Annotated in this window: 49 protein-coding genes and 4 pseudogenes (2 of these 53 cut by a window edge); 23 read left to right on the plus strand and 30 right to left on the minus strand. The window is 59.7% G+C overall.

The genetic code is table 11. The annotated features are described in order from the left end of the window. Nucleotides 1–947, minus strand: partial view of a DNA-binding protein gene (locus AACY36_RS08805; RefSeq protein WP_339416249.1) — the 5' portion only. The gene continues 61 nt to the left of window position 1, outside the view; only the first 947 of its 1,008 coding nucleotides appear in the window; it begins with the start codon at nt 945–947; the stop codon falls past the left edge of the window. Nucleotides 948–1,117: 170 nt separating this feature from the next. On the opposite strand from AACY36_RS08805, the gene AACY36_RS08810 reads away from it, so the two are divergent. From AACY36_RS08810 to ahpF, 4 genes are all read left to right on the plus strand, one after another. Then, nucleotides 1,118–1,828 (plus strand): hypothetical protein, encoded by a 711-nt coding sequence (locus tag AACY36_RS08810; protein ID WP_339496980.1) that lies wholly within the window; start codon nt 1,118–1,120, stop codon nt 1,826–1,828. Further along, nucleotides 1,810–2,049: a tyrosine-type recombinase/integrase gene (locus tag AACY36_RS08815; RefSeq protein WP_339496981.1), complete on the plus strand. Its 240-nt coding sequence runs from the start codon at nt 1,810–1,812 to the stop codon at nt 2,047–2,049. Before AACY36_RS08810 ends, AACY36_RS08815 begins: the two co-directional genes overlap by 19 nt. Before the next feature lie 144 nt (nt 2,050–2,193). Further along, nucleotides 2,194–2,757, plus strand: coding sequence for an alkyl hydroperoxide reductase subunit C (gene ahpC / locus AACY36_RS08820; protein ID WP_339416252.1), 564 nt, complete (start codon nt 2,194–2,196; stop codon nt 2,755–2,757). A gap of 123 nt (nt 2,758–2,880) precedes the next feature. Further along, the gene (gene ahpF, locus AACY36_RS08825) at nt 2,881–4,446 is read left to right on the plus strand and encodes an alkyl hydroperoxide reductase subunit F (protein ID WP_339416253.1); all 1,566 of its coding nucleotides are present in this window, start codon (nt 2,881–2,883) and stop codon (nt 4,444–4,446) included. Nucleotides 4,447–4,497: 51 nt separating this feature from the next. On the opposite strand, the gene gloA is transcribed toward ahpF, so the two are convergent. Continuing rightward, on the minus strand, nt 4,498–5,019 hold the full coding sequence (gene gloA / locus AACY36_RS08830; protein ID WP_339416254.1) for a lactoylglutathione lyase: 522 nt from the start codon (nt 5,017–5,019) through the stop codon (nt 4,498–4,500). Nucleotides 5,020–5,214: 195 nt separating this feature from the next. On the opposite strand from gloA, the gene AACY36_RS08835 reads away from it, so the two are divergent. After that, nucleotides 5,215–5,751 carry a DUF4946 domain-containing protein gene (locus tag AACY36_RS08835; RefSeq protein ID WP_339416255.1) on the plus strand — a complete coding sequence of 179 codons (537 nt, stop codon included), beginning with the start codon at nt 5,215–5,217 and terminating at the stop codon, nt 5,749–5,751. 113 nt (nt 5,752–5,864) lie between these two features. Here AACY36_RS08835 and AACY36_RS08840 read toward each other — a convergent pair whose 3' ends face one another. The 3 genes from AACY36_RS08840 to AACY36_RS08850 all read right to left on the minus strand — a co-directional run bounded on the left by AACY36_RS08840 (nt 5,865) and on the right by AACY36_RS08850 (nt 8,938). Next, nucleotides 5,865–6,230 (minus strand): histone-like nucleoid-structuring protein, MvaT/MvaU family, encoded by a 366-nt coding sequence (locus AACY36_RS08840; protein ID WP_339416256.1) that lies wholly within the window; start codon nt 6,228–6,230, stop codon nt 5,865–5,867. 198 nt (nt 6,231–6,428) lie between these two features. After that, nucleotides 6,429–7,970, minus strand: a complete 1,542-nt coding sequence (locus AACY36_RS08845; protein WP_339416257.1) for an EAL domain-containing protein — start codon at nt 7,968–7,970, stop codon at nt 6,429–6,431. A 98-nt stretch (nt 7,971–8,068) separates the two neighbouring features. Next, nucleotides 8,069–8,938, minus strand: coding sequence for a LysR family transcriptional regulator (locus AACY36_RS08850; protein WP_339416258.1), 870 nt, complete (start codon nt 8,936–8,938; stop codon nt 8,069–8,071). A 107-nt stretch (nt 8,939–9,045) separates the two neighbouring features. Between AACY36_RS08850 and AACY36_RS08855 the strand changes: the two genes are divergently transcribed. Together AACY36_RS08855 and hppD are read left to right on the plus strand one after the other, a co-directional pair. Next, nucleotides 9,046–9,939: a DMT family transporter gene (locus AACY36_RS08855; protein ID WP_339416259.1), complete on the plus strand. Its 894-nt coding sequence runs from the start codon at nt 9,046–9,048 to the stop codon at nt 9,937–9,939. A gap of 245 nt (nt 9,940–10,184) precedes the next feature. Continuing rightward, the gene (gene hppD / locus AACY36_RS08860) at nt 10,185–11,261 is read left to right on the plus strand and encodes a 4-hydroxyphenylpyruvate dioxygenase (RefSeq protein ID WP_339416260.1); all 1,077 of its coding nucleotides are present in this window, start codon (nt 10,185–10,187) and stop codon (nt 11,259–11,261) included. A 60-nt stretch (nt 11,262–11,321) separates the two neighbouring features. Here hppD and rarD read toward each other — a convergent pair whose 3' ends face one another. From rarD to AACY36_RS08875, 3 genes are all read right to left on the minus strand, one after another. Next, nucleotides 11,322–12,203, minus strand: coding sequence for an EamA family transporter RarD (rarD, locus tag AACY36_RS08865; protein WP_339416261.1), 882 nt, complete (start codon nt 12,201–12,203; stop codon nt 11,322–11,324). A 214-nt stretch (nt 12,204–12,417) separates the two neighbouring features. Then, nucleotides 12,418–13,428, minus strand: coding sequence for an aldo/keto reductase (locus AACY36_RS08870; RefSeq protein ID WP_339416262.1), 1,011 nt, complete (start codon nt 13,426–13,428; stop codon nt 12,418–12,420). An 80-nt stretch (nt 13,429–13,508) separates the two neighbouring features. Continuing rightward, on the minus strand, nt 13,509–14,411 hold the full coding sequence (locus tag AACY36_RS08875) for a LysR family transcriptional regulator (protein ID WP_339416263.1): 903 nt from the start codon (nt 14,409–14,411) through the stop codon (nt 13,509–13,511). Between the two features lie 100 nt (nt 14,412–14,511). Here AACY36_RS08875 and AACY36_RS08880 point away from each other — a divergent pair, with 100 nt between their 5' ends. After that, nucleotides 14,512–15,216, plus strand: coding sequence for an SDR family oxidoreductase (locus AACY36_RS08880; protein WP_339416264.1), 705 nt, complete (start codon nt 14,512–14,514; stop codon nt 15,214–15,216). A gap of 51 nt (nt 15,217–15,267) precedes the next feature. On the opposite strand, the pseudogene AACY36_RS08885 reads toward AACY36_RS08880, so the two are convergent. After that, a pseudogene (locus AACY36_RS08885) lies at nt 15,268–15,453 on the minus strand (MFS transporter); the annotation flags it as partial. Then, a pseudogene (locus AACY36_RS28260) lies at nt 15,443–15,604 on the minus strand (MFS transporter); the annotation flags it as partial. The pseudogenes AACY36_RS28260 and AACY36_RS08885, both read right to left, overlap by 11 nt. Before the next feature lie 53 nt (nt 15,605–15,657). On the opposite strand from AACY36_RS28260, the gene AACY36_RS08895 reads away from it, so the two are divergent. The 4 genes from AACY36_RS08895 to AACY36_RS08910 all read left to right on the plus strand — a co-directional run bounded on the left by AACY36_RS08895 (nt 15,658) and on the right by AACY36_RS08910 (nt 19,687). Beyond that, nucleotides 15,658–16,764: a sugar diacid recognition domain-containing protein gene (locus AACY36_RS08895; protein ID WP_339416267.1), complete on the plus strand. Its 1,107-nt coding sequence runs from the start codon at nt 15,658–15,660 to the stop codon at nt 16,762–16,764. A gap of 91 nt (nt 16,765–16,855) precedes the next feature. Continuing rightward, a complete protein-coding gene (locus tag AACY36_RS08900; protein WP_339416269.1) occupies nt 16,856–17,995 on the plus strand; it encodes a glycerate kinase in 1,140 nt (379 codons plus the stop codon). Between the two features lie 53 nt (nt 17,996–18,048). After that, nucleotides 18,049–19,113 (plus strand): DUF1176 domain-containing protein, encoded by a 1,065-nt coding sequence (locus AACY36_RS08905; RefSeq protein WP_339496982.1) that lies wholly within the window; start codon nt 18,049–18,051, stop codon nt 19,111–19,113. 61 nt (nt 19,114–19,174) lie between these two features. Continuing rightward, the gene (locus AACY36_RS08910; RefSeq protein WP_339416273.1) at nt 19,175–19,687 is read left to right on the plus strand and encodes a GNAT family N-acetyltransferase; all 513 of its coding nucleotides are present in this window, start codon (nt 19,175–19,177) and stop codon (nt 19,685–19,687) included. On the opposite strand, the gene AACY36_RS08915 is transcribed toward AACY36_RS08910, so the two are convergent. The 3 genes and pseudogenes from AACY36_RS08915 to AACY36_RS08925 form a co-directional block, all read right to left on the minus strand. After that, nucleotides 19,684–20,376, minus strand: coding sequence for an aspartate/glutamate racemase family protein (locus AACY36_RS08915; RefSeq protein WP_339496983.1), 693 nt, complete (start codon nt 20,374–20,376; stop codon nt 19,684–19,686). The genes AACY36_RS08910 and AACY36_RS08915 overlap by 4 nt on opposite strands. Nucleotides 20,377–20,483: 107 nt before the next feature. Then, nucleotides 20,484–20,630, minus strand: a pseudogene (locus tag AACY36_RS08920) (cbb3-type cytochrome c oxidase subunit 3); the annotation flags it as partial. A gap of 1 nt (nt 20,631) precedes the next feature. Then, nucleotides 20,632–21,732, minus strand: a pseudogene (locus tag AACY36_RS08925) (cbb3-type cytochrome c oxidase subunit I); the annotation flags it as partial. Between the two features lie 199 nt (nt 21,733–21,931). Here AACY36_RS08925 and AACY36_RS08930 point away from each other — a divergent pair. Both AACY36_RS08930 and AACY36_RS08935 read left to right on the plus strand, forming a co-directional pair. Beyond that, nucleotides 21,932–22,426, plus strand: a complete 495-nt coding sequence (locus AACY36_RS08930) for a hypothetical protein (protein ID WP_339416277.1) — start codon at nt 21,932–21,934, stop codon at nt 22,424–22,426. Nucleotides 22,427–22,502: 76 nt separating this feature from the next. Further along, complete coding sequence (locus AACY36_RS08935) at nt 22,503–23,174, plus strand: DUF3313 domain-containing protein (RefSeq protein ID WP_339416278.1); 672 nt, start codon at nt 22,503–22,505, stop codon at nt 23,172–23,174. A 55-nt stretch (nt 23,175–23,229) separates the two neighbouring features. Here AACY36_RS08935 and AACY36_RS08940 read toward each other — a convergent pair whose 3' ends face one another. Together AACY36_RS08940 and AACY36_RS08945 are read right to left on the minus strand one after the other, a co-directional pair. After that, complete coding sequence (locus tag AACY36_RS08940; protein WP_339416280.1) at nt 23,230–24,630, minus strand: DUF1254 domain-containing protein; 1,401 nt, start codon at nt 24,628–24,630, stop codon at nt 23,230–23,232. Between the two features lie 156 nt (nt 24,631–24,786). Further along, a complete protein-coding gene (locus AACY36_RS08945) occupies nt 24,787–25,152 on the minus strand; it encodes a response regulator (RefSeq protein ID WP_339416282.1) in 366 nt (121 codons plus the stop codon). A 238-nt stretch (nt 25,153–25,390) separates the two neighbouring features. Between AACY36_RS08945 and AACY36_RS08950 the strand changes: the two genes are divergently transcribed. From AACY36_RS08950 to AACY36_RS08970, 5 genes are all read left to right on the plus strand, one after another. Beyond that, nucleotides 25,391–28,888, plus strand: a complete 3,498-nt coding sequence (locus AACY36_RS08950; RefSeq protein ID WP_339416283.1) for a response regulator — start codon at nt 25,391–25,393, stop codon at nt 28,886–28,888. Continuing rightward, nucleotides 28,889–29,719: a CheR family methyltransferase gene (locus tag AACY36_RS08955; protein WP_370467866.1), complete on the plus strand. Its 831-nt coding sequence runs from the start codon at nt 28,889–28,891 to the stop codon at nt 29,717–29,719. Then, entirely contained in the window at nt 29,716–30,321 is a 606-nt protein-coding gene (locus tag AACY36_RS08960) for a chemotaxis protein CheB (RefSeq protein ID WP_339496984.1), read from the plus strand. The genes AACY36_RS08955 and AACY36_RS08960 overlap by 4 nt, the downstream gene beginning before the upstream one ends. Beyond that, entirely contained in the window at nt 30,315–31,508 is a 1,194-nt protein-coding gene (locus tag AACY36_RS08965; RefSeq protein ID WP_339496985.1) for a hybrid sensor histidine kinase/response regulator, read from the plus strand. The genes AACY36_RS08960 and AACY36_RS08965 overlap by 7 nt, the downstream gene beginning before the upstream one ends. Before the next feature lie 78 nt (nt 31,509–31,586). Continuing rightward, complete coding sequence (locus tag AACY36_RS08970) at nt 31,587–31,964, plus strand: response regulator (protein WP_339416288.1); 378 nt, start codon at nt 31,587–31,589, stop codon at nt 31,962–31,964. Between the two features lie 30 nt (nt 31,965–31,994). On the opposite strand, the gene AACY36_RS08975 is transcribed toward AACY36_RS08970, so the two are convergent. From AACY36_RS08975 to AACY36_RS08990, 4 genes are all read right to left on the minus strand, one after another. Next, on the minus strand, nt 31,995–36,737 hold the full coding sequence (locus tag AACY36_RS08975) for a hypothetical protein (RefSeq protein ID WP_339496986.1): 4,743 nt from the start codon (nt 36,735–36,737) through the stop codon (nt 31,995–31,997). A gap of 150 nt (nt 36,738–36,887) precedes the next feature. Continuing rightward, nucleotides 36,888–38,531 carry a response regulator gene (locus AACY36_RS08980; RefSeq protein WP_339497000.1) on the minus strand — a complete coding sequence of 548 codons (1,644 nt, stop codon included), beginning with the start codon at nt 38,529–38,531 and terminating at the stop codon, nt 36,888–36,890. Between the two features lie 44 nt (nt 38,532–38,575). Beyond that, a complete protein-coding gene (locus tag AACY36_RS08985; protein WP_339416293.1) occupies nt 38,576–40,078 on the minus strand; it encodes an ATPase domain-containing protein in 1,503 nt (500 codons plus the stop codon). A gap of 143 nt (nt 40,079–40,221) precedes the next feature. Further along, nucleotides 40,222–41,277 (minus strand): tetratricopeptide repeat protein, encoded by a 1,056-nt coding sequence (locus AACY36_RS08990; RefSeq protein WP_339416295.1) that lies wholly within the window; start codon nt 41,275–41,277, stop codon nt 40,222–40,224. Between the two features lie 216 nt (nt 41,278–41,493). Between AACY36_RS08990 and AACY36_RS08995 the strand changes: the two genes are divergently transcribed. From AACY36_RS08995 to AACY36_RS09010, 4 genes are read left to right on the plus strand one after another with little or no spacing between them, the layout of a single operon-like run. Further along, nucleotides 41,494–42,261: an SDR family NAD(P)-dependent oxidoreductase gene (locus tag AACY36_RS08995; protein ID WP_339436355.1), complete on the plus strand. Its 768-nt coding sequence runs from the start codon at nt 41,494–41,496 to the stop codon at nt 42,259–42,261. A gap of 12 nt (nt 42,262–42,273) precedes the next feature. Further along, entirely contained in the window at nt 42,274–43,458 is a 1,185-nt protein-coding gene (locus AACY36_RS09000; protein WP_339496987.1) for an acetyl-CoA C-acyltransferase, read from the plus strand. 12 nt (nt 43,459–43,470) lie between these two features. Next, complete coding sequence (locus AACY36_RS09005; RefSeq protein WP_339416299.1) at nt 43,471–44,598, plus strand: acyl-CoA dehydrogenase; 1,128 nt, start codon at nt 43,471–43,473, stop codon at nt 44,596–44,598. Between the two features lie 11 nt (nt 44,599–44,609). Further along, nucleotides 44,610–45,383 (plus strand): enoyl-CoA hydratase, encoded by a 774-nt coding sequence (locus AACY36_RS09010; protein WP_065873077.1) that lies wholly within the window; start codon nt 44,610–44,612, stop codon nt 45,381–45,383. An 82-nt stretch (nt 45,384–45,465) separates the two neighbouring features. Here the strand turns inward: AACY36_RS09010 and AACY36_RS09015 are convergent, their stop codons facing one another. From AACY36_RS09015 to arnA, 11 genes are all read right to left on the minus strand, one after another. Next, nucleotides 45,466–46,617: an acyl-CoA dehydrogenase family protein gene (locus tag AACY36_RS09015; RefSeq protein ID WP_339496988.1), complete on the minus strand. Its 1,152-nt coding sequence runs from the start codon at nt 46,615–46,617 to the stop codon at nt 45,466–45,468. Between the two features lie 3 nt (nt 46,618–46,620). Next, a complete protein-coding gene (locus tag AACY36_RS09020) occupies nt 46,621–47,724 on the minus strand; it encodes an enoyl-CoA hydratase/isomerase family protein (protein ID WP_339416304.1) in 1,104 nt (367 codons plus the stop codon). A gap of 141 nt (nt 47,725–47,865) precedes the next feature. Continuing rightward, nucleotides 47,866–48,576, minus strand: coding sequence for an HPP family protein (locus AACY36_RS09025; protein ID WP_339416305.1), 711 nt, complete (start codon nt 48,574–48,576; stop codon nt 47,866–47,868). A gap of 174 nt (nt 48,577–48,750) precedes the next feature. Continuing rightward, a complete protein-coding gene (locus AACY36_RS09030) occupies nt 48,751–48,984 on the minus strand; it encodes a hypothetical protein (RefSeq protein WP_339416345.1) in 234 nt (77 codons plus the stop codon). A 166-nt stretch (nt 48,985–49,150) separates the two neighbouring features. Next, the gene (locus AACY36_RS09035; RefSeq protein WP_339427508.1) at nt 49,151–50,773 is read right to left on the minus strand and encodes an ArnT family glycosyltransferase; all 1,623 of its coding nucleotides are present in this window, start codon (nt 50,771–50,773) and stop codon (nt 49,151–49,153) included. Between the two features lie 3 nt (nt 50,774–50,776). Next, the gene (locus AACY36_RS09040; RefSeq protein ID WP_339496990.1) at nt 50,777–52,156 is read right to left on the minus strand and encodes a UDP-glucose dehydrogenase family protein; all 1,380 of its coding nucleotides are present in this window, start codon (nt 52,154–52,156) and stop codon (nt 50,777–50,779) included. Then, complete coding sequence (gene arnF / locus AACY36_RS09045) at nt 52,153–52,554, minus strand: 4-amino-4-deoxy-L-arabinose-phosphoundecaprenol flippase subunit ArnF (RefSeq protein ID WP_339416308.1); 402 nt, start codon at nt 52,552–52,554, stop codon at nt 52,153–52,155. The genes AACY36_RS09040 and arnF overlap by 4 nt, the downstream gene beginning before the upstream one ends. Continuing rightward, nucleotides 52,551–52,898: a 4-amino-4-deoxy-L-arabinose-phosphoundecaprenol flippase subunit ArnE gene (gene arnE / locus AACY36_RS09050; RefSeq protein ID WP_339416309.1), complete on the minus strand. Its 348-nt coding sequence runs from the start codon at nt 52,896–52,898 to the stop codon at nt 52,551–52,553. Before arnE ends, arnF begins: the two co-directional genes overlap by 4 nt. Further along, entirely contained in the window at nt 52,895–54,550 is a 1,656-nt protein-coding gene (gene arnT / locus AACY36_RS09055; RefSeq protein ID WP_339493967.1) for a lipid IV(A) 4-amino-4-deoxy-L-arabinosyltransferase, read from the minus strand. The genes arnE and arnT overlap by 4 nt, the downstream gene beginning before the upstream one ends. Next, complete coding sequence (gene arnD / locus AACY36_RS09060; RefSeq protein WP_339436348.1) at nt 54,547–55,431, minus strand: 4-deoxy-4-formamido-L-arabinose-phosphoundecaprenol deformylase; 885 nt, start codon at nt 55,429–55,431, stop codon at nt 54,547–54,549. Before arnD ends, arnT begins: the two co-directional genes overlap by 4 nt. Further along, on the minus strand, nt 55,431–57,109 hold the 3' portion of the coding sequence (gene arnA / locus AACY36_RS09065) for a bifunctional UDP-4-amino-4-deoxy-L-arabinose formyltransferase/UDP-glucuronic acid oxidase ArnA (RefSeq protein WP_339427506.1). Its footprint extends 313 nt past the window's final position; only the last 1,679 of its 1,992 coding nucleotides appear in the window; the start codon falls outside the window, past its right edge; the stop codon is at nt 55,431–55,433. Before arnA ends, arnD begins: the two co-directional genes overlap by 1 nt.

The following is a 57,109-nucleotide window of genomic DNA, read 5'->3' on the forward strand; positions in this document are numbered from 1 at the left end:
ATGCTTGCCTGAGCCTTGATCAGGTCCAGTTCCAAGGTGTTGTTGGCGTGCTTGTGTTCGGTCAGCGCTTCCTGGCGTGACTGGCTCTCCAGCACGGCAACCCGCAGGCGCTCCTGAAGCAGGGTGCGCTCGCTTTCAATCAGGCTTACCTGTTCGCTCAGCTTGAGCTGCTGGGCCTGATCTTTTCGCAATTGCTCCTGCAGCGCAGCCAGGTCCTTCGCGGTTACGCGATGTTCGATCAACAACCGCTCATTGTCGCGATGCAACTGGGTGATCTCATCCTGACGCACCATCGCGCTCTGCTGGGCCTGGCGCAATTCGGCTTGCACCTGTTGTAGCTGCCCTTCGTGACGGCGCTGTTCCTGTTCGCGCTGTTCCTTGATCGCATTGCGGTAGTGCTCCAGCGCATCGCGGGCGTGCAGGTGCTTTTCTTCCAGTGAGCGAATCTGTTCGTCCTTGTCGTTAATCCGTAGCGCGTAATCGCTGCACGCCTGGCTCAGCCCGGCGTTACGGGTTTGCTCCGCCTGCAGGCTGGTGCTGGCCGTTTGCAGCGCTGCGCTTTCTTCTGCCAGGGCCGCGGATTGGATATCGAATTGTTGCTTGCGTTGGGTGTGAGCCTCCTCGAGGGCTTCGATCTGGGCGAGTAGGGCGGCTTTCTGCTGCTCGAATTGCACAAGGGCCAGGTCGATAGGCTCCTGGGCTTTCTCCTTCAGGCGTTGAGCGAGCCGCGCCACCAGTTCGCCAAGCTCGTCGTCTATCGGCGCTTCGGTGATGGTGAGGCGGGTTTCGCTTTCGTCCAACTCCTTTAAATACCGATGAATCGTGGTTTTAGAGCCCGTGTTGCCCATTTCGATGCGTACGGCGTCGATGCTGGGGTTTTCGCCGCGGGCGAGGAGCGCCAGGCGTGCTGTTTGAACTACTGCTTTATTGATGCCGCCGCGAGCCATGGGGTCTCCGTCGATTTAGTACTGTGGTACGTAGTATGTATTTACGTACTATATCATGCATTAAAACGTGTTTAAAATCATGAGTTAACAGATGGGATATCGGCGTATTATCCCGTGTCATTAGCTTTTTAACCGCGAATCCACCTGTCAGCAGTACGAATAGGCCTTCTATGAGCGATCTCGATCGTTATCTCAACGCCGCCACCCGCGACAACACGCGACGCAGTTATCGCGCCGCTATCGAGCACTTTGAGGTGAGTTGGGGCGGGTTCCTGCCTGCGACCAGCGACAGCGTGGCGCGTTACCTGGTCGCTCACGCAGGCGTGTTGGCCGTCAACACCTTGAAGCTGCGCCTGTCGGCATTGGCGCAATGGCATACGAGCCAGGGGTTTGCCGACCCAACTAAAGCGCCAGTAGTGCGCAAGGTGCTCAAGGGCATTCGTGCCGTGCACCCGGCGCAGGAGAAACAAGCCGAGCCGTTGCAGCTCAAGCATTTGGAACAGGTGGTTGCATCTCTTGAGGTCGACGCGAAAGAGGCAGCCCAGGCACAGGATCAGCCCCGGTTGCTGCGTGCCAAGCGCGACACTGCGCTGATTCTGTTGGGTTTCTGGCGTGGCTTTCGCAGCGATGAGCTGTGTCGCCTCGATATCGAGCATGTGCAGGCCACACCCGGTGCTGGCATTAGCCTTTATCTACCGCGCAGCAAAAGCGACCGCGACAACCTTGGCAAGACCTATCACACCCCGGCGCTGCTGCGTTTGTGCCCAGTGCAAGCCTACAGTGAATGGCTCAGCGCCTCGGCCCTGGTCCGTGGCCCGGTGTTTCGCGGCATTGATCGCTGGGGCAACCTGGGGGCGGAGGGTTGCACCCCAATAGCGTGATTCCATTGTTGCGCCAGGCGCTGGAGCGCGCCGGCATTCCCGCCGAGCAATACACCAGCCACTCATTACGCCGAGGCTTTGCCACGTGGGCGCATCGCAGTGGTTGGGATTTGAAGTCGTTGATGAGTTACGTCGGCTGGAGCGACATGAAATCTGCCATGCGCTATGTTGAAGCGACGCCCTTTCTTGGCATGGCCTTGGCGACGCAACCGCTGCTTTGAGATTTCTTCTATTAATACAGCCACCTGATAGGGAAAACCAATCGTCAGCATGAGGTTTGCCAATGAGCCATCGTCAGAGAGAGTCGGTAGGATTCACTTCATCAACTTACTAAGCCCTTTTACAAACCTGACGGAGAGTCAACGATGCCTATCATCAACAGCCAAGTAAAACCGTTCAAAGCGACCGCCTACAAAAACGGCAACTTCGTCGAAGTGACCGACGCTGACCTGAAAGATAAATGGTCCGTTGTGTTCTTCTACCCAGCCGACTTCACCTTCGTTTGCCCAACCGAACTGGAAGACCTGGCTGACAACTACGCCGAATTCCAAAAGCTGGGCGTTGAGATCTACAGCGTTTCCACCGACACCCACTTTGCCCATGCTGCCTGGCACAACACTTCGCCAGCCATCGGCAAAATCCAGTACACCATGATCGGCGACCCAACCCTGACCATCTCCCGCAACTTCGACGTACTGATCGAAGAAGCTGGCCTGGCAGACCGCGGTACGTTCGTGATCAACCCAGAAGGTCAGATCAAGATCGTTGAACTGAACGACGGTGGTGTTGGCCGTGATGCTTCCGAGCTGCTGCGCAAAATCAAAGCCGCTCAGTACGTGGCTGCCCACCCAGGCGAAGTGTGCCCAGCCAAGTGGCAAGAAGGCGAGGCCACTCTGGCTCCGTCCCTAGACCTGGTCGGCAAGATCTAAGTCTGTGAAGCATCAAGGGCGGTATTCCGCACCTACCCAGTAAGCTGCAACCGCCCTCAAAAACGCCCGGGCGAGATTCGCTCGGGCGTTTTTTTATACCCAGAATTCAAGGAAATCGCCCGTATGTTGGACGCCAATCTTAAAGCTCAGTTGAAGTCATACCTGGAGCGGGTTACCCAGCCGATCGAGATCGTTGCCTCCCTCGACGACGGCGCGAAATCCCAGGAAATGCTTGCTCTTCTGCAGGACGTCGTCAGCCTCACTACGCTGATTACCCTGAAAACCGATGGCGATGATGCGCGTAAGCCTTCGTTCTCCATCAACCGCCCGGGTGCCGAGATCAGCCTGCGTTTCGCCGGTATCCCCATGGGCCATGAATTCACTTCGTTGGTGTTGGCCCTGCTGCAAGTCGGTGGCCACCCGTCGAAGGCCAGTGTCGAAGTGATTGAACAGATTCGCGCCCTTAAAGGCGAGTTCAGCTTCGAGACTTACTTCTCGCTGTCGTGCCAGAACTGCCCGGACGTGGTCCAGGCGCTGAACCTGATGGCTGTGCTTAACCCGAACATCCGCCACGTCGCCATCGACGGCGCGTTGTTCCAGGCTGAGGTCGACGAACGCCAGGTCATGGCAGTGCCGAGCGTGTACCTCAATGGTGTGAACTTCGGCCAGGGCCGCATGGGCCTGGAAGAGATTCTCGCCAAGCTCGACACCAGCGGTATGGAAAAAGCCGCCGAGAAAATCAGCGCCAAAGACGCCTTTGACGTCCTTGTTGTCGGCGGTGGCCCGGCCGGCTCTGCGGCTGCGATCTACGCCGCACGTAAAGGCATTCGTACCGGCGTGGCGGCTGAGCGTTTTGGTGGGCAGGTGCTGGACACCATGTCCATCGAGAACTTTATCTCGGTACAGGAAACCGAAGGCCCGAAACTGGCCAGTGCCCTGGAAGCCCATGTCCGTCAGTACGACGTGGACATCATGAACCTGCAGCGTGCCAGCAGCCTGATCCCTGCGAAAAACGCCGGTGAGTTGCATGAGATTCGCTTCGAAAGCGGTGCGACCCTCAAGTCCAAAACCGTGATCCTGGCCACCGGTGCTCGCTGGCGCGAAATGGGTGTGCCGGGTGAGCAGGAATACAAGGCTAAAGGCGTGTGTTTCTGCCCGCACTGCGATGGTCCGTTGTTCAAGGGCAAACGTGTGGCAGTGATCGGCGGCGGTAACTCCGGCGTTGAAGCGGCCATCGACCTGGCCGGGATCGTCAGCCACGTGACCTTGCTTGAGTTCGACAGCAAGTTGCGCGCCGACGCTGTATTGCAGCGCAAGCTTTACAGCCTGCCGAACGTTGACGTGATCACCAGTGCACTGACCAGTGAAGTGAAAGGCGATGGTCAGAAAGTCACCGGTTTGGCGTACAAGGATCGCGACAGCGGCGAGTTCAAGACTATCGACCTTGAAGGCATCTTCGTACAGATCGGTTTGCTGCCCAACACCGACTGGCTCAAAGGCACCGTGGAGCTGACGCCCCGCGGTGAGATCATCGTCGATGCGCGTGGCGAGACTTCATTGCCAGGTGTGTTTGCTGCCGGCGACGTAACGACTGTGCCCTACAAGCAGATCGTGATCGCAGTGGGCGAGGGCGCCAAAGCTTCGCTGAGTGCTTTCGATCACCTGATTCGTACCTCTGCGCCAGCGTAAATTCCAGCCCGAAAATGAAAAACCCCATGAGCGATCATGGGGTTTTTTCGTTTACATCGGTGCTGGCTGAATGATCTCAACCCAGTACGCATCAGGGTCCTTGATGAACGCTAGGCTTTTCATGCGGCCATCGCTCAGGCGCTTCTGGAAGTCACAGCCCAGAGCTTCGAAACGCTCACAGGCCGCGACGATATCCGGTACCGAGATGCAGATGTGGCCAAAGCCACGCGGGTCGGTGTTGCCGTTGTGGTAGGCGAAGTCGGCGTCGTTTTCGGTGCCGTGGTTGTGAGTCAGCTCCAGGATACCTGGGATCGACTTCATCCACTGGGTACGTTCGGCAGCGTCGGCCGGGATCTGGGATTTGTCCACCAGGGCCAGGAAATACAGGCTGAACTCGGCTTCCGGGAAGTCGCGTTTCTCAACCAGCGAAAAGCCCAGGACGCGCGTGTAGAAGTCCAGCGACTTGGTGATGTCCTTGACCCGCAGCATGGTGTGGTTGAACACAAAGTTCGTGGTGGCGGTGTCAGGTTGGGCAGTGACGCCCGGGAAAGTGTTCAGTTCGTGCAGGCTCATGGGCCCTCCAGAAAAAATGGGGCAAACGCGGCTCTAAGATGTGAGCAGGTCCTTGGCTTGCGGCTGGCATCCGTGCAGCCAGGCCATGATACGCAAGGCCTGCGCCGCGCGCCAAATGAAAAAGGCCACGCAGGCCTTGCGACCAGTGGGGCTGGGGCTCAAACTTTGGCGCTTGAACCTTGGGTGTTTTTCGCAATGATCGAACTTCGTAAACCGTTGTTGAGCGCTGTGTGTTTGCTGTTGGGCAGTCCTTTCGTACTGGCGGCCGGCCCTGAGGTCCATTGGCCCAGCGGCTGGCAAATCGAAGAGGTGACGCACGATGGCGACACGCCCGGTAAACCTCGGCCTGTCTCTCGGCAACGGGCGATCAAGAACGATGAAAATGGCGCGACCTTGATGGTCATGGAGTTGACCGGCACGCCGATTGAAGCGGGGCACAATGTTAATCTTCAAGGTGTGCTGCTGGAGATGCGCAAGTCGATTCAGAAAGATTTTGCCAAGGGCGGTTATCAAAGTGTATGCAGCAAGATGCGCCCTACAACATTGAGCCGTCTGGAAGCGCTGGAAACTACTTGTGTGATAACCGAAAACGGGCGTCACGTGCTTTCGCAAACATTGGTCGGCGCGGTTGATGCCGATAAGGCGTATGTTTTTTCATACGCGGGGCAGGCCGAAGCATACGAAGCAAGCAAGGACGAAGTCAGTTCGGTGCGCGATAGCCTGAAACTTTAAGTATGTAGTGCCCATCGATCATGAACATGATGAAACGTTATTTAAGTTCGGTTTCGAACCGCTGAAATAAAAAAGGCCCCGCCTAAGCGGGGCTCTTTGTTAGTGCGGTGTGATCAGCCGCGCAGCCAGGCATCTACAGTGGTGGCGCCGTACTGTTCTTTCCAGGCCTTGAGGCCACGGTGGTTACCGCCTTTGGTTTCGATCAGCTCACCGGTGTGTGGGTTCTGGTAAACCTTGACCACGCGTGCACGGCGCTGTTTTGGTGCGGTAGCGGCAGCAGCGCTGGACTTGCCAGGGTTTGGATCAAGGATGGAAATGATGTCGCGCAGGCCTTTGCCATAGCTCTTCATCAGGGCTTGAAGCTTTTCTTCGAATTCGATTTCTTTCTTCAGGCCGGCGTCGTTCTTCAGGGATTCCAGCTGGGCAAGCTGCTCTTGAAGGGCTTTTTCTGCTGCGCGAAATTCGGCGAGTCTGGACAAAATCTGTACTCCAATAATGTTGTTGGCTGATATCAACTGCAGACAAAGCTATAAGCCAAGCGCTTTAAGGCGACCCAAGAAAGAAGTCGTCCTGCGAGTTCTGCACAGGCAGGAAAAATTGTAGTAGTTAATCCGCTGCGAGTAAATCATGTCTTTTGTCTAAATAACATTATTTCAGTGCGTCGCGTGTGTGGTTATTCAATGGCTGGCCAGGGATTTAATAAATTCATCGCAGGGCAAAGGCCTTCCGAACAGATAGCCCTGCAGGAAATCCACACCTTGAGTGGCTAGATAATCACGCTGTTCAGCGGTTTCCACACCCTCTGCAACGATGCCCAAGTCGAGCTTGCCAGACAGTTCTATGATGCTGTCCAGAATATGCCGTGATAGTGCATCGGCGCCGATCATGGCGACAAAACTCTGGTCGATCTTCAAGTAGTCCACATTGAAGTTGCGCAAGTAACCCAGGCTGGAATGACCGGTGCCAAAGTCGTCGATGGCAATCATCACGCCCAGTTCATGCAGCGCGTCGAACAAGCGCCGAGTGATATCGCTGGGCTCGATCAACTCACGTTCGGTCAGTTCGAGCACCAGCGTTACCTGGCCCACGGGGAACGCGGCGAGAAACTCCCGACAGTCATCCACCAGCGCCAGGTCCTGGCAATGGCGTGAGGTGATATTTACGCCGATATGAAAGCCAGGGCTGAAGCGCGCGGCGTGCGGCGCCAATTGCGCGGCGGTCTGGCGCAACAGGGCGCGGGTCATCGGCACGATCAGGCCCGAATGCTCGGCCAGGGGGATGAACAGGTCAGGACGCACCAGGCCTTCCTTAGGGTGTTGCCAGCGCATCAACACTTCGCAGCCGGCCCACGCGCGCGTATCACCGCGCACCACTGGCTGGAAATACGGAATGAATTCATTGGCGCCCAGCGCCCGTTGCAGTTCCTGGGTCGGCGCTGAAGAGCGCTTTTGCAGCCAATGCGCCAGTGCGCCCGCCAGCACGCCAAAGAACACCACCAAGCTGAACAAGGCCGCATACCGGGCCTGCATGTACCGCCACACTTCACCTTTCGGCATGCCAGCGGTGACGCGGTAGTGATAGCGATCGGATACCAACTCATGATGCGCCACCGCAAAAAAGGGTATGGCGGTGTTATGCACCTTGCCATCAGCCCCTAGCCAATTCGGGCCAACTTGCAGGACCAGGTAGGCGTAACGGCTGATCAAGCGCAGAGCGTTGGTCAGGTGATAGCCATCAATCGACGCAAAAGCGGCCTTGTCGCCGTCGACCAACCGGTAAACCAGTAGAGCGGTATTCGGCGTCACCGGGTTGCCATTCATCAGCCATAAGCGGCCGTCGACGTAGTCATCCGGATTGACCGGTGACGCGTATTTATCGCCAAACAGCGAGCTGCAATAGATATTTTTCTGCCAGGACAAGGTGGTCGCGCGCACAAACGGCCGACGCGTGACCTGTTCGCGCAGGGCCAACTGCGCACTGCTGTCACAAGGTTGCCCCGCCAAAGGCAGCAAGGCCTGGGCGGCGAGTGCGGTGTTATCGAGCATCAAGTCGAATTGGCGCAGGGCTTCCTGGGCTGTCTGGGCGGTGCTTTGCTGCAGGGTGCGTTCGGCTTGCCAGTGCAGGATGACCACCCCGAGTGCAATCGGCAGCAAGGCACTCAAGGACGTGATCAAGTAACGCGTGGCGCGTTTTCGCGGGCCGTTAACGGTCAGGGGCATGAAGTGAACGGCCTGTTGCCTGGGTCAGATTCAGTCGATGATAGTTGGCTTGGCCCAAATAAGCTCGTGGTGCCTAGCCATTTGGCCAGTAGCCAGCGCTACAGTTCCAGGCCTTGGGCAATGCGGATAAAGGCGAGGGTTGCGGGGGAAGACTGGCGCCGGTCCAGTACCGCCAGGCCCACGTGGCGTGGCACACGCGGTGACAGCGCGCACTGCACATAACGCTGGTCGCTCCCCGCCGGCAAGGAGGCTTGTGCCACCACGCTCACGGCCTCACCCCGGCTGACGGTTTCCAGCGTGCTCAGCAACTGTGAGCAGCGATAGCGCACGTTTGGCGTCAGCCGCGCCTCGTTGAACAGCCGCGCCACCATTTCAGTGGAGCCGGCCTCAGTCAGGGCGAACGGTTCGTTGCACAAGTCCTTGAGGCTAACCTGTTCGCACGCGGCCAGATGATGGTCGGCGGGCAGCAGCGCAACCATCTGGTCCTCGAACAGGGCGAAGGTATCAAAGCGTTCCTGTTCCAGCACCACAAAGCCAATATCGATACGGCGCTCGTCGAGCCATTGGATAACCTGCCTGTCCGGCCCTTCGTCCACATGCACTTCAATGCCTGGGTACGCCAGGCGGAACTGGCTGAGGATCTTCGGCAACAGGTGATTTGAGGCCGTCGGTCCAAAGGAACCGATGCGCAGCGTCCCGCGTTTCATGCCCCGCGCATCCGCCGCTTCCTGTTGCAAGGTGTTCGCCAGGCCAAGCATTGCCCGGGCGCGTCCGAGCAATTGCGCGCCAATATCACTGAGTTCCACCTGAGCCTGGTGACGTCTGAACAACGCCACACCCAGTTCCTGTTCCAGGCCCTTGATTGCATGGGACACCGCCGACTGGCTGATACCCAGTCGGTGGGCCGCGCTGGTAAAGCCTTGCAGCTCGGCCACCTGGGAGAATATTTCGAGTTGGGTCAGGGTCATGAGTAATTACTCATTTTACGATGATGATGTATTACCAGAAGAATGGGCCAACCCTCAAGCCATTAGAGCCTCAGCCTGTGCATTTACACCCGGATCGCATCACTTATATGAAGCTCGCTGCCGTCACCATGATTTGGGGCGGTACCTTCGTGGCCGGTCGCTACCTGGGCGCGGCGGTCGACCCTCTACTGGCGGCCAGCCTGCGGTTTCTGCTGGCCAGCCTGGCATTGCTGGCGTTCATGGGATTTGCGCGCATCCCATTGGCCCGTCCAAGCCCAAGGCAGATGGGACAACTGGTGATGCTGGGTTTTTTCGGTATCTTTTTCTACAACGTGTGTTTCTTCTACGGGTTGCACTACATCAATGCGTCGCGAGCTTCATTGATCGTCGCGTTGAACCCGGCGGTGATCGGCCTGGCGTCCTGGTGGTTATTCAAGGATCGCCTGAACACCCGCAAAATCCTGGGTATCGCGTTATGCCTGACGGGCGCCGCCCTGGTCATCGTCAGTCGCAATCCTCACGTGCTGGGCGAAGCGAACAACACTTGGCGCGGGGATTTGCTGATCTTCGGGTGCGTAGTGGGGTGGGGCGTCTACTCGCTGTTTTCCCGTGGATTGAACCAGAGCCTCGGGCCGCTACAGACGGTGACTTGGTCGATACTGTGGGGCACCCTGATGCTCACCGCGAGCACGCTGATCATGGGCCGCTTCTCGGTCGAGGCGATTGGCAGCCTGCATGCCCCGCAAGTACTGAGCCTGGCGTACCTGGGCGTGCTGGGTTCAGCGCTGGCCTATATCGGCTATTACGAAGGCATCCGCCAAATCGGCGCGACACGTTCCGGCGTATTTATCGCGCTTAACCCGCTAACAGCCGTGATCTCTGGCGCTTTGCTGCTGGGCGAGCCATTGACTGCGCCGATGCTGGCCGGTGGCACGGTGATCCTGCTCGGCATCTATCTGTGCAATAAACCCCTTGCACGTGCCAGGGCGTTGGGGATTTGATAAGAGTACGGACAAATACGGTTACGCTGTGTAGAATCGATTTACGCATACAAGAATATGACTTGCGCTCACGCAAGCCTCGGCCGTCAGAGACTGATGACACCATGAAGCTACTCGGCTCCCCCCTCATCTTCGGTGATTTCCTCGCCCGCAGTGTGCGAGGCCTCTCCTGTGCGCCGCCCGTGCCTCTCATCCTTGCTGGCAATTGAAACCGTCACTAAACAAGAATGATGAGGCGCCAAATCATGGCAGATCTATACGAAAACCCAATGGGCCTGATGGGCTTTGAATTCATCGAATTCGCGTCGCCGACGCCAGGCACCTTGGAGCCGATCTTCGAGATCATGGGCTTCAGCAAAGTCGCGACCCACCGTTCCAAGAACGTGCACCTGTACCGCCAGGGCGAGATCAACCTGATCCTCAACAACGAACCCAACAGCATTGCCTCGTACTTTGCGGCCGAGCACGGCCCGTCGGTGTGCGGCATGGCGTTCCGCGTCAAGGACTCGCAACAGGCCTATAACCGTGCGCTTGAGCTGGGGGCGCAGCCGATTCATATCGAAACCGGCCCGATGGAATTGAACCTGCCGGCGATCAAAGGCATTGGCGGTGCGCCGCTGTACCTCATCGACCGTTTCGGCGAAGGCAGCTCGATCTATGACATCGACTTTGTGTTTCTCGAAGGTGTTGAGCGTAACCCGCAAGGCGCCGGTCTCAAGGTCATCGACCACCTGACCCACAACGTTTATCGCGGGCGCATGGCCTACTGGGCCAACTTCTACGAGAAACTGTTCAATTTCCGTGAAGCGCGCTACTTCGACATCAAGGGCGAATACACCGGCCTGACCTCCAAGGCCATGAGCGCGCCGGACGGCATGATCCGCATCCCGCTGAACGAAGAGTCGTCCAAGGGGGCCGGGCAGATAGAAGAGTTCCTGATGCAGTTCAATGGCGAAGGCATCCAGCACGTGGCGTTCCTCTCTGAAGACCTGGTCAAGACCTGGGACGCATTGAAGAAGATCGGCATGCGCTTCATGACCGCGCCGCCGGACACTTACTACGAAATGCTTGAAGGCCGCTTGCCGAACCACGGCGAGCCAGTGGATCAACTGCAAGCACGCGGCATCCTGCTCGATGGTTCTTCGGTTGAGGGCGATAAGCGCCTGCTGCTGCAGATTTTCTCGGAAACCCTGATGGGCCCGGTGTTCTTCGAATTCATCCAGCGCAAGGGCGACGATGGATTTGGCGAGGGCAACTTCAAGGCGTTGTTCGAGTCGATTGAGCGCGACCAAGTACGCCGTGGTGTGTTGACCGCCGACTAAGTGTAAAAAAGCCCGGCCGAGGACAGGACAGCCTCGGCCGGGCTTTTTATTGCCTGCCAATCAGGCTCCGCGATGACGTACCAAGTGCTTGAACCCTTCAAACACCAGCACCATCACCGCCAGCCAGATCGGAATGTAGGTCAGCCATTCGCCGCCCTTGATCCCTTCGCCCAAGATCAGCGCCACACCGAGCAACAGTACCGGCTCTACGTAGCTGAGCAGCCCGAACAGGCTGAACGCCAGCAAACGACTGGCGATGATGTAGCTCACCAGCGCCGACGCACTGATCAGCCCCAGCAGTGGAATCAACGCGTACAGCTTCGGGTAGGCATCCAACACCGCAAAACCTTGCTCGCCACTCTGCACAAACCACCAGGCAACCGGCAGCATCAGCGCCATATCCAGCCAGAGCCCACCCAGATGATCGGTCTTAAGGTATTTGCGCACGACGAAGTACACCGGGTAGCCGATGACCACCACCAACGTTGCCCAAGAGAAACCACCGGCCTGGTACAACTCGTTGAGCACCCCAAGGCCTGCAAAAAATACCGCGACCCGCTGCAAGTACGAAAGCTGTTCGCCCCACACCAGGCGGCCGGTCAGCACCATGGTGAGTGGCAACAGGAAGTAACCCACCGACACATCCAGGCTGCGCCCGTTCAATGGCGCCCACATGAACAGCCACAACTGCACGCCCAGCAAGGCCGAAGACACCAACACACCGGCAATCAAGCGCGGCCGGTCCGCCAACATCCGCACCAACTCCCACACCCGTCGCCATTCGCCGCTGACGATCATGAATACCGTCATGCAGGGCACGGTGAGCAACATGCGCCAGCCGAAAATTTCCAGGCCGCTCAAGGGGGTCAGCAATGATGTGAAGTAATACATCACGGCAAACAACACCGAGGCCAAGACCGATAACACAACACCTTTAGACACACTGTCCTCGCGAAAACCATTGAGACACAAGAGGGGGGGATTTCAGGAGGGAGATTATGGTGCTTTTGGCGGGAGAGGGTTGCTCTGTTTTGGGGCGGTTTTCAGGAAAATTTCTCGCGGCGGTCCATAAATTGAGCCCGATCTTGCGCGCGAAGCAGGTGAAATGTGGGAGCTGTCGAGCCCCCACATTTGATCTTGTGTTCACCACAAAAGCCTAGGCGCGTGCCACGCGGCCCGAAACAAAATGCCCCACATCGTTGAACCCCGGTGTCGACGCATGCCCCGGCGTCACCAGCGAATCAATGAACGCTTCATCTTCCGCCGTGATCTTCACATCCAGGGCGCCTATGTAGGCATCCCACTGCGCCTCGGTGCGTGGCCCGACAATCGCCGAACTCACCGCCGAGTTGTTCAACACCCAGGCAATTGCGAACTCGATAATCCCGACGCCGCGCCCTTGGGTGTATTGCTGGATCTGCTGGGCGATGCGCAGTGACTCCGAGCGCCATTCTGTTTCCAGGATGCGTTTGTCCTGGCGCGCCGCGCGGCTGCCGACCTCGGGGGCCACGTCCGGGGCATATTTGCCGCTGAGCACGCCCCGCGCCAGTGGGCTATAAGGCACCACGCCCAAACCGTAGGCCGCCGCGGCGGTGATCTGCTCGACTTCGGCCTGGCGGTTGACGATGTTGTACAGCGGCTGGCTGATCACGGGTTTGTTTACGCCCAGGCGTTCGGCCATGCGAATCACTTCGGCAATGCGCCAGCCCCGATAGTTGGACAAGCCCCAGTAACGGACCTTGCCCTGGCGGATCAGGTCGCCAATCGCCGACACCGTCACGTCCAGCGGCGTGTTGTGGTCCTCGCGGTGCAGGTAATAGATGTCGAGGTAATCAGTGTCCAGGCGCGTGAGGCTGGCTTCCAGTGCGTTGAAAATGTGCTTGCGACTCAGGCCGCTGCGGTTGGGAAGGCCGTCCGGCGGGCCGAACCCGACTTTGGACGCCACGATCCAGTCTTGACGTTGCCGGGTGATAGCGTCGCCGACGATTTCCTCGGAGCGTCCGCCCGTGTAGACGTCGGCCGTGTCAATAAAATTGATGCCCTGGTCCCAGGCCTTGTCGATGATGCGCAGCGAGTCTTCGGTGTTGGTCTGTTCGCCAAACATCATGGTGCCCAGGGTCAAGGCGCTGACCTTTAAACCGGATTGGCCCAATGTGCGGTAAATCATGGGTGACTCCTCAAGGCGGGAAACGTGCCCCTTGCAATACCAGACTCAAAGGCTCTGCGACAAGCCCTCTCCGCGTTTCTTCATGTGCTCAGCAAGGCCTGACAACGCACATGTAAAAAACGATGCAGTACCTTCACCCGTTCCGATACTTGCAGGCGGTGGGGGCACATCAGGTTGAACGGCGTCGGTTCGCCTTGCCAATCAGGCAGCAAGGGCACCAGCCGACCGGCTTTGATGTCGCGGGCAATATCCAGATTGGCTTTGTAGGCGATGCCGTGACCGGCCAACGCCCAGCGCCGGACGATTTCGCCGTCATCGCTCAAGTAATCGCCCGTGACCTCGACCTCCTGAAGCAGCGCGCCCTGGCGAAAGTACCAGGTACTGTTGGCCCGGCCCTGACGCATATAGCGCAACGTGTTGTGTTGCGCCAGATCGGCTGGTGTTCGGGGCGTGCCGTGGCGTGCCAGGTAATCCGGGCTGGCACAGGGGATGCGGTGGTGATCGGGCACCACTGGCAGTGCCACGAGGCTGGAGTCTCGGGGTACGCCAAAACGCAAGGCAATGTCCACGGTGTCGCGGAACAGGTCGGCATTGCTGTCGTTGAGCAGCAATTGCAGGCGGATAGTGGGGTGTTCGAGCTTGAACTCATCCAGCCAGCCCAACAGCACATTGCGCCCGAAATCCGACGGCGCCGCCAATTGCAGCAGACCGCTGAGGCTGTGGCCCTGCTGCCTGATGGCCTGTTCGCCCTCAGCCAGTGCTTCCAGCGCCACGCGCACGCTTTCGAGGTAGCGCCGGCCTTCCTCGGTCAGCCGCATGCTCCGCGTGGAGCGCGCCAGCAACCGGATGCCCAACCGGGTTTCCAGGCGCTTGAGGGCGATGCTCGCTGCCGCTGGAGTCAAGCCCAAGCTTCGTGCGGCGGCAGACAGGCTGCCGGTGTCAGCGGTGCGCACGAAGACTTCAAGGTCAAGGGTCGAGCTCATTTGTAAACATCCTTTAAAGATCTTGTCGTTTTACCGGGATTTTTCGCTGATTGCCAAGCTGGGAAGATGAACGCTCACTTTTTAATCAGGAATCTTCCCCATGGCTTCTTCCTTAAACGGCAAAACCGTCATCGTCATCGGCGGCAGCAGCGGTATTGGCGCGGCAGTCGCCAAGGCCGCCGCCGCGCGTGGTGCACAGGTGGTAGTCGCCGGGCGCCGCTTGGCGTCCGGCGTCGAAAACGGCCTGCGCAGCGAACCGGTGGACGTCACCGACACGGCGTCGCTGCAACGCTTGTTCGAAAGCGTGGGGCGCTTTGACCACCTGGTCTATACCTCCGGGCCGAGCGTACGCGCCAGGACCTTGCTCGAAACTGACTTGCTCGAGGCTCAGGACAACTTCAACGTGAAGCTGTGGGGCTCGCTGCGGGCTATCCAGCAGGCACTGCCGTTTCTCGACGAACACGCCAGCATCTGCCTGACCTCCGGGCAGTTGGGTCGAAAACGGGTGCCTGGACAGTTCATCAAGGTCGGCATCAATGCCGCGACCGAAGCGCTGGGCAAGCAATTGGCCAAGGAATTGGCACCGCGTCGGGTCAATGTGATCAGCCCCGGGGTGATTGATACGCCAGCGTATGCAGGGTTGGCTGAAGACCAGCGTCTGGCCATGTTTGCCAAGGCGGGCGGTGGGTTGCCGGTCGGTCGGGTAGGGCAGGCGGAAGAAGTGGCGGCGGGGTATGTATTGGCCATGGAAAACGGCTTTCTGACCGGCGCCGTCATCGACATCGACGGCGGCGGCCAGCTGTGAACGCCGGACCAACATGTGGCAGCAGGCAAGCCTGCTCCCACACGGACTGCATTAGGCCTTCAGGGTTCGCGTCATCTGCAACGCCAACACACTACCTGCAACAATCACCGCCGCCAGCAGGTACATCGCCATGTCCGTAGACCCGGTGGCATCCTTCACAAACCCAACGATATACGGGCTGAGAAAGCCAGCCATCTGGCCCATGGAGTTGATCAACGCCAACCCGGCCGGCGCCGAGGCCGTACACGGTTTCGCTGAATTTCAAGGCATCAAGCATCTGCAATTTGGCAAAGCCAACGTTTACCCGGTCGAGGTAATTGAGCAGGTAGCAGATGAAAATGAAGGGGATCAAGCGCAGGCTGCTGTCTTTGTGCTTGCGCACAGCCAACCCTGCTTTGCGCTGTGCCTATGAACAACCCGCTTTCTAAGGAATTTAGCCCCATGTTCGAGCTGGATCATGACTTGGCGCAGAATATCGTCGATCGGACCATGGCGATTCTGGCCTACAACGTCAACGTCATGGACAGTCAGGGCCTGATTCTCGGCAGCGGTGAGCCTGAGCGTATCAACACCCGCCATGAAGGCGCGCAACTGGTGCTAGCCAATGGGCGCGTGGTGGAAATCGATGGTCAGACCGCCAAGCACCTCAAGGGCGTGCAACCGGGCATCAACCTGCCGCTGATGCACGACCAGCGCCTGATTGGCGTGCTGGGCATTACCGGCGAACCGGAAGGCCTGCGCACCTATGCCGAACTGGTGCGTATGACCGCCGAAATGTTGGTGAGCCACCGCCACCAGCAGGCCGAACAGCAATGGCGTCGTCAGCGTTGTGATGACTTGCTCGCCTTGCTGTTGGCCGAAACCGGCGACTCGCCGCGCCTGGTGGATGAAGCCCAACAGTTGGGCCTAAAACCGCAGCTGGCGCGCACGCCATATCTGTTTGAGCTGGGCGCGGGGCAATCGGCAGAGGCCTTGAGTGCCTGGCTGATCTCGCGTTATCCGGACAGTTGGTGCGTCAGCTTGGCGCAATACTCATTGCTGTGGTGCCGGCCGGCGTCGTTACAGGTCGATAACCCTCGCTTGCTGGAAAAACTCGAAGGGCTGGGCTGGAATATCCTCCGCGTGGCCGTTGGCGGGCAAGCGGACGGGCTGGCTGGGTTGCGCCGCTGCTATCGACGCGTGGGAGACCTGCTCGCCTATGGTCGCGATGTATTGCCGCAGTCGCGCTTGCTGACGCTCAACCGTTATCGCCTGCCGGTGATGCTCTGGCGCCATCGAAATGATGATGCGCTCGATGAGTTGCTCAACCCGCTGCGCAAAGTCCTCGCCAAGGACAGCAACGGCCAACTGCTGGCAACGCTGCGCAGTTGGTGCGAACACGACGGGCAAAGCCAGGCCTGTGCCGATGCGCTGGGCATTCACCGCAACAGCCTGCGTTACCGCATGGAGCGCATCGCCGAACTCAGTGGTGTCGACCCGCTGACCCTCGACGGCATGCTCGCGCTCTATCTGGGCGTGCAGCTGCTGCCCCAGGCTTTGTCGCAATGAACAACAAAGCGCATCCGTACTTGTGCATTGGACTGGCGTCAGCGGCGCTGCCAACTGGCAGCATGGGCGTTATAAAAACCGGAGAAAGCCCATGAAAATCATCATCGCCCCCGACTCGTTCAAGGACAGCCTGAGTGCCGAGGGCGTCGCCCTGGCCATTGCGGCCGGGTTGGCTCAGGTCTGGCCGGATGCACAGTTGATCCAGTGCCCGATGGCGGATGGCGGTGAAGGCACGGTGGATTCGGTGCTTGCGGCCTGTAATGGCGAACTGCGTCGCCAACGCGTGAAAGGCCCGCTGGGTGGCACGGTTGAGGCGCGCTGGGGCTGGCTGGCCGATAGCCATACCGCGATCATCGAAATGGCTGAAGCCAGCGGCCTGCAGTTGGTACCGCCAGGCCAGCGCGATGCGTGCTCCAGCAGCACCTACGGCACCGGCGAACTGATCCGCGCTGCGCTGGACCTCGGCGCCCAGCGCATCATCCTGGCGATTGGCGGCAGTGCCACCAACGACGGTGGCGCCGGTGCGATGCAGGCCCTGGGTGTGCAACTGTTTGACGCTGAGGAACACGCCTTGGCGCCGGGTGGCTTGGCGCTGTCCGGTCTGGCGCAGATTAACCTTGAACAACTGGACCCACGCCTGGCCCAGGTACGCTTTGAAATTGCCGCCGACGTGAACAATCCTCTGTGCGGTCCCCAGGGTGCGTCTGCGATCTTCGGCCCGCAAAAAGGCGCCAATCCCCAGCAAGTCCAACAGCTGGACGCCGCCCTCGGTCACTTTGCCGACCACTGCGCCAAAGTGCTGCCCAAAGACGTGCGCGACGAACCCGGCAGCGGCGCCGCCGGCGGCCTGGGCTTTGCCGCCAAAGCGTTCCTGGGTGCACAGTTCCGTGCCGGCGTGGACGTGGTTGCCGACCTGGTGGGCCTGGACACAGCCGTACGTGGCGCCGACCTGGTGATTACCGGCGAAGGCCGTTTCGACGCCCAGACCCTGCGCGGCAAGACGCCGTTCGGCGTGGCGCGGATCGCCCGGCAGCACAAAGTGCCCGTGATCGTGATTGCCGGCACCTTGGGCGATGGCTACGAGCAGATGTACGCCCACGGCGTGGACGCCGCATTCGCCTTGCCTTCCGGGCCGATGAGCCTGGAGCGGGCGTGCAGTGAGGCGCCGCGCCTGTTGAGTGAGCGGGCGGCAGACATCGCGCGGGTGTGGCGCACCGCTTCCAGGCACTGACGTAACGCCTCCTACATGGGACAATCCGCGTCTTTTCGACACGGAGAGTCCCCATGCTGCGCCCCGCACTCCTGGCCCTGATACTGACCGGCGCCACCGCTCCAGCCTTCGCACAAGCCCCCTCGGAAACCGTACCATTGCTGCGAGAAATCAAGGAATGGGTGGTCGGTTGCGACAACTTGCGCAACTGCCATGCCCTCAGCGCACCCAGCGGCGTTGATGAAGAGGCCTACAGCTCGCTGACGTTGCACCTCTGGCACCAAACCGGTCCGCAGGGGTATCTGCGCCTGCGCTTGGATCACCGTGGTGAACCCGTGGACCTTTCCACCTTGCTGCTGGACGGTCAGCCGCTGGGCCTGGCGTTGACCCGCAATTTGCACGTTGAGTTGGACGATCAGGGCGGTGATCCCGAGGTGCAGTCCTATGGGGTGATTGAGGACGCTTCGGCGCGGCGCTGGTTACGGCGTTTGCGCAACGGTCAGCAACTGCAGTTGCCAGGCGATGAGCACGCGCATGTGTCATTGAGCGGGCTGAGTGCTTCGCTGTTGTTGATGGATGCGGTGCAGGGGCGCGTGGATAACGTGACGGCGCTGGCCCGACCCGGTAAGGGCGCGGCCAATGAGGTGCCGCCACGCCTGCCGACGCCGGTGCTGCGCACATTCGTTTCACCGCCGCCGTTAAACGCGCAGGAGCAGGCGGGCCTGGTAGCGGTCGCGTTGAAGGCGGCCACGCCCGAGGAGGGTGACTCTGAAGCACAAGCAGGTGCCTTGACGGCGCAGCAAGCGATGACCGTGGTGAGGTACGACTGTGCGGCCTACAACTGTGAGTACGACGTCAACAGCCGCCAGCGACAAGCGCCCTACGCAGAAACGCCTCTCAATGTGCAACCGTTGCCCCTGGATGGCGCCGCGCTGCAAGGCTCGGTGTGGTATGACGAAGCCTCCGGCACCCTGAGTTATTTCTACAAGCAGCGTGGAATCGGTGATTGTGGTGGCGCAGGCTGCTGGGTGTTTGACGGCGAGCGTTTCCAGCTCAGCGAGTTTCACATCATGCCGCGCTGCACCGGGGTCGCTTCGGGGGATTGGCCAGCATTGTGGTCGACCACGCCGGCGCCCTAGCCATCGGGCAGGCTTGACCCCTACACTGGCCGGCCACGTGTTTTTCAAAGGATGAAACGCAATGCACACACCTGAACCCCATATCGTCATCCAGCGCTTCACCGAGGCCCACCTTGAAGGCGTCGCTGCGCTCTATAACGAACCGGCTGTATGCCGTCAGGTGCTGCAAATGCCTTTCCAGTCGGTCGAGGCGTGGCGTAACAAGCTGGTCCAGGACAATGAGCGCCGGCTACAGTTAGTGGCGGTGCATGGGGGTGAAGTGATCGGCCAGCTGGGTCTTGAGCAGTACCTGCGTGTCCGCCGGGCCCACGTCGGGTCCTTCGGCATGGGCGTCGCGACGGCGTGGCAGGGCAAGGGGGTTGGCTCCCGGTTGTTGACTGCCGCGTTGGACGTCGCCGACAACTGGATGAACCTGCGCCGAGTAGAACTTACCGTGTACGCCGACAACGAAGCGGCGCAAGGGCTGTACCGTAAGTTCGGTTTCGAGGTCGAAGGCGTATTGCGCGATTACGCCCTGCGCGATGGCAAACTTGTCGACACCGTGAGCATGGCGCGTCTGCGCAAGTCGGCTTAATTCCCTAAAGCAAACGCCGCCGCAGCGGCTGCATGCAGCTCGGTGGTGTCCAGCAACGGCAGGTCGCTGTGTTCGGGCTTGATCAGCAGGCTGATTTCCGTGCAGCCGAGGATGATCGCCTGGGCGCCACGTGCGGCCAGGGACTCGATCACACCTTGGTAAACCTTGCGTGACGCATCACTGATCACGCCAACACACAATTGCTCATAGATGATCCGGTGCACGGCCTGGCGCTCGTCCGCCTCAGGCACCAGCACGGTCAAACCCTGGGCGGCCAGGCGCGACGTGAGGAAATCCTGCTCCATGGTGAACGCGGTGCCGAGCAGCCCGACCGTCAGCGTGCCAGCTTCCACGGCCGCCGCGCCCGCCGCATCGGCAATATGCAGGAACGGAATCGACACCGCAGCTTCAATACGTGGCGCCACCAAATGCATAGTGTTGGTACACAGCACTACACATTCAGCACCGCCCGCCTGCAAACGGCGCGCGGCCTCTTCGAGGATCAGCGCGGCGTCGTCCCAGCGGCCGGCGTGTTGGGCCTGTTCCACCGGGCCGAAATCCACGCTGTACATCAACAGTTGCGCCGAGCGCAACGGGCCGAGCGTGTCGCGCACGCGTTGGTTGATGAGGCGGTAGTACTCGGCGCTGGACTCCCAGCTCATGCCGCCGATAAGGCCGATGGTGCGCATGCGATGCTCCTGACACGGGAAGTCGCTTCACCTTACGCATTGACGCCTGCATAGTCATACGCAGTTGTCCGCGAAATGACCGGTGCAGTTTCACATGTTCTGGTTGACCAGCCCGGCTTGGCCTCTTGCGGCGCCACCTCCGGGTCATCGGCGAAAGGCATCAAGCTGGCGTCATCCAGGCTCTTGTCCGACTGACCGCGCAAGCAGTACTCCACCGCGTCATACAGGCACACCACCATCAGCAAGCCCCGCATATCAGGCGATCCGCGCATCAAGCTGGGCCAGTTTCAAGTCCGCGACGCGTACCGTGCGCCAGGTGTTGTAGGCCATCAACACCATCCCGGTGAGAAAGAACACGCCACCGGCAAACCGCACCACAAACCCCGGATGACTGGCCTGCAAGGCTTCGACAAACGAATAAGTGAGGGTGCCGTCATCGTTGATGGCCCGCCACATCAGGCCCTGGGTAATGCCGTTGACCCACATCGAGGCGATGTACAGCACGGTGCCAATAGTTGTCAGCCAGAAATGCAGGTTGATCAGCGCCACGCTGTGCATCTGCTCGCGGCCGAATACCTTGGGGATCATGTGATACAGCGAGCCGAAGGTGATCATCGCCACCCAGCCCAGCGCTCCGGCGTGCACGTGGCCGATGGTCCAGTCGGTGTAGTGGGAGAGGGCGTTGACGGTCTTGATCGCCATCATCGGCCCTTCGAAGGTCGACATGCCGCAGAACGCCAGGGACAACACCAGGAAGCGCAGGATCGGGTCGGTGCGCAACTTATGCCAGGCACCCGACAACGTCATCATGCCGTTGATCATCCCGCCCCAGCTCGGTGCCAGCAGAATCAGCGACATTGCCATGCCCAAGGACTGTGCCCAGTCCGGCAGGGCGGTGTAGTGCAAATGGTGCGGCCCGGCCCATATATACAGGGTGATCAGCGCCCAGAAGTGCACGATGGACAAACGATAGGAGTACACCGGCCGTCCGACTTGTTTCGGTACGAAGTAATACATCATTCCCAAAAAGCCAGTCGTCAGGAAAAACCCTACGGCGTTATGCCCATACCACCACTGCACCATGGCATCCGTCGCCCCGGAATACACCGGGTATGACTTGAACCAGTCCACCGGGATCGCCAGGTGGTTGACCACATGCAGCATGGCGATCACCAAAATGAATGCGCCGAAAAACCAGTTGCCCACATAGATGTGTTTGGTTATGCGCCGTACCACGATGGTGAAAAACACAATGGCATAGGCCGCCCACACCACGGTCATCCACACCGCGCCGGAGAACTCGATCTCAGCGTACTCGTTGGTGGTGGTGTAGCCCAGCGGATCAGTTGCCAAAATGCCTGCAGTCTATGGCCCAGAAATTCCAAGGCCTTGGCGTCAGTACGGCTCATGCCCAATGGGAATGGCGAGGTGCTGACCGTTAAGTCAGACACGCCGGCCACTGCACTTCGTTGTTTTGCCGGCGTTAGTCGCGCGGCCGGCCACCGCATCTGCCATGATTGAGCTTCGCAACCTGGCTCACCGGAGGAGATCCGCAATGGACGATGTACAGCAACTGGGCGAGATGCTTCGTCATTACGCCGATAGCGAGGCGCATAAAAAACAGCAATTCGACCTGCAGTCGGCCCGCTGGGCGCAAAAACTCGACGCGTTGTTCGGGCAAATCGAGCAATGGCTGGAACCCGTGAAAACGGTTGGGTTGCTTGAAGTGCACCGTGAGCCTTACGTGGCCAGCGGCCCAAGCATCCCGGTGGAGACGTCGACCTTCAAGACCGAGAAACTGACCGTGCAGATCACCGGCAAACCGGTGGAGTTCGTGCCGGATGTGATGGGTGTGGGTGGGTTGATCTCCGTCTCCGTCATGGGGTTGACCGCCGCGCGGCATGGCAGCGTTTCCCTGGTGTTGCCTGCGGATAAAAACGATTGGCTGTGGAAGAAGACCAATGGCCTTAAAGACCCGGACACGTTCGGCTTTGACGCAAACTTCCTGTCGTTGCAGTTGCAGAGCCTGATTCCTCGCGAACGCGGCTGAACGGCAGGGCTATTTGCCCAGGATTAGCTATACCTAAAGCTCAATGTTCCAACGCCGACCGCCAGGGAGTTCAATAATGAGATTAAGGCAAGTCATTACCGTGCTGTGTGTCGCTTCGCTTGGATTGGCGGGCTGTGCCAGCAAGATTACGCAACCCGATGAATACTCGGGTTTTCTCTCGGACTACAGCCAACTGAAGGAAGCCCAGTCGCCTTCGGGCGCCGAAGTGATGCGTTGGGTCGACCCAACACTGGATTTGAGCCGCTACCATGCGGTGTTCGTCGAACCGACACAGTTCTACCCCAAGCCCCAGGCCACTGCGAAGATTCCGCAGAGCACCCTGCGTGGCATCAACGATTACTATAACCAGGCGCTCAAGCGTGAACTGGCCAAGTCGTTGCCCCTGGCCAATGGCCCAGGCCCAGGCGTCATTGTGGTGCGCGCGGCGATTACGGCGATCGGCAGCAAGACCGAAGGCCTCAAGCCCTATGAGTTTATTCCGGTCGCCCTGGTGGCGGCGGCGGTCAGTACCGGTACCGGCATCCGTGACCAGGAAACCACCCTGGGCACCGAAGCGCAGTTTCTCGACAGCGCCAATGGCAAGGTACTCGCCCAAGTGGTACGCAAAGGCACCGGCAAGCCGTTGGCCAATGATTCCCAAGTGATGCAGTCCAGCGATGTGAAAGGCGTTATCGACGGCTGGGCCTCGGACCTGCACCAGTCCTATATGAAGCTGAAAAAGCACTGAACCTCAACCCCGTCCTGGCCGGGTCGTTGTGGTCACAACTGCCGGCCAGTCGCTGCTACTTCAGGGGGGTCAGGGGTGGGAGCTTCCATTGGCCATTAACCGCTTCCGGCTTGGGCAGGTAAATGCGCAGGACCGCGTAGAAGGGCGCGGGCGGCGCGGGCAGCCAATTGCTCTGTTCAGCCTTCGGCGGTTCGTGGTGTTGCAGCGCCAGTGTCACGCCGCCGTCGGCGTCGCGCTTGAGGTTGGGCAGCATCCGTGAATTGATCAGGTGGCGTTTCTTGTGGTTGGGCACCAATTGCCCGTTCTTGGCTTCATACATCGTCAGCGACCAGAACGCATCGGCCGGTGGCAGTTGGTCTTTGGCAAAGTGGACGGTGTAGCTATGACGCGCACCATTGGCCGGTTTGCCTTCGCTGTCGACGGAGTACGTCATGTAGCTGACTTCTTCGGCCGAATTGCCGAACAAACGCTGCATAGCGCCGGCGTAGCGGTACAGGTAGTTGTTTTTCAGGCGATCACGGCTGCCATGCAGTTCGCCATTGGTGACCTGAAGGGTGTCGAGCTTGTCTTTCTTGAATGCTGCAAACTCGGCTTTGCCATCTGCGATGCCTTGTTGCAGGGCTTTGCGTTGTTCCGCGCTGAGTTGGCTGACCTTGAAGGGCGCGCCAGGCGCGATGCCGATGGTGGCAAAGCGGGCCAGCAGGTCTTTCTCGCTGTCCTGAGGTTTTGCGTAGGCGAGCATAAAGTTGAGGTAGCGAAACAGTTGCGGGCTGTCTGTCATGGCCGCCGTGGGCTTGGGCCACTCGATCTTTGCCACCTTGGCCGGTGCGGCTTGCTTCACATAGCCGCTCAGCGGCTGCACCTTGTAGCCGTTCTGGATTTGCTTGACCTTGTTCAGGTCTTTTTCATCAAACAACTGCGTGCGGTAGAGCGCGTAGACCAGATTGCTTTCGCTGTAGATCACCCGGTCCACATCCACAGGCTGCTGGCCCTTCCAATCAGGACCCGCGACCATGTAGTGGCCGCCATGATTGCCGGTGCTGCGAGTGCCCAGGTACGCAATGTTCTGGCTATAAAGGTCGATCAACTGCACCGAGTAATAGCGATCGTCCTCAATCCCGGGCAACGTCAGCACCATCGGCTCCCTGCGCAGGTCCATCCAGACGAAGGAATAGGGCGTGTCAGGGGTCGCGTTGGCCTGCGTGGTGTGTTTCGGGCTGAGCACTTGGGCGGAATGCCCCAGTCGGTTGATCGGCGCCTTGAAGTTGGCGCCGCCTTGATCAACAGCCTGGGTATAGAGCGTCTTGTACATCTCCACCACCGGGTAGCCATACAGGTAGGCTTCCTTGGCAATCGCCCGGGCCTCACTCGGTGTTGCCGTGAAGTCAGCCCAGGCGCCGGTACTCATGAGTATCGAGAGGCTCGCCAACAGCAGGCGCGTCGGTTTTCCAATCATGTTGTTGCGTCCTTCGTGAGTGCGTTTTGAAGAATGAGTAGGGTTGGCGCGGGGAAACGCCGAGTTTCCGGTTTTATTCGTCGAAGGTCACGTTAATCTCTGAGCATCTGACGCAAAAATGCCGCCCATGAAGGCGGCACTGAAGACAAGCCGGGATTACAGCGCAGGCAACATCGATTTGACTTTGTCGCGCAGTTGATCGATGGAAAATGGCTTGGCGATGACCTGCATGCCTGCAGACACGTCGATATTCTCGGCATAGCCGCTGGCGAACAGGATTGGCAGGGCAGGGCGCAGTTCGCGGACCTTGGTCGCCAGTTGCTTGCCATCCATGTCTGGCAGGCCAACATCGGTCATCATCAGGTCGATCACCTGGTCAGTGTTTTGCACCAGTGCCAGCGCCTCTTGCGCATCGGCCGCCTCTACCACACTGAATTCCAACTCCTCCAAGACATCGACGATGAGCATGCGCACGATGGCATCGTCTTCGACGACAAGGATGGTGGAGGTGACTGCAGACATAATCGAATTCCCAAAAAAGGCGAGGGTTTACACGCGGCCGTTCTGACAGGCCTCTTCCTTGAGTAAGCGGGCACTTATGACAAGTTCCCGCTGGCCGTAAAAACAATGCGATAGGAAAGACTAGAGAGAATAGCGGGTTCCTTCGCAGGAATCTGCACAAAACCGTTCTAGAAAAATAGTCTTGCCCGCCACTTTGCGGCAAACTCCCGGTTTTTCCACCTTTGGCCAAGGCATTTCCATGACTCCCGCGTCGTCCGTCGATGAAAAGAGCTTTCGTAACCTCCTGAGCCGAAACGTTGCACTGCCCCTGGGTGTGGGTGTGCTCAGTGCAGTGTTTTTCGTCATGCTGATCACCTATCTATTGTCGGTGATCCAGTGGGTGGAACACACCGATCGGGTTATCAATAACCTCAATGAATCGTCCAAGCTGACGGTGGACCTGGAAACCGGCATGCGCGGCTTCCTGATCACCGGTGACGAGCATTTCCTCGACCCCTACGAAGTGGCCAAGCCGCGAATCCTCGCCGACCTGCGCAATTTGCAGGCGCTGGTGGCGGACAATCCGCAGCAGGTGGACCGTCTCAAACGCTTGGAAGCATTGCAGGCCGAGTGGAACAACTATGCCCAGTCGATGATTGATCTGCAGCGCACGAGCGGCGACTACCGCGGTGCGATCAAGGCCGGCCGCGGCAAGCGCCTGACTGACGAAATCCGCAAGGAATATGACGACGCGGTGGCGATGGAGCAGCAGTTCCGCATCGCCCGTAATGAAGATGTCACCCGCACAACGGTGATCAGTGTCACCCTGTACTTGGCCTTCGTGTTGGGGTTAAGCGGCTTCCTGGCTTATATCGGCCGTAAGAATCTTGTTTCATTATCAGACAGTTACAGCGAAAACCTTGCGTCGCAACAGAAGATCGCACGACGCCTGGAACGGCAAGCCTGGCTGCGCAATGGCCAGACCGAACTGGCTGAACAGGTCCTCGGCCAACTCACCGTGAACATGCTTGGCCGCAATATCCTGCAATTCTTTGCCCAGTACATGGGCTCGGCCGTGGGCGCGTTGTACGTGCGCGAAGAACACGGCGGGCTCAAGCGCGTGGCCACTTACGGTTTCTCCCGCGAGCAAGAGCAACGGGAGCAGGCCATCTACAGCGATGAAGGCATCGTCGGGCAGGCTGCCCATCTGGATCGCCTGATTCGCCTAGACGACGTGCCGGTGGATTATTTCAAAGTCAGCTCCGGCCTGGGCGAGGGCGCTACCCGCAGCGTGCTGGTGGTGCCGACCAACAATGACGAGCGGGTCAACGGGGTAGTTGAGCTGGGTTTCCTGCGCCCGTTGGAAGAGCGTGACGTAGAGCTGCTGGAGCTGATCTCCAGCAATATCGGCACCTCCATCGAAACCGCTCGGTATCGTCAACGCCTGCAGGAAGTGCTGGCCGAGACCCAGCAGCTCAACGAAGAGCTGCAAGTGCAACAGGAAGAGCTCAAGACCGCCAACGAAGAGCTGGAAGAACAGTCACGCATCCTCAAGGAGTCCCAGGCCCACCTGGAAACCCAGCAGGCTGAGCTGGAGCAGACCAACGAGCAACTGGCCGAGCAAACCGAAACCCTCGCCGAACAGCGCGACGCCATGGACCGCAAGAATATCGAGCTCAACCAAGCCCAACTCGCACTGGAAGATCGCGCCGAAGAGCTGCAGCGCTCCAGCAAGTACAAATCTGAATTCCTCGCCAATATGTCCCACGAGCTGCGCACACCGCTGAACAGCTCGCTGATCCTGGCCAAGTTGCTGGCCGAGAACCCCCAGGAAAACCTCAGTGCTGAGCAGGTCAAGTTTGCCGAGTCGATCTATTCCGCCGGCAATGACTTGCTCAACCTGATCAACGACATCCTGGACATCTCCAAGGTCGAAGCCGGCAAGCTGGAAGTGCGCCCGGAAACCTCCAGCGTGGCGCGCCTTGTAGATGGCCTGCGCGGGATGTTCGAGCCGCTGGCGGCCGATCGTAAACTGGGTTTCCAGGTGGACGTGCAGGAAGGTACGCCGACCCTGCTGTTTACCGACCGCCAGCGTCTGGAGCAGATCCTGAAAAACCTGCTGTCCAACGCGCTCAAGTTTACCGAGCAAGGCGAGGTCAGCCTGTCGGTGTCACGCGCACCCCGGGAGGGCATTGCTTTCACGGTGCGCGATTCCGGCATCGGTATCGCCCCGGACCACCAGGAAAGCATCTTCGAAGCCTTCCGGCAGGCCGACGGCACCACCAACCGCCGTTATGGAGGCACCGGCCTCGGGCTTTCTATTTCCCGCGACCTGGCCACCCTGTTGGGCGGTTACATCAGTGTGACCAGCGAGCCAGGCAAGGGCAGTGTGTTTACCCTGGTAGTGCCGGAGCAGTATGTAGAGCGCGAAGCAGACGCGGCACCGATCGAACAACCACGCCAAGCAGTAGTGGTGCCTGCGCCAGTGCCGGTCAAGGTGTCACCGCTGCCGGTGGCGGATGCCAAGCAGATCCCGCGTTTCGCCGACGATCGCGACAAGGCCCCGTTCACCACGCGCTGCATCCTCGTCGTGGAAGACGAGCCGAACTTCGCCCGCATCCTGTTCGACCTCGCCCACGAGCTTGGTTATAACTGCCTGGTGGCCCATGGCGCAGACGAAGGCTACAGCCTGGCCGAAGAGTACATCCCTGACGCGATCCTGCTGGATATGCGCCTGCCGGACCATTCCGGGCTGACCGTGCTGCAACGCCTTAAAGAACACGCCAACACCCGCCATATCCCGGTGCATGTAATTTCCGTGGAAGACCGCGTCGAGGCGGCCATGCACATGGGCGCCATCGGTTATGCCGTCAAACCTACCACCCGCGAAGAGCTCAAGGACGTCTTTGCCCGCCTGGAAGCCAAGCTGACTCAGAAGGTCAAGCGCGTACTGCTGGTGGAAGACGATGACCTGCAGCGCGACAGCATTGCCCGCCTGATCGGTGACGATGACATCGAGATCACCGCCGTTGGCTTCGCCCAGGAAGCCCTCGACCTGCTGCGCAACCATGTCTACGACTGTATGATCATCGATCTCAAGCTGCCCGACATGCTTGGTAACGAGCTGCTCAAGCGCATGGCCACTGAGGATATCTGCTCGTTCCCGCCGGTGATCGTCTACACCGGGCGCAACCTGACCCGCGACGAAGAGGCCGAACTGCGCAAGTATTCGCGCTCGATCATCATCAAGGGCGCGCGCTCGCCGGAACGCCTGCTGGATGAGGTCACACTCTTTCTGCACAAAGTCGAGTCCCAGCTGTCCCATGATCGCCAAAAGATGCTCAAGACTGCGCGCAGCCGCGACAAGGTCTTCGAGGGGCGCAAGGTCCTCTTGGTTGACGACGATGTGCGCAACATCTTCGCCCTGACCAGCGCCCTGGAGCACAAGGGCGCCGTGGTGGTCATTGGGCGCAATGGCCGTGAAGCCATCGACAAACTCAACGAAGTCGAGGATATCGATCTGGTGTTGATGGACGTGATGATGCCGGAAATGGACGGTTACGAGGCTACCGCCTTAATCCGCCAGGACCCGCGCTGGAAGAAGTTGCCGATCATCGCAGTGACGGCCAAGGCGATGAAGGACGATCAGGAACGCTGCCTGGCCGCCGGCTCCAACGATTACCTGGCCAAGCCGATTGACCTGGACCGCCTGTTTTCTTTGATTCGCGTGTGGCTACCGAAGATGGAACGCATTTAAGTGGAGCGACGTTTTTTGGAAACAAGCAGTGACATTGAGTTGCGCCTGTTGATTGAGGCGATTTACCTCAAGTACAGCTACGACTTTCGCGACTACTCCGGTGCGTCGGTCAAGCGCCGCGTGGCCCACGCGTTGCGCCAGTTCGACTGTGCGACCATTTCCGCCTTGCAGGAGCGTGTGCTGCACGATCCGGCGGCGTTCATGCAGTTGCTGCAATTTCTGACGATCCCGGTGAGCGAGATGTTTCGCGACCCGTCTCACTTCCTGGCGATCCGCCAGGAAGTGGTGCCATTGCTCAAGACCTACCCGTCGATCAAGATCTGGATCGCCGGCTGCAGCACGGGCGAGGAGGTGTACTCCATGGCCATCCTGCTGCGTGAAGAGGGTTTGCTGGAGCGTACGATCATCTACGCCACGGATATCAACCCAGCGTCGCTGGATAAGGCCAAGCAAGGCATTTTCTCCCTGGAAAACGTACGAGCCTACACGGCCAACTATCAACAGGCGGGCGGGCAACGTTCATTTGCCGACTACTACACGGCAGCCTACGATTACGCGATCTTCGATAAGACGTTGCGCGAGAATGTCACGTTCGCCGACCACAGCCTGGCGACTGACAGTGTATTCTCAGAAACTCAATTAATTTCGTGTCGTAACGTGTTAATTTACTTCAATAAAAGGTTGCAAGATCGCGCGTTTGGATTGTTCCATGATTCGCTGTGCCATCGCGGCTTTCTGGTGCTGGGCAGTAAGGAAACCCTGGATTTCTCCGCGTACGGCAAGCAGTTCGAGCCTTTGGTCAAACAGGAACGGATCTACCGAAAACTATGAATCAAGCGGCTGCGAGCCCGGCATCGGTCCGGGGCATAGAGGCTATCGTCATCGGTGCGTCTGCCGGTGGCGTGGAAGCCTTGTTGACGGTCTTCAGCGAGTTGCCAGCGGATTTCGGCTTGCCGATCATCACCGTGCTGCACTTGACGGATGAACGTCGCAGCCAATTGGCCGAGGTGTTCGATCGGCGTGTTGCCATGCGAGTGGTGGAGGCCCGTGACAAGGAAATGCTCAAGCCCGGCACCCTGTACTTCGCCGGCCCCGGCTACCACCTGTCGGTGGAGCAGGATCGCAGCCTGTCCCTGAGCCAGGAAGACCGTGTGCACCACTCGCGACCGGCGATTGATTTCCTGTTTGAATCGGCCGCCGATGCCTACGGCAAAGGCTTGATGGCTATCCTGTTGACCGGCGCCAACCATGACGGTGCCCGGGGCCTAGCCCACGTCAAGCAGCAAGGTGGAACGACTGTGGTGCAAGAACCCACTGAAGCACGCATTGCTGTGATGCCCCGTGCAGCGCTGGCGCTGCACACACCCGACCACATTCTAACGTTGGGCCGGATTGGCTCACTGCTGGCTTCCCTGGAATATTCCCCATGTTAAGTACTGTCGAGGCCAAACTGCTGATCGTCGACGATCTGCCGGAAAACCTGCTGGCCCTCGAAGCGCTGATCAAGCGCGAGGACCGGCAGGTGTTCAAGGCATTGAGCGCTGACGAGGCCTTGTCCCTGTTGCTGGAGCACGAGTTCGCCCTGGCGATTCTCGATGTGCAGATGCCCGGCATGAATGGTTTCGAGCTGGCCGAATTGATGCGTGGCACCGAAAAGACCAAGAACATCCCGATTGTGTTTGTCAGTGCTGCCGGCCGTGAGCTCAATTACGCCTTCAAGGGCTACGAAAGCGGCGCCGTGGACTTCCTGCACAAGCCGCTGGATATCCATGCGGTCAAGAGCAAGGTCAACGTGTTCGTTGACCTGTACCGTCAAAGCAAAGCAATGAAGCTTCAGGTAGAAGCGCTTGAGCGCAGCCGTCGCGAGCAAGAATTGTTGCTCTCGCGCCTGCAGGCCACGCAGGCCGAGTTAGAGCAGGCGGTCCGTATGCGTGACGACTTCATGTCAATCGTCGCCCACGAAGTGCGCACGCCTCTCAATGGCCTGATCCTCGAGACCCAACTGCGCAAGATGCACCTTGCCCGGGATAACGCCGCCGCATTCACCCTGGACAAGATGCACGCCATGGTCGACCGCGACGAGCGCCAGATCCAGAGCCTGATTCGCCTGATCGAAGACATGCTCGATGTGTCGCGCATCCGCACGGGCAAGTTGTCGATACGCCCGGCGCGTTTCGACCTGGCGCAGCGTGTGAGCAACCTGGTAGATAACTTCGGCCCCCAAGTGGCGGCGGCGGGCTCTTCCATGGAACTGATCGTCGACGGCCCCGTGGAAGGCAACTGGGACGAGTTCCGCATCGAGCAGGTGGTCACCAATCTGCTGACCAACGCCTTGCGCTATGGGGCCAAGAGCCCGGTGGAGGTGCGCGTGTACAGCGAACACGGCGAAGCTCGCGTGGAAGTGCGTGATCACGGGATCGGTATCAGTGAAGACAACCAGAAGCGCATCTTCCAGCAGTTCGAGCGTGTGTCTGCCAGTCAAGTGGCCGCCGGCCTGGGCCTTGGGCTGTTCATTTCCGAGCAGATCGTAGCGGCCCATGGCGGCACTATTGAGGTCGAGAGCCAGATAGGCGAGGGCGCCTTGTTTCGGGTGTGTTTGCCCCTTGAGGCATTGGCATGAAATCAATCGTCACCTTGACGCAACCTCTGCGTGACCCCATGGTCGTAATTGCAGCAATTGACCGGACAAAGGCTTCCCATGAGTGAAGATGCGCAAGATGTCGTTCTGATCGTAGAGGACGACGAATCCATTATGTTTGTGCTGGGCGAGTACCTGGCCGGCCTGGGTTATCGGGTATTGAAGGCCGTCGATGGGGAGCAGGCCTTCGAAATCCTCGCAACCAAGCCGCACCTGGACCTTATGGTGACCGACTACCGCCTGCCTGGTGGGATTTCCGGGGTGCAGATCGCCGAACCCGCGATGAAGCTGCGACCCGAGCTGAAAGTGATCTTCATCAGCGGTTACCCGCAGGAAATCCTCGACTGCAACAGCCCCATCACGCGCAACGCGCCGATCCTGGCCAAGCCGTTCGACCTGGATACGCTGCAAGCGCATATCCAGCGGTTGTTGGCTTAAGGGCACGGCGCGCGCCGCGCATTTCAGTGGTTAATGGGACAGTTTCTGCACGTTCGCATTGAGCACACTGGCGGGTGTAAACGCGAATTGCCAGCCCTGCTTTCCATCGAACCCGTCGAGGAACGCTTGAAGGCCTTTACCGTTGGCTTTATCGAGGTGGTATACCGTCATCCCGCCGCTGACCTGCGGTGGGTTGCCATGGCGGATCATTGCCACGTCCAAGTCCGGACTATTGGTGTTGAACAGAAATAATTCATTGTGTTTGGTCTTCTGAACATAAACCGTGTGGCCGAAATCCCCACCGTCATTGGCATGCTTGAAGTTGATAAGCCCGGACTCCTTGATGTCGGCGGCGTTGAAAGTGGTTTTCAAGTTGTCGGGTTTGATGCCCATGATGTCCAGGTAACTTGGCGAATAATTGGTGGCCGCCAAGGTATCCATCCTAGCCAGAACAGCGTCATACACCTTGGTTGAGAGTGTTCTCTCGGCTTGCCCTACGCGCAGGGCCGCCCTGTAACAGATCAAACCCTTGTTGGCCGGATGGGTATGAAGTACCTCCCAGTTCTTTTTCAACTCAAGGTGGGAGAGGCTACGGGGCACTCCGGAGGGGATAATCGGGTCTTCATACAGCGTTTTGAAGTCTGCTGAGAACACACTGTTCCTGGCCTGCCAGGCATCGTCATGATCGAAGACCTTGAACTCCAGCTTATTGGCGTCTGTGCTGTGCGTTTTATAGTGCGGCCCCAGTTTTTTGTCATGAAAAACCTTTTTCAGGCCCGCTTCCATTGCGTCTGCGCTGGGAAAGGTGGCGACGCCGAGATTCGGGTCATAAAAGTAAAAGTTCTTTTGCCCGTTTTCGATTCGGACGCCGGCCGCCATTGCATGGTTGGGCGAGTCAATCATGAGGGATTTTGATGCGGTTGCCGCATCCAATTCCTTGACCATGTTTTGATAGGACACCTGTCGAATGGGCATGCCCGCATGGAAAGACGTTTCACCGCCGACCTGAGCCTGAAGCTTGCGTAACCTCTCGATAAATCTGCGAGAAGCCGGATCAGCCGGGAAGGCAGCAGCGGTATACAGGTTTTTGATCAGGGTTTTTTCCTTGCCGTGCGCCATGGCGGTTGCCATGGCGCGCGAAAGGGCGGCGCACTGCCCGTCTGACAATTGCGCGGTCTGACTGAAATACACCACTTGAGGCACAGGCACGACGTTACCGAATCGGGGCTCTATCCTGTTTATAAACCGCGTGGACCTGCTCTTGCCGACTCCGTAGGCGATGTCATCGTAGCGTCGGACGAGAACCCCTATCTGTTCCGCTGTCATGCCCCGTTTAGTGGCCAGACGCATAATGTCTTCAATGGATGAGGTGCTGGAGAGTTTCTCAACGATCTTCGGGTCACCCAACGTGTAGCCATCGTCAAACCTGGTTTTTTCTGGGCCGCTGCGATATTCACCGACAACGCGCTTCCAATTGTTGACCATGGCCTCATCGATACGTCTGGTGGGGTCCGATGCTCTTGTCCACGCTCCGAAATGATCCACCTCGATGCGTGCCGCCGGTAAAAAGTCCTTCAGTGGCGAACCATAGGGCTGTTGCGTAATGGGGTTATAGGCGTACCACTTGTCTTGTTTTAGAACCGCTGGACCCTCTATGAAGTCGTTGTTGAACTTGAATGTGCCATAAGACGAAGCGTCGACGTTTTTACCGGCCTTGAGCAGTTCGTAACTGTCAGTGCTGCCGGCCAAGAGTTTGTAACCGCCGACAGCGCCTTTTTGCAGGCCTTTGAGGGGGAGGGCCACCAGATTTGCGAAGGCGTCGAGGGGGTTGAGCGTAGACATCGCTGTTCGCCCGAATACTTTCGTAAGCCTGCCCAGCGTATTCAGGGATGACACCCCCGCTTGCACGCCCTTGGCGGCTTTGGCGGCAGCGCCCAGACCGACCATGAAACCGAAGGCATCAAATGCCAAGTCGACGATTCCCGCACCAATGTCCCCGGCCTGGAAGCTTTTGATCGCTGGATATAACGGAAGAAAGTTCACGACGAACGCGCTGGCATGCTTGTACCAAGGCAGCCGCGTATCGAAGGTAGTCTGGCCCCTGGCTTGATTTTCGAATGAGCGTATATCCGCGTGGCTCACCAGTGCATCGGCAATGTAGGCGGTACGGTCACTGTTGAAACTGTTGGGGATACTGTCGGAGGCGGTTTCATCCTTGACTGTCGCTGCGTGGTTTTTCTTGGGCAGTACCCTTGGGTATTCAGAAACTGAAAAACCCGCTCGGTATGGCGCCACCATCGCTCCCGGAACCACGTTTTTCAAATCATCGCGCCGACTGAGCGTATTTTTTTCCAGGTTGATCTCATATACGGTAACAACGCCCTGGCGTTCGGTCCGGATCAGCAGGCCGGTGCGGTTGGTCAACGTGCGTCTTTTGGTTTCTCCGTAATTGTCAGTGCTTACCTGCACCTGTTTGAAGGTTTCAAGCGTGCCTTGCTCAATATTTTTACGCGCTTCGAGTGGCAGGGTGGCGATCAGGTGCTTCACCTGTGCACCCATTGCCTTCTCCATCTGCGCGGCATAAACCGCAAACGCTTTGGCGAATACGACATTGATATCGGGCAGGTCCTTTACAACGTTCAGGCGGTTAATGGGCACGCTGGGGTCGTTGGACGTCCAGCCCCGGCCAAGTGCCCCGGTGAATCCCCCGTTCATGTAAATATCCACGACCGAATGCGGGCCTACGTCATCTCGGCCCTTAGCCACCGCCTCAAGGCTTTGCTTTTCAAAGTCGATGCCTTCACCGAATGCCTTTTTCAAGGCCCCGAGCGCCAATGCGCGACGCGCCGGCATTTCACGGGAGAACGCCTGAGACCCTGCGCTCAACTCTTCAAGTTGTGCGTTGTAGGCCGTGCGTACGCTGTCCATCTGGAGCGCGGCGTACTCATCCTTGGCGTTGGCGGTGATGACGCCATTGGCGATGCCCCAATCCATGAGCGCAGCCTGTTGCGCTGAGGCCGCGACCATTCGATCTTCAACGGTAATGGGTGCCCGTTCCGCAAGAGTGATCACTTGCGCATACGTCATAAGCGCAGTCGACCCCGGTGCCTTGGCTTCCAGGCGTGCCACTGCGACCTCAAGGCTGACCCAGGAGTGGGAGCCGCAGGTGACGCCGGCGGGAATGTCCTTCACCAGGTAAGCCGGCGCCCGGCGTGATAACAACAAGTAAGCGGCCACAGGAGCCAGTTCCGCAGTGGCTTTTTGCTTGTCCTCTAGATGATCGGACAGCGCCGTGACAACCGTTGAAGGGTGTTTGCCGACGTGCTCGGAATGCGCCAGGTCGAAACCGGCAACCTTATTACGACTGGGGGCGCCGGAGCGGTCCAGCAAGGTTTCCTGGTCCAGGGACAATTGCAGGGCCGTCAACAGCCAATCGGCAACACTGGTTTCGCTCGAGAGGCCTGCGAATTTGGCTTCAAGTGACGTGCCCACCCGCTGCCCTTCAGTCGAGTTGATGATGCTCTCGACAACCCTGCGGGGCTGGGCCAGCGTCGATCGATCCAGGACCAACTTGCTGGTCAATTGCCTGAATAGGCCGTATTTGGCGCCTGGCAGCATCGCAAGCGGTTGGTAACTGCTCAGCTGATCTTGATGGCTCGGTGGTAGCGGCCAGGACAGTGCGCCGCCCAGATTGCCATGCGGCGGCGACAGGGGGGTGGCGGCAGTGGTGCTTGTGGCGAGGTTGCGCAACTCTGCCAGGGTGGTTGGCATCATCCAACCGTTGTCTTCTATAAATCGCTTGAGGCTGGCACTGCCTGCTGCCGCTAAACCCTGGTCGCGATAGTAGGGCGAGTGTGGATCGATAGGCAGAGTGATGACGCCCAGAAGCTGTTCCAGATCGTTTTTTACCCTGGCCTTGAATTGATCGGGACTAATATAACCCACAGAACCGGGCGGTAATTGCGCCTTCTCCTGAGCATCCAGGTACAACGGCACAAATGCGGCCAATACCCGATTAATGATCTGGTTGCTGAATGTGTGCCGGTTATTGACGTCGGCCATCTGAGTCTTTTGGTGTTCGAGCGCATCGCCGTGGCTCAAGTGTGCGCTGCCTGCGAAAACGTTCTGCTGCTCCAACTGCGCAGCACGGTCGTTCGCAGCATCAACGGTTGTTGGCAGGGCTTCGCCGTAAAACGCCGCCGCCTCCTTCACCTGCGCCATGTCGCCCCTGGGCGCGAATATGTAGGTTTGACCGTTCGCCAGAACAGTAGCTGCCTGCATGATAAGCGGCCAAGACAGGGGCAATGCGTGGCTCCTGTCACCGACGAAACTGCCGAAATACTTGGACGTCACCGACTGGCTCTGCGCACCAGCAAGAGGCTTGACCCTGAGCACTGCAAACCCCGGGGTATTGCCTTGCGGCGGGAACAATGAGATGGGTTTTGAAAGGTCGATCCGATTCTTCTGCGCCCATTCCTTGAGGTCCGGGGCCTGGAGGAGGGCGCTTAGCTGTTGGCGCCATTGGCCGAACGTCGAATCAGGCGGAATCGGCCCAATCGGCTGATCGCCGATAGACCAGGGCTTATCACTGTGAGTGCGCAAGCTATTGGCATACAGCTCGGCCAGTTGATGGTCACCATCAACGCTTAGCGGCTGTACAGAGGCGTCGGTTTGCAGAGCCGACAGCGACAGGCGCGGTGCTTGGATAAGCGGGGGGGCAAGTGGGACAAAATGGGCAAGCGACGGCGTGGAGAGGTGTGCAGACAGGGTCATCAGTGCGTTCTCAGTCGGGACTGTCGAATAGGTTCGCAGCGTCGTTCTGCGAGGGTTTCCTACCTGTTCGTGTACCGAAGGAACTAAATGATTCCACGATTACCCTGCCGACCAATTACCAAGTAATGCAGGACGGGTGACAGTTGCTTGTCAGTGGTCCGTCATCTCGACTGACTGCTTGATCATCTCCCGGACCTTCGCCGTCAACAGATCAAAGGTGAACGGCTTGGTGATCAACTGCATCCCGGGATCAAGGAAACCGCCACGCACCGCCGCATGCTCGGCGTAACCGGTGATGAACAGCACCTTGAGATCCGGACGGATCTGCCGGCCGATTTCCGCCAGTTGGCGGCCATTCATGCCGGGCAGGCCAACGTCGCTGATCATCAAGTCAATACGTTGCTCCGACTCGATGATCGGCACCGCCGTGTTGGCGTCACCCGCTTCGACATAGCCATAACCCAACTCTTTGAGTACCGCGCTGACCAGCACACGCACGGCGGGGTCGTCCTCGACAATCAGCACCGTTTCCCCCGCATTGGCGCAAGGCAGAAGCGCTGGGTCAGCCGCCACCTCGGCGGCGACGTCGCCGATGAACCGTGGCAGAAACAGACTGACCGTCGTGCCTTTGCCCACTTCGCTATGGATGATCACATGGCCACGCGACTGGCGGGCAAACCCGTAGATCATCGATAAACCCAGCCCCGTGCCCTGGCCGATGGGCTTGGTCGTGAAAAATGGGTCGAACACGCGGCCGATCACACTTTCCGAAATGCCACAGCCCGTGTCGCTGACGCGCAGTTCAACGTAGTCACCAGGCAGCAGGGTGCCGTAGGCGGCGGTGAATACACTATTGAGGTGGCGGTTAGTGGTCTCCACGGTCAGGCGGCCACCGTTGGGCATCGCGTCACGGGCATTGATCACTAGGTTGAGCAGGGCGTTTTCCAACTGATTGGGGTCGGCCTCGGCGGTCCACGGCTCGTGGGTGAGTTGCATGTCCAGCGTGACACTTTCGTTGATGCTGCGTTTGAGCAGCTCACCCATCGAGGTCACCAGATGGTTGATCTCCACGGGCTTGGGGTCAAGTGATTGCCGGCGCGAAAACGCTAGCAGCCGATGGGTAAGGCTCGCCGCACGGTTAGCGGAGGTCACGCCCAGATCGATGAGGCTGTCCAGGTCGTCCAATCTGCCCCGGGAAATACGCCTTCGCAGCATTTCCAGGCTGCCGATGATCCCAGTCAACATGTTGTTGAAGTCGTGCGCGATACCGCCGGTGAGCTGGCCAACGGCTTCCATTTTCTGGGATTGGCGCAGGGCTTCCTCGTTGCTTCGCAGCTGCAGGGTGCGTTCTTCGACCTGCTGCTCCAGGGTTGCCAACGTACGTTGCAGGCGCAGTTCGCTCTCACTTAAGTCAACCAGGCGGTCGCGCGCATCATACTGCCGGCGCCGGCTGCGCACGGCAGTAGTGACCAGGCTGATCAGTGTGGAGGGGTGAAACGGTCTTTCCAGAAAGGTCACGTTGCCAAGCAAATTGCTCAGGTGAGACGAGCCGCTTTGCTCCTTGCCGCCATGGTGAGTCATCAGCACGATGGGCAAATCGGACCAGGGCGGCTGGCGACGCAGGCATTCAAGCAACGCATTGAGGTCAACACCACGCAAGGCTTCGACGGCCACGATCAGCAGGCCGGCGCCTTGCTCCAGCGCCTCGCACAGTCGTGGCAAGTCGCTGGCAATCAGGCTGCCATACCCCGCTTCTTTAAGCATCATTGACGCAATTACGCTATCACGTCCCATCGGCGCAAGAATGATTGCTCGCTCGGATACCGTTAACTGCGTACTCACTCTGACGGGTCCGCGAGCAGCGGGGCTTCAGTCCCCATGTAAGTCGGCACCCCGCGCAATACGCCCTGGAACGACTCGAGTGGGTCACCAACAGCCACACCGCCCGCGCCGATGCGGTACTCACGGATGGTCGACTCGTGGGTACCGGTACGTTTCTTGATCACGGAAATAGCCCGTCGGACTTTGCCGAGTGCCTCGAAGTAACGCAACAGGATCACCGTGTCTGCCAAGTAAGTAAGGTCGACGGGCGCCTGCATGTCACCGACCAGGCCGTGCTGGGCAACGGTCATGAAGGTCGCGGCACCGCGCCGGTTGAGGTAAAGCAACAGTTCGTGCATGTGTAGGATCAGCGAGTTCTCTTCCGGCATGGCGGCCTGGAAACCGTTGACGCTGTCGATCACCACCGTCTTGATGCCGCGCTCGTCCACGCAGCGCCGCACACGGTGAGAAAACTCGCCCGGTGACAGCTCGGCGGCATCCACCTGCTCAATGAAAAGATTGCCGGTTGCCTGCAGTGCTGGAAGATCGATGTTCAACTGCCGCATGCGTTCGAATAGCAGGCTGAGTTCTTCATCGAAAATAAACAGCGCGGCTTTCTCTCCACGCGACACGGCGGCAGCAGCGAACAGGATCGAAATCAGCGACTTGCCAGTGCCGGCTGGGCCCAGGATCAACGTGCTGGAGCCGGTCTCGATACCGCCACCCAGCAATGCATCCAATTCGCCAATGCCGCTGGTGAGTGTTTGACGGACATAGCCGGCGCGATGTTCGGCGGCCACCAGTCGCGGGAATACGTGGATGCCATCGCCGGCGATGGTGAAGTCATGAAAGCCACCGCGGTATTTTTGCCCACGGTATTTAACCACGCGCACGCGACGCCGCTCGGCACCGTAGACGGGTGTCAGCTCTTCCAAGCGGATAACGCCATGGGCAACGCTGTGTACGGTTTTATCCAGCGCCTCGGTGGTCAAGTCATCCAGCAACAGGACCGTGGCGTCATAGCGCACAAAGTAGTGCTTAATCGCCAGGATTTGCCGGCGGTAGCGCAGCGAACTCTGCGCCAGCAAGCGGATCTCCGACAAACTGTCGATCACCACGCGGGTCGGCTTGACCCGTTCCACCGCTTCGAAGATCTGCCGGGTCGCTTCGCCCAATTCCAGGTCGGACGAATACAACAGACTTTGCTGGTGATCAGTGTCGAGAAAGCTCTCGGGCGGCGTCAGCTCGAATATGTGGATGTTGTCATCGAGGTCCCAGCCATGGGACTTGGCGCCCTGGCGTAACTCGCGCTCGGTTTCCGAGAGTGTGATGTACAAGGATCGCTCGCCGCATTTGGCGCCGTCCTGAAGAAAGTGGAGGGCGACGGTGGTTTTGCCTGTCCCAGGCTCACCCTCAAGCAGGAACAAATGGCGGCGAGACAAACCGCCGGCAAGAATGTCGTCGAGACCGACGATACCGGTGGCTGCTTTGTCACTTGATAGCGCGTTGGATGTAGACAAGAAGTGCCCTCAGGTCACATACGAGTAGAGGTGCGCGGTCGTTCGAACGCGCCATATTCTCTTGACCGTTGTGTATTCCGGGGGTTCAACCGTTTCAGGAGGTTTGTGCGGTGCATCAGCGTTCAGAACACTTTGCTGAAGCGCTATAGACCCTGTTGCAGTGCCGGATCGTCGGGATTCTGCTGTTCCAGTTGCGCGAGCAGCACTTGTACGTTCTGGAGCTGACCGCTTTCCTTCCAATAGTTGACCAGCAAAACCCGGGCTTTGCGATTGGCGGGGTGGCGTTGAATGATCTCTTCCAGTTGTCGCTGGGCGGCTTCCAGTTCCTGCTGGGCGTGCAGGGTAGTAGCGAGGTCGTAGCGGTAATCCTGATTGCCCGGTTCCAATTCCACCGCTTTGGACAGACCCAGCAGGGCATAGGGGCGCTCGCCATGGTGCAGCAGCCACATCCCCAGCGCGTGTTGCAGATACGCTGATTCCGGGTGCGCCGTCAATTGGCGCGCCAGTAACTGCCGGGACTCGTCGGTCTTGCCCTGTTTGTCTAGCAGCTCGATCTGCGCCACCACGGCTTGCAGGTTGTCTGGCTGCAGTCGCATCGCCTGTGCCAGCGCATTTTGGGCTTGCGGCAACAGTGCGCTGTGAATGTACAGGCGCGCCAGTTGAATCCAGCCTTCGGCCGTTTCGGGTTGGGCCTTGAGCGCTTTCACAAACTCATCCAGCACCTGCTGCAAAGGCCCGAAGTACAGGCCCAGGGTGTCGGGGGACAGGCCCAACAGGGCGTTGGCGGCGGTGAATCGTACAGCTTGTTCGGGATCATCCAGTACCGGGCCGAGTAACAGCGTGCGCTGGCCGGTGGGCACCAGGCCGACAATGCTATGGATGGCCGCCTCGCGGACCAGCGCCGATTCGCTGCTCAGGTCTTTGTCTGCAAGCTTCAAGGCATGAGGGCTAGGGTAATTGGGCAGTTCGGCGTGCAACGCCGCGCGGCGCTCGGGCGACAGGTCCGTCCGGCCGAGTTGCTGATACAGCACACGGGCGGCGCCGGGCTCACCGTTGCGCGCCTGTTTCAGGGCTTTGGAGTAACCATGGGCAATCGCAGCCGGTACGGCCACCGGGGTGGAACGGGAGAAATACCAGATCAGCACAATCGACAATAGGGCGCACAGGCCGATGATGGAGTAACGGCGAGACTTTGACATGCAGGCGTCCGAAAGCAAGGCAGGAATGCAAAGCCGTCAGCTTCGGTCAGAGCATGGCGGGTGTCAAACCCGGGAGAAGCTTGCGCCCCATCGCATGTTGATCGGCGGGGGCGATGACTGGCCAAAACAGTCAGGTAGCTTGAAGGTTTTGACCATTGCCGCAGTGGCGCTCCAGAGCGACTATTCCGACAATTCGGACCGTTCAAGGAAACAATAATGCAGATTGAAAATAAGATCTTCCTGGTCAGCGGCGGCGCTTCTGGCCTCGGTGCGGCTACCGCTGAGATGCTCATTGCCGCCGGTGCCAAAGTGATGCTGGTGGACCTCAACGCCGACGCGGTGGCGGCCAAGGCCCAGCAGCTCGGCGAGAACGCCCGCAGTGCAGTGGCGGATATCAGCCAGGAAGCGGCTGCCGAAGCCGCCGTGCAGGCCACGGTTGCAGCGTTTGGCGGTTTGCATGGGCTGGTGAACTGCGCCGGTGTGGTGCGTGGCGAAAAAATCCTCGGCAAAAACGGCCCCCATGGGCTGGCAAGTTTTGCCCAAGTGATCAACGTCAACCTGATCGGCAGCTTCAACCTGCTGCGCCTGGCGGCTGCGGCCATTGCTGATACCGAGGCGAATGCCGATGGCGAGCGCGGTGTGATCATCAATACCGCTTCCGTGGCCGCATTCGACGGGCAGATCGGCCAGGCAGCCTACGCCGCCTCCAAAGGCGCTATTGCCAGCCTGACGTTGCCTGCCGCACGTGAGCTGGCGCGCTTTGGCATTCGCGTGATGACCATCGCCCCCGGCATTTTCGAAACACCGATGATGGCCGGCATGACGCCCGAAGTGCGCGACTCCCTGGCTGCCGGCGTGCCTTTTCCGCCACGCCTGGGCAAACCCGCCGAATACGCCGCGCTGGTGCGGCACATCATTGAAAACAGCATGCTCAATGGCGAGGTGATCCGTCTCGACGGCGCCTTGCGCATGGCTGCCAAGTAAGGAGCATTCCCCATGACTGATCCCATTGTTATTGTCAGCGCCGTGCGCACGCCCATGGGCGGGTTCCAGGGCGACCTCAAGGGCCTGACCGCGCCGCAGCTGGGTTCCGCCGCGATTCGTGCCGCCGTTGAGCGCGGCGGTATCGCCAGCGACGCCGTGGATGAAGTGTTGTTTGGCTGCGTGCTGCCCGCAGGCCTCGGCCAGGCGCCCGCACGCCAGGCCGCATTGGGTGCCGGGCTGGACAAGGGCACCCGTTGCACCACCCTCAACAAGATGTGCGGCTCGGGCATGGAAGCGACGATCCTGGCCCAGGATTCGCTGCTGGCCGGCAGCGTCGACGTGGTCATTGCCGGCGGCATGGAAAGCATGTCCAACGCGCCGTACCTGCTGGACCGTGCGCGTAGCGGCTACCGCATGGGCCACGGTCGTGTACTTGACCATATGTTCCTCGACGGCCTCGAGGACGCCTACGACAAGGGGTGTCTGATGGGCTCCTTCGCCGAAGATTGCGCCCTGCATAACGGTTTCACCCGGGAGGCCCAGGACGCGTTCGCGATTGCCTCGCTAACACGTGCGCAACAGGCGATCACCCATGGCAGCTTTGCTGCGGAGATCGTCCCGGTGCAAGTCACCGTGGGCAAAGAGCAGAAAACCATCCTGCATGACGAACAGCCGCCCAAGGCCAAACTGGACAAGATCAGTAGCCTCAAACCGGCGTTCCGCGAAGGAGGCACCGTGACGGCGGCCAATTCCAGCTCGATTTCCGATGGCGCGGCGGCGCTGCTGCTGATGCGCCAGTCCGACGCTGAGAAACGCGGCCTGAAGCCTCTGGCAGTGATTCATGGGCATGCGGCATTTGCCGATGAGCCGGGGCTGTTTCCGGTGGCGCCGGTGGGGGCGATTCGCAAGCTGATGACCAAGACCGGCTGGAGCCTGGATGAAATCGACCTGTTCGAGATCAACGAAGCCTTTGCCGTGGTCAGCCTGGTGACCATGAGCAAGCTGGAAATCCCCCACGCCAAGGTCAACATCCACGGGGGCGCGTGTGCCCTGGGCCATCCGATCGGCGCCTCAGGGGCGCGGATTTTAGTAACGCTGCTCTCGGCACTGCGCCAGAACGGCCTCAAGCGCGGCGTCGCCGCCATTTGCATCGGCGGTGGTGAAGCCACAGCCATGGCCGTCGAATGCCTGTACTAAGGACTTATCATCATGCTGGCGAATGAAGAACAACGACAGATCAGCGACGCGGCCCGGCAATTTGCCCAGGAGCGCCTGAAACCCTTTGCTGCCGAATGGGACCGCGAGCACCGTTTTCCCAAGGAGGCCATCAGTGAAATGGCCGGACTCGGCTTTTTCGGCATGCTGGTGCCGGAGCAGTGGGGCGGATGCGACACCGGTTACCTGGCTTACGCCATGGCGCTGGAAGAAATCGCCGCAGGCGACGGTGCCTGCTCGACCATCATGAGCGTGCACAACTCAGTCGGTTGCGTACCGATCCTGAAATTCGGCAACGAGGAGCAGAAAGAGCGATTCCTCAAACCCCTCGTCAGCGGCGCGATGCTCGGCGCCTTTGCGCTGACCGAACCCCAGGCCGGCTCCGATGCCAGCAGCCTGAAAACCCGCGCGCGCCTGGACGGCGACCATTACGTGCTGAACGGCTGCAAACAATTCATCACGTCCGGGCAGAACGCCGGTGTGGTGATTGTGTTTGCCGTGACCGACCCGGCTGCCGGCAAGCGCGGGATCAGCGCGTTTATCGTGCCGACCGACTCGCCGGGCTACAGCGTGGCGCGGGTCGAAGACAAGCTCGGCCAGCATGCGTCTGACACCTGCCAGATCCTCTTTGAAGACCTGAAGGTGCCGGTCGCCAATCGGCTGGGTGAGGAGGGCGAAGGCTACAAGATTGCCCTCGCCAACCTCGAAGGTGGCCGCGTGGGTATCGCCTCGCAAGCGGTCGGCATGGCGCGCGCGGCGTTCGAAGCGGCCCGCGACTATGCCCGCGAGCGCGAAAGCTTCGGCAAACCGATCATCGAACATCAAGCCGTGGCCTTTCGCCTGGCCGACATGGCCACTCAAATCGCAGTTGCCCGGCAGATGGTGCATTACGCCGCCGCCCTGCGTGACAGCGGCAAGCCAGCACTGGTGGAAGCCTCGATGGCCAAGCTGTTTGCCTCGGAAATGGCCGAAAAAGTCTGCTCGGCCGCCTTGCAAACCCTCGGCGGTTACGGTTACCTGAGCGACTTCCCACTGGAGCGGATCTACCGCGATGTGCGGGTCTGTCAGATTTACGAAGGCACCAGCGATATTCAGCGCATGGTCATCTCACGCAATCTTTAAGGAGCCGATACATGAGTTACGAAACCATCTTGCTCGAAGTCCAGGGCCGCGTCGGGCTGATTACCCTCAATCGCCCGCAGGCCCTGAACGCCCTGAATGCGCAACTGGTCAGCGAATTGAACCAAGCGCTGGATGGCTTGGAAGCCAACCCCGAAATCGGCTGCATCGTGCTGACGGGCTCGAAAAAGGCCTTTGCCGCCGGCGCCGATATCAAGGAAATGGCCGAGCTGACCTACCCGCAGATCTATCTGGACGACCTGTTCAGCGACAGCGATCGCGTAGCCAACCGTCGCAAACCGATCATTGCCGCGGTCAACGGCTTCGCTTTGGGCGGCGGTTGCGAACTGGCGTTGATGTGCGACTTCATCCTGGCCGGTGATAACGCCAAGTTCGGCCAGCCGGAAATCAACCTCGGCGTACTGCCAGGCATGGGCGGCACGCAGCGCCTGACCCGCGCGGTGGGCAAGGCCAAGGCTATGGAAATGTGCCTGACCGGACGCTTTATCGATGCCGTGGAAGCGGAGCGCTGTGGAATTGTCGCGCGTATCGTGCCGGCCGATGAGTTGCTGGAAGAAGCGCTGAAAGTCGCCACCCTGATTGCCGGCAAATCAGTGCCAATCAGCATGATGGTCAAGGAAAGCGTGAACCGTGCGTTTGAAGTGAGCCTGTCGGAAGGCGTGCGCTTTGAGCGCCGAGTGTTCCACGCAGCGTTTGCAACGCAGGATCAGAAGGAAGGCATGGCGGCGTTCGTGGCCAAGCGGGCGCCTGAGTTCAAAGATAAGTAACAGCTGCTAGCCTCAAGCTGCAAGCCTCAAGTAAAAACCAGTTTCCCTTTACTTGCCGCTTGCAGCTTTTAACTTGATGCTGCTAAAGCATGTAATTCTTCAGCTCCCTGGCAATCACCATCCGCTGAATCTCGCTGGTCCCTTCGTAAATCTGCGTGATCCGCGCATCCCGGTAGTAACGCTCCACCGGGTAATCCTCCAAGTACCCATACCCGCCGTGAATCTGCATGGCTGACGAGCAGACTTTCTCCGCCATTTCCGAGGCAAACAGCTTCGCCTGGGAGGCTTCCGACAGGCATGGCTTGCCCGCGCTGCGCAGTCGAGCGGCGTGCAGGATCAGCAGGCGCGCTGCATTCAGCTGGGTTTGCATGTCCGCCAGCAGATTGGCCACGCTCTGGTGTTCGATGATTGCCTTGTCGAACTGCACCCGGTCACGGGCGTACGCCAGCGCCGCGTCAAACGCCGCACGGGCGATTCCCAATGCCTGGGCGGCGATGCCGATGCGCCCGCCTTCCAGGTTGGACAGGGCAATCGCCAGCCCCTTGCCATGCTCGCCGAGCAGGTTGGCCTCAGGCACCGTGCATTGGTTGAGGGTGACGGCGCAGGTGTCCGAAGCGCGGATACCCATCTTGTGCTCGGTGCGATCCACTACAAAGCCCGGCGTTGCCGTAGGCACCAGGAACGCTGAGATGCCTTTCTTGCCCAGCTCCGGGTCGGTCATGGCGAACACAATGGCCAGCTTGGCGCGCTTGCCGTTGCTGACGAACTGCTTGGCGCCATTGAGGACCCACTGGCCGTCACGCAGTTCGGCACGGGTGCGCAGGTTGTGGGCCTCAGAACCGGCCTGGGGTTCGGTCAGGCAGAAGCAGCCAATCGCTTGGCCGCTGGCCAGGTCCGCCAGCCAGGTTTGCTTCTGTGCATCTGTGCCGTAGTTGAGAATTGGCCCGCAACCCACTGAATTGTGGATACTCATCACTGCACCGACGGCACCGTCTCCGGCGGAAATTTCTTCCACGGCGAGGGCGTAGGCGACGTAATCGACATACGTACCGCCCCATTCTTCCGGCACCACCATGCCCAGCAGGCCCAGTTCGCCCATCTTCGCCACCAGGGCGTCGTCGATCCAGCCGGCTTTCTCCCAGGCTTGCGCGTAGGGGGCGATTTCGCCGCGGGCAAAGTCGCGCGCCATGTCGCGGATCATCACTTGTTCTTCTGTGTATTCAATGTCTTGCATGGCTCAGTTCGCAACCTTCTTGAAGTGATGAAAGAAGCTTTCTACATGGCTGAGCGCAAGCCCATGCAGGGTTGGCGGGTTCCAGCGGGGGCTCTTGTCTTTGTCGATGATCAGGGCGCGAACACCTTCGATCAGGTCGCCGCGTTCGAACCATTGCCGGTCAAGGTGCAACTCCAGGGCAAAACATTGCTCCAGGGGCAGGCGGCGGCCGCGACGTAACATTTCCAAGGTGACGGCCATGGCCAGCGGCGAGCGGGTTTTCATCAGGTTGGCGGTGGTCAGCGCCCATTCGTGGCTATCGGCGACGGTGACTTCCTGAAGCTGCTCAACGATGCTCGGTACATCCGGCAGCGCGAAGAAGTGGTCGATGGCCGTGCGCAAAACGGCCAGCGGTGCATCGGGCAGTTGCTGCACCGCCAGTTTGGCGAGCACGCCTTGCAGGTCTTTAAGCGGTGAGTCGTGCCATTGCAGACGATCAAGCTTCTGGTCCAGCTCGGCGAGCTTCGCGCTGTCGAGATACCAGTCTGCCAACCCGCAGTACAACGCATCGGCCGCTCGGATCTGCACCCCGGTGACGCCCAGGTATGTGCCCAGCTCGCCGGGGATACGCGACAGGAAGTAACTGCCGCCCACGTCAGGGAAGTAACCGATGGCCACTTCCGGCATCGCCAGGCGACTGCGTTCGGTGACGACGCGCAAATCGGCGCCCTGCACCAAGCCCATGCCGCCGCCCAGGACAAACCCGTCCATCAGCGCCAGTACCGGTTTGCGGTAATGGTGAACGGCCAGGTCCAGCGCGTACTCCTCGACAAAAAAATCTTGGTGCAGGCTGTCGCCGTTCTTGAAGCTGTCGTACAGGGAACGTATATCGCCGCCGGCACAAAAGGCCTTCTCGCCCGCGCCGCGCAGGACCACGGCGTGCACCTGCGGGTCATCGGCCCACGCCTGCAATTGGGACGCCAGGCGGCGCACCATGTCCAGGGTGATGGCATTCAAGCCGGCGGGGCGATTGAGGGTGAGGTGGCCGATATGGTTGCGAATCTCGGCGAGCACTACGTGCTGATGCGTATCTGCGTGGCTTGCCTCGGTTGAAACCTGAGCAGTCATCGATAACTCCCTGCTTTTATTGTTCTTTATCAAGATGTTCGCGAACGAAACATCCCTTGATCGTACCAGTGCAAATTTGCCCAGTACAACCTTCAATCATGCAGGTCGTTTTTGCATTTATGCAGCGAGTGGGTGATGGACTCAAGGCACCCGACTCGCCAGCACTTCACCAATACTGCGGCGCCTGGCGTGGGTTTGCGCTGCGTGGATCAGTTGTTCCAGCGCTGTGGGCTCCACGTCATAAAATTGCTCCATTTCGGCCAGCGCCTGTTTTAAATCGGCGGCGGTGATGGCGGGGTCTCGATCCGCGTTGGGGTGTGGCAAGAGGGTGGCCGGTGATTCGGCGGCGCCTTTGGGATAGCGCGTACGCGTGGCATTGTTATAAGCCAATGCGCAGGCCAACAAGGCGCCAGCACCGAGTAGCACGGCGCCTAACTCATACCAACCCAGTGCGGCGGACGCCGGGTCAGCCAATACCAGCGTCATGGCCAGGCCACCGGCCGGCGGATGCAGGCAGCGCAGCCAGCACATCAGCACCACCGTGATGCCCGCCGCCAGGCAGGCGCCACCCAGGGAAGTGCTGAGAACTCGGGTTACCAGCAGGGCGACGACACCCGCGCAGAGGTAGCTGCCGATGATCGACCAGGGCTGCGCCAATGCACCCGATGACACGGCGAACAGCAACACGGCCGAAGCGCCGAGCGGGCCAAGCAGGTGCAATGCGACCTCCATGCCAAACACTTGGGCGCATAACCAGATACTGAAGAGTGTGCCCACGGCCATACCGATGGCGGCACGGCTCCATTCGGCGGGGCGGGTGTTGATTGCAGCGGGGAGCCAACGAGCGAGCATTGAAGAGGGTCCATAAACAGCGGGCAAAAAAAAGGCTTGTCTGGTTGCCCGGAAAAGCCCTTTGAGCGTTCCAACCGTTGGGGAAGGAACGCTCCGCAGTGTGCCGACCTTGGAGAAAGGGTGCCAATGCATATTAATGAAGCTTGAGTGCAATAATAATGAATTGTAACGGCATTAATTGGGCAGAGAGCAACAGACCTTACCGAGCACGCGATTACAGGTTTCTTCGTCCAAAAAACGTCGGTGAAGGCTTTCCTGTAGCCCCGGTTCACTGGCCAACGGCCCTTTCAAGGCCACCAAGGCATCGCGCAACCCCATCAGCCGGTCCAAAGGCAGCATGGACACGTAGCCGACATGCACTTCGGCACGGGTCAGGGCAGGCTTATCAAGCGAAACATGATCTGGCACGGTGTTGTCCTCTCGTCCTTGTTATGACCCATGGCCTATGGCGGTAAATAAATACCGCACTCAGGCGAGTTTACAGTCGGGTTTTGGGCACAGGAAAGGGAAAAGGCACCAGCCATTACGTAAAGCTACGTAGGAGTTTTCTGCACCGGGAGCGCCGGCGCAGGGGTCAAGGTTGCGCGGTTTTCGCCAGGTGCAGTAGCACGTAAGGGGTGTGGTCGAATTCGCCGGCCAGGGTTGGGGTGATGGAGCGAAAGCGCGGGTCCGTCAAGCCTTCGTAGTCCGCAGCGCTCATCACCAACCAGGCGGGCCCTTGGATCGGCTTCAAGTCGGCCGCTTGCTGGGTGAACAACGGCACTTGGTCACAGTCGACGTTGACCATGTATTTGATGGCCTTGGCATCCTTGCCCAAACCGTGCAAAACCACCGGCGCCCGTTGTTGCATCACCTGCTCATGGACCTGAAGGGTAAAGGTGCGGGTATCGTAGACACTGCGTTCCAGCGGTTCGACCACCAGAATATAGGTGGCCCAGACCGCCAATACGCCTGTAAATGCTGGTCCGACCGGGCGCAGCCGCGTCTTGAGCAACGCCAGCAGCGACAGAACCTGCAGCCCCCCAAGCACGCCGAGCACCCAGCCAAGATGGCTCATTTGTTCCGGATAGCGCGGTCTCGCGAACAGCAACCCGGCAATCAAAAGCGTCGGTAGCGCCGTCCAGATACCCAGCATCAACCCGCGCAGCCAGGCGAAGAGCCGCCCGTGCGCCACGTGGAAGGGATACGCCGCAATAATCGCCGCCATGGGCAACATCGGTAGCACATAACGCGCCTTTTTGGCCTGGGGAATCGACAGGCCGAGCATCACCAGAAGCCCTGCGGCCGCGCAGTACCACACCAACTGCAACGCCGGCCCTGGGGCGCGTCGCCCGCTGATCAGCATCGCCAGCAGCACCAACAGTGCCATTGGGTACGCCATGGCATAGTTGCCCAGGGAACTGGTGAAGTAATACAACACGCCACTGGAGCCTTCGCGGCCATCCATGCGTCCGAGGAACTGCATGCGGATCACGTCCTGCATGAAGCCTTCGCCGCCACTCAGCTTGGCCATCAGCAACAACAGGCCAACACACGCCCCCAGTAACGCCAGCGCGAGTAGGCCGAAGCTGAACAGCTGGCGCCATTGCCGGTTGATCAGGTAGTAGCTGCACAACACGCCAGTGGGGATGACCAGGCCAATCGGCCCGCGGACCGCAAAGCCGACAATCAGCAACAGGTACAGCCAGTGCAGGCGTTTTCCCGCACCGAAGTGGTCATGGGCATAACCCAGGTAGAACACCGCCAAGGCGATCGCGGCCAGCATCTGGTCGAGGGACACCGAGCGGGTTTCGCTGATAAACGTGCTGCTTAGCAAGAGTATTGCAATGCTCAGCAGGCCCCAGCGCTGGGAGTAGGGCGCCGTCAGTCGATACACCAGGGTGACGATAAATGCCGAGGCAATCGCCGTGGGCAGCCAAGCGGTGAAGCTGGTGACCTGGCCCAATGGCAAGGACAGCAGCCACGTCAGCAGTGTCGAAGTGGCCAGGTAATCTGCATAGGGCTGCCCGTAAGTGGTGGGGAAAAAGCTAGGCCCATGGCGCAACATCTCCTGGGCGAACACCACGAAGCGTGAGTCGAAGCCAATAATCGCCTGGTGCCAGCTGCCGGCGATAAACAGCAACAACGCCAGCAACCCCAAAACGAGGGATTGGCGGCGGATCGTTGGATTTAACAAGGGCGGTTGAGCTTTGTTCACGTCTCAGGCTTCCACAACCTGTGGCAGCCACTGCTGCTGGGGAATCGGCAAGTTGCACGAGTCGCCGCGGCCAATCGGGTAGTACTGGAAGCCTTTACGCGCCAGACGTTCGCCGTCGTAAAGGTTGCGACCGTCAAAGATCACCGGGGTTTTCAGGCGTTGGTGGATCAGGTCGAAGTCCGGCGCCTTGAACTGTTGCCATTCGGTGCAGACGATCAGCGCATCAGCCCCGCCCAGGGTGGACTCCGGGGTGCCCATGAGCATCAGTCGTGGGTCATCGCCGTAAAGGCGCTGGGTTTCCTGCATGGCTTCCGGGTCGAACGCACGCACATTCGCGCCGGCGGCCCACAACGCTTCCATCAGCACGCGGCTTGGCGCGTCACGCATGTCGTCGGTGTTGGGCTTGAACGCCAGGCCCCACAGCGCGAAGGTTTTGCCGCACAGGTTGCCCTTGAAGTACGCGTTGACGCGCTCGAAAAGCTTGCTCTTCTGGCGCTGGTTGATGGCCTCCACCGCTTCGAGCAGGTCGCTGGAGCAGTTGGCTTGCTTGGCGCTGTGGATCAGGGCGCGCATGTCTTTGGGGAAGCATGAGCCGCCGTAGCCACAACCGGGGTAGATGAAGTGGTAACCAATGCGCGAGTCGGCGCCGATGCCAAGACGCACGGCTTCGATGTCCGCGCCCAAGTGTTCAGCCAGCTCGGCGATCTGGTTGATAAAGCTGATCTTGGTCGCGAGCATGCAGTTGGCGGCGTATTTGGTCAGTTCGGCGCTGCGCAGGTCCATGAAGATGATGCGGTCGTGGTTGCGATTGAACGGCGCGTACAGGTCACGCATCACATCACGCACTTCTTCGCGCTCGCAGCCGATGATGATGCGGTCCGGGCGGCGGCAGTCGGCCACGGCCGAGCCTTCCTTGAGAAATTCCGGGTTGGAGACGATATCGAACGCCAGGTGCCGGCCGGCCAGGTGCAGGGCTTTCTCGATATGCGCGCGCAGGGTGTCGCCGGTGCCGACAGGTACGGTGGATTTTTCCACCAGGATCACCGGTTCCTTGCGGTGACGCGCCACTGCATCGCCGACTGACAGCACGTATTTAAGGTCAGCCGAGCCGTCCTCATCCGAAGGCGTGCCCACGGCGATAAACAGCACTTCCCCATGCTCGACGGCCAGCTTTTCATCAAAGGTGAAATGCAGGCGCCCGCTCTCCAGGTTCTCTTTCACCATCGCCGCGAGCCCCGGCTCGAAGATGCTCACATGGCCTTGCTGCAGCAGCTTGACCTTGTTTTGATCGACGTCCATGCAGATGACATCGTGACCGACTTCGGCCAACACGGTGGCCTGCACCAGACCGACGTAACCACTACCAAATACACTGATTTTCATGGGGCATTCCTGGGACTTGTAGCGCTAGCACGACGAGAGTTGATAACCAGCACACCGAGGATGACAAGCGCCACCCCCAGGGTTTTTGAAACGGAAAAATCTTCGTTGAACACTGGCAGGCTGGCCGCCAGCAGGTACACCAGGGCGTAGCTGATGCTCAACAGCGAATAGGCGCGGCCCAGCGGCAGCTGCTTGAGCGCGCCGAGCCAGCAGAGCATCGACAGCGCATAGGCGAGGATCGCCAGCATGACGACACCCAGTGCACCGAGGTCAATGCTTGCCGTGAGCCATTCATTGGGCTGCGGCAGGCGCGTCATGCTCCAGCGCATGCCCAACTGGGCGGCACTGACCAGGCCGACGCTGCCCAAGGCCAAGGCAAAACCTTGTACCCGGCTCATACGTGGCGCCCCAACAGCACGACACCGCCGATCACCAGCGCTACACCCAGCCAGTGACGGCCGTCGATGGGCTCATGAAAGACAAACCGCGCCACCAGTGTGACCAGCACGAAATTCAGGCTGAGCATGGGGTAGGCAATGCCCACTTCAAGGCGCTGCAACACCAATAGCCACACCAGCAGGCCCAGGCCCAGGCACACCAACGCCGACCACAACCACGGCGAGCGCAGCTTCAACGCCCAGCCATCCGGCAGGTCGCGCCAGCTTTCCACGGCGAACTTCTGTGAGACCTGGCCCATGCACGTCAGCAGGCAGGCGGCCAATAGCAGTAGCAGGGTGATCATGGGTTCACCTGCGGGAAGATCAGAATCACGATGTTGCCTTGCTCATAGCGCTTGCCGTCACCTGGCAGCAGCGCCACTTCGGCGATTTCATCGTCACCCTTGACGCGCATCACCACGCCGACCGGACCTTTCCGGCGCGCATCACTCATCCATTGCTGGACTTGGGTGGTGTCTATCTTGTGGTCCCCGGCATCCGGGTAGGCGAGGCCGTATTTGACTTCGCCGACGGTGTTATAGAGCGTCACGTCCGGGCGTGCCAGACGCCACGACAGCGCCGACGCCGCGCCCAGGTCATTGCTCAGCAACGCGGTGGCGGGTTGCAGTTCCTGCAGGTGGTCGATGATGAATTGATCCGGGGTCTTGTTGTACACCACCGAGTGCGGCAACGCGGCCGGCAACAACGCGACCATCAACCCACTGCCGAGTATGGGGGCAGCCCACCAACGCAATGGCTGCGCGGCCTGCAGGAAGTTGACCAGGATCCAACCGAACAGGAAGGTGAACACCAGCACCAGGCTGAGGGTTTCCTGGCCGTGCTCGTATACCGGTTTTTTCAGTTGGAACCAGCTCAGCGCCAGCAGCACCACCACGCCAATGACGAGGTTCAGCCAGCCGTTGATACGCAATGCCCGGTAGCGGCCCTGGGCCAGCTTGTCGGCCAGGGTATTGCCCATCAGCAAGGCCAGCGGCAGCAGACACGGCATGATGTAGGAGGGCAGCTTGCCCTTGGCCAAGCTGAAAAACGCCAGGGGCATCAGCAGCCACAGCAACACAAAGCCGATTTTCGCGCTGCGCTTGTCCAGCCACGCCTGTTTCAGGGTGGACGGCAACAGGGCGACCCACGGCAGGCTGAACGCAACCAGCAACGGCAGGTAGTACCAGAACGGCTCGGCATGCTGCGCATCGTCGCCGGCGAAGCGTTGGATATGCTCGTGCCAGAAGAAGAAGTGCCAGTAGTCCGGCTCTTGCAGATGCACCGCCAGCGCCCACGGCACGCTCACGACGATCGCCACGATCACGGCGACCACGCCGTAACCCAGCAGCTCACGCAAACGCTTCTGCCAGATCGCGTAGGGCAGGGCGATCAACACCGGCAGCAGCCAGGCCAGGAAACCCTTGGTCATAAAGCCCATACCACAGGCCAGACCGAGTAGCGCCCAGGACCCGAGACGACCGTTGCGAGTCGTGCTGTCGAAGCAAAACCACAAGGCCACGCCGGTCAGGTTTACCCAGAAGGTGAACTGCGGATCGAGGTTGGCATAGCCACCCAGGGCCGCAACGCTGACGAAACTCATGTAGAGCACGGTGCTGACCAGGGTTTTCTGCGGGTCATTCCACAAGCGACGGCTGACCAGATACACCAGCAGAATGCTCAGGCCGGTGCTCAAGGCCGACGCAAACCGCACGCCAAACAGGTTTTGCCCGAAAATCGCCTGCCCCAGCGCGATCATCCAGTAGCCCGCTGCAGGCTTCTCGAAGTAGCGAATGCCCATGAAGTGTGGCGAGGCCCAGTTGCCGGTCAACAGCATTTCCTGGCTGATCTGCGCGTAACGGGTTTCATCCGGAATCCACAGGCCGTGAGTGGCCAGCGGCAGCAGGTAAAACATGCCAAACGCCAACAGGAGCAAAGGCAGGGCCATGCGACGAATCATGCCTGCTGCACTCCGAGCCAACCTTCACGGCCACTCAAGGTGCCGCGCACCAGTTGTTGCTGGGGCAGGGTGGTCAGGTCGCTGGGCAACAAATCGCCCAGCGGCTTGAAGTCGATGCCGCGCTGCGCTGCCTGCGCGAGCAACTGGCGAAAATCATTGGCCATCAGAATCCCTTCTACTTCTGCGTGGACCGTGTAGACGTTGAGCTTCGACGCGGCAAAGCGGTCGAGAATGAACGCATTAAAGTCTTTGGCAGCCACCACCGGCCCGACGACTTCATCGAAGGTCGGCAGGTCTACCGGAATTTGTGGGGTGCCCGCGCTGCCATCGGCCAAGGTAGGACGAAACAGGCTGGTGCCCCGGCAATCGCTGTTGTAGCGAAAGTTGAACCCTTGCTTGGCTTGCACCACGCGCTCGTCGGCACGCCAACCGGCGGCGGCCGAGCAGTCGATGCGTTCGCCGAGGATATCGCTGAGGGTGTCGACGCCACGACGGATCTGTTCGACCAGCTGTGCCTCACTCCAGCGCCCGGTGTTGGCCTGCCAGCCGTGGTGATCCCAGGCGTGCAGGCCGACTTCATGCCCAGCCGCCTTGGCCTGGCGCATCAAGTGCCCCAGGTCACGGCCGATCGGTTTGCCCGGCCAGGCCGTGCCGGCCAGCAGGATATCCAGGCCATACAGGCCTACCGCATTGGAACGCAGCATCTTCCACAGGAATTGCGGGCGGATCAGGCGCCACAAGTGGCGCCCCATATTGTCTGGCCCGACACTGAAGAAGAACGTCGCTTTCACCGAGGCTTCATCCAGGGTTTCGAGCAACCGCGGCACACCTTCACGGGTGCCTCGGTAGGTGTCGACGTCGATGCGTAGGCCTGCTTGCATTAGTGCTTATCCGCGATTTCGAGCATCGCTTCACGCAAGAAGAAGTCCAGCGTGTTGCCGATGGTTTCGCTCATCTCTACGGTCGGCTCCCAGTTCAGCAGGCGCTTGGCGTTTTCGATGCTTGGCTTGCGGTGCGCCACGTCCTGGTAACCGGTGCCGTAGAACGCCTTGCTCTCAACGTCGCGGAAACCGGCGAACGGCGGGAAGTTGCCACGCAGCGGGTGCGCTTCGAACTGACGCAGCAGCTCTTCGCCCAACTGGCGGATGCTGGCTTCGTTTTCCGGGTTGCCGATGTTGATGATCTGGCCGTTGCACGCGTCGTTGTCGTTATCAATGATGCGTGCCAGGGCTTCAATGCCGTCGGCGATGTCAGTGAAGCAGCGTTTTTGCTCGCCACCGTCGAACAGGCGGATCGGCGTGCCTTCCACCAGGTTGAGGATCAGCTGGGTAATGGCGCGGGAACTGCCGATACGTGCAGAATCCAGGCGGTCCAGGCGTGGGCCCATCCAGTTGAAGGGACGAAACAGGGTGAAGTTCAGGCCCTTGGCGCCGTAGGCCCAGATCACGCGGTCCAGCAATTGCTTGGAGACCGAGTAGATCCAGCGCTGCTTGTTGACCGGGCCCACCACCAGGTTCGAGGTGTCCTCGTCGAAGTACTGGTCCTGGCACATGCCATAGACCTCGGAGGTCGACGGGAAGATCACGCGTTTGTTGTACTTGACGCAGTAGCGCACCAGCTTGAGGTTTTCTTCGAAGTCTAGCTCGAACACACGCAGCGGGTTGCGGGTGTATTCGATTGGGGTGGCGATGGCCACCAGCGGCAGGACCACGTCGCACTTCTTGATGTGGTACTCGATCCACTCGGTGTGGATGCTGATGTCGCCTTCCACGTAATGGAAATTCGGATGGCTGCGCAGGCGCTCGATGGCGTCGGAGCCGATGTCCAGACCGTAGACTTCGTAACGGTCGTCACGCAGCAGACGCTCGGACAGGTGGTTACCGATAAAGCCGTTCACACCCAGGATCAGCACGCGGGTACGGCGTGGCTTGCGGCCGGACTCGGCGCCGCGCAGCACGGAACCGTCGACCAGGCCCAGTTCGTTGGCCAGGGACGGGCCGGCCAGGTACAGACCGTTGTCATTGCGCTGGCCAAACTTGATCACCAGGGAGTCTTCGCCGCAGGCAATGCGCAGCGGGTTGACGCTGATCACCCGGCCCGGCGCCAGGCCTTCGTTGCCCTTAAGCACTTCGGCTTGCCACACGATCAGCTTGTGCTCGCCCACGGCGCAGAAGGCGCCCGGGTACGGTTGGGTGACGGCGCGAACCAGGTTGAAGAGCTCTTCAGCTGGTTTTTTCCATTCCAGCTTGCCATCGGCGGCGGTGCGGCGGCCGAAGTAAGTGGCCTGGCTTTCGTCCTGGGCAGTTTCAGCGAGTTTGCCGGCGGCCAATTGCGGCAAGGCATCGCGCAGCAGTTTGCTGGCAGCATCGCGCAGTTTGGCGTGCAGGGTCAGGCCAGTGTCGCTGCGCTCGATGAGGACTTTTTGCTGGGCCAGGATCGCGCCCGCATCGGCACGCTTGACCATGCGGTGCAGGGTCACGCCGGTTTCGGTCTCGCCGTTGACCAGCACCCAGTTGGCCGGGGCACGGCCACGGTACTTGGGCAGCAAGGAGCCGTGCA

Origin of the sequence: Pseudomonas sp. EA_15y_Pfl1_P101, assembly GCF_963970835.1 — a bacterium.
Taxonomy (GTDB): domain Bacteria; phylum Pseudomonadota; class Gammaproteobacteria; order Pseudomonadales; family Pseudomonadaceae; genus Aquipseudomonas; species Aquipseudomonas tritici.

What these genes read in the sequence shown, in the direction of transcription:
- arnT (WP_339493967.1), bottom strand. Translation starts at nt 54,550, where the DNA reads ATGATTCGTCGCATGGCCCTGCCTTTGCTCCTGTTGGCGTTTGGCATG.
- AACY36_RS08880 (WP_339416264.1), top strand. Translation starts at nt 14,512, where the DNA reads ATGGCTTCTTCCTTAAACGGCAAAACCGTCATCGTCATCGGCGGCAGC.
- AACY36_RS08970 (WP_339416288.1), top strand. Translation starts at nt 31,587, where the DNA reads ATGAGTGAAGATGCGCAAGATGTCGTTCTGATCGTAGAGGACGACGAA.
- ahpC (WP_339416252.1), top strand. Translation starts at nt 2,194, where the DNA reads ATGCCTATCATCAACAGCCAAGTAAAACCGTTCAAAGCGACCGCCTAC.
- AACY36_RS09020 (WP_339416304.1), bottom strand. Translation starts at nt 47,724, where the DNA reads ATGACTGCTCAGGTTTCAACCGAGGCAAGCCACGCAGATACGCATCAG.
- AACY36_RS08810 (WP_339496980.1), top strand. Translation starts at nt 1,118, where the DNA reads ATGAGCGATCTCGATCGTTATCTCAACGCCGCCACCCGCGACAACACG.
- AACY36_RS08935 (WP_339416278.1), top strand. Translation starts at nt 22,503, where the DNA reads ATGAGATTAAGGCAAGTCATTACCGTGCTGTGTGTCGCTTCGCTTGGA.
- AACY36_RS08900 (WP_339416269.1), top strand. Translation starts at nt 16,856, where the DNA reads ATGAAAATCATCATCGCCCCCGACTCGTTCAAGGACAGCCTGAGTGCC.
- AACY36_RS08915 (WP_339496983.1), bottom strand. Translation starts at nt 20,376, where the DNA reads ATGCGCACCATCGGCCTTATCGGCGGCATGAGCTGGGAGTCCAGCGCC.
- AACY36_RS08950 (WP_339416283.1), top strand. Translation starts at nt 25,391, where the DNA reads ATGACTCCCGCGTCGTCCGTCGATGAAAAGAGCTTTCGTAACCTCCTG.
- AACY36_RS08845 (WP_339416257.1), bottom strand. Translation starts at nt 7,970, where the DNA reads ATGCCCCTGACCGTTAACGGCCCGCGAAAACGCGCCACGCGTTACTTG.
- AACY36_RS08975 (WP_339496986.1), bottom strand. Translation starts at nt 36,737, where the DNA reads ATGACCCTGTCTGCACACCTCTCCACGCCGTCGCTTGCCCATTTTGTC.
- AACY36_RS08855 (WP_339416259.1), top strand. Translation starts at nt 9,046, where the DNA reads ATGAAGCTCGCTGCCGTCACCATGATTTGGGGCGGTACCTTCGTGGCC.
- arnE (WP_339416309.1), bottom strand. Translation starts at nt 52,898, where the DNA reads ATGATCACCCTGCTACTGCTATTGGCCGCCTGCCTGCTGACGTGCATG.
- AACY36_RS08875 (WP_339416263.1), bottom strand. Translation starts at nt 14,411, where the DNA reads ATGAGCTCGACCCTTGACCTTGAAGTCTTCGTGCGCACCGCTGACACC.
- AACY36_RS09025 (WP_339416305.1), bottom strand. Translation starts at nt 48,576, where the DNA reads ATGCTCGCTCGTTGGCTCCCCGCTGCAATCAACACCCGCCCCGCCGAA.
- AACY36_RS08930 (WP_339416277.1), top strand. Translation starts at nt 21,932, where the DNA reads ATGGACGATGTACAGCAACTGGGCGAGATGCTTCGTCATTACGCCGAT.
- arnF (WP_339416308.1), bottom strand. Translation starts at nt 52,554, where the DNA reads ATGAGCCGGGTACAAGGTTTTGCCTTGGCCTTGGGCAGCGTCGGCCTG.
- AACY36_RS08905 (WP_339496982.1), top strand. Translation starts at nt 18,049, where the DNA reads ATGCTGCGCCCCGCACTCCTGGCCCTGATACTGACCGGCGCCACCGCT.
- AACY36_RS09000 (WP_339496987.1), top strand. Translation starts at nt 42,274, where the DNA reads ATGACTGATCCCATTGTTATTGTCAGCGCCGTGCGCACGCCCATGGGC.
- AACY36_RS09005 (WP_339416299.1), top strand. Translation starts at nt 43,471, where the DNA reads ATGCTGGCGAATGAAGAACAACGACAGATCAGCGACGCGGCCCGGCAA.
- AACY36_RS08910 (WP_339416273.1), top strand. Translation starts at nt 19,175, where the DNA reads ATGCACACACCTGAACCCCATATCGTCATCCAGCGCTTCACCGAGGCC.
- AACY36_RS09040 (WP_339496990.1), bottom strand. Translation starts at nt 52,156, where the DNA reads ATGAAAATCAGTGTATTTGGTAGTGGTTACGTCGGTCTGGTGCAGGCC.
- AACY36_RS08870 (WP_339416262.1), bottom strand. Translation starts at nt 13,428, where the DNA reads ATGATTTACCGCACATTGGGCCAATCCGGTTTAAAGGTCAGCGCCTTG.
- AACY36_RS08895 (WP_339416267.1), top strand. Translation starts at nt 15,658, where the DNA reads ATGTTCGAGCTGGATCATGACTTGGCGCAGAATATCGTCGATCGGACC.
- AACY36_RS08960 (WP_339496984.1), top strand. Translation starts at nt 29,716, where the DNA reads ATGAATCAAGCGGCTGCGAGCCCGGCATCGGTCCGGGGCATAGAGGCT.
- hppD (WP_339416260.1), top strand. Translation starts at nt 10,185, where the DNA reads ATGGCAGATCTATACGAAAACCCAATGGGCCTGATGGGCTTTGAATTC.
- AACY36_RS08940 (WP_339416280.1), bottom strand. Translation starts at nt 24,630, where the DNA reads ATGATTGGAAAACCGACGCGCCTGCTGTTGGCGAGCCTCTCGATACTC.
- AACY36_RS08980 (WP_339497000.1), bottom strand. Translation starts at nt 38,531, where the DNA reads ATGGGACGTGATAGCGTAATTGCGTCAATGATGCTTAAAGAAGCGGGG.
- arnD (WP_339436348.1), bottom strand. Translation starts at nt 55,431, where the DNA reads ATGCAAGCAGGCCTACGCATCGACGTCGACACCTACCGAGGCACCCGT.
- AACY36_RS08850 (WP_339416258.1), bottom strand. Translation starts at nt 8,938, where the DNA reads ATGACCCTGACCCAACTCGAAATATTCTCCCAGGTGGCCGAGCTGCAA.
- AACY36_RS08995 (WP_339436355.1), top strand. Translation starts at nt 41,494, where the DNA reads ATGCAGATTGAAAATAAGATCTTCCTGGTCAGCGGCGGCGCTTCTGGC.
- gloA (WP_339416254.1), bottom strand. Translation starts at nt 5,019, where the DNA reads ATGAGCCTGCACGAACTGAACACTTTCCCGGGCGTCACTGCCCAACCT.
- ahpF (WP_339416253.1), top strand. Translation starts at nt 2,881, where the DNA reads ATGTTGGACGCCAATCTTAAAGCTCAGTTGAAGTCATACCTGGAGCGG.
- AACY36_RS09010 (WP_065873077.1), top strand. Translation starts at nt 44,610, where the DNA reads ATGAGTTACGAAACCATCTTGCTCGAAGTCCAGGGCCGCGTCGGGCTG.
- AACY36_RS08835 (WP_339416255.1), top strand. Translation starts at nt 5,215, where the DNA reads ATGATCGAACTTCGTAAACCGTTGTTGAGCGCTGTGTGTTTGCTGTTG.
- AACY36_RS08945 (WP_339416282.1), bottom strand. Translation starts at nt 25,152, where the DNA reads ATGTCTGCAGTCACCTCCACCATCCTTGTCGTCGAAGACGATGCCATC.
- AACY36_RS08990 (WP_339416295.1), bottom strand. Translation starts at nt 41,277, where the DNA reads ATGTCAAAGTCTCGCCGTTACTCCATCATCGGCCTGTGCGCCCTATTG.
- AACY36_RS09015 (WP_339496988.1), bottom strand. Translation starts at nt 46,617, where the DNA reads ATGCAAGACATTGAATACACAGAAGAACAAGTGATGATCCGCGACATG.
- AACY36_RS08965 (WP_339496985.1), top strand. Translation starts at nt 30,315, where the DNA reads ATGTTAAGTACTGTCGAGGCCAAACTGCTGATCGTCGACGATCTGCCG.